This is a genomic window from Ruminococcus sp. MCC718, assembly GCF_018783905.1.
GTDB lineage: Bacteria > Bacillota > Clostridia > Lachnospirales > Lachnospiraceae > Hominisplanchenecus > Hominisplanchenecus faecis.
Window position 1 is genome coordinate 1 of record NZ_WQNP01000003.1, and the last position, 57,671, is coordinate 57,671.

Annotated in this window: 47 protein-coding genes, 1 tRNA gene and 1 other RNA gene (1 of these 49 running past the window's edge); 37 read left to right on the top strand and 12 right to left on the bottom strand. The window is 45.1% G+C overall.

Annotated features, from left to right (window positions below; genetic code table 11):
• The first annotated feature begins 111 nt into the window (after positions 1 to 111).
• From GPK60_RS00445 to GPK60_RS00490, 10 genes are all read left to right on the top strand, one after another.
• Complete coding sequence (locus GPK60_RS00445) at positions 112 to 1,347, top strand: CapA family protein (RefSeq protein ID WP_215658636.1); 1,236 nt, start codon at positions 112 to 114, stop codon at positions 1,345 to 1,347.
• A gap of 159 nt (positions 1,348 to 1,506) precedes the next feature.
• A complete protein-coding gene (gene spoVAD, locus GPK60_RS00450) occupies positions 1,507 to 2,517 on the top strand; it encodes a stage V sporulation protein AD (RefSeq protein ID WP_215658637.1) in 1,011 nt (336 codons plus the stop codon).
• A 24-nt stretch (positions 2,518 to 2,541) separates the two neighbouring features.
• Entirely contained in the window at positions 2,542 to 2,898 is a 357-nt protein-coding gene (gene spoVAE, locus GPK60_RS00455; RefSeq protein WP_022119648.1) for a stage V sporulation protein AE, read from the top strand.
• Positions 2,899 to 2,919: 21 nt separating this feature from the next.
• The gene (locus GPK60_RS00460; protein ID WP_215658638.1) at positions 2,920 to 3,852 is read left to right on the top strand and encodes an RluA family pseudouridine synthase; all 933 of its coding nucleotides are present in this window, start codon (positions 2,920 to 2,922) and stop codon (positions 3,850 to 3,852) included.
• A gap of 141 nt (positions 3,853 to 3,993) precedes the next feature.
• Positions 3,994 to 5,508 (top strand): glycerol kinase GlpK, encoded by a 1,515-nt coding sequence (glpK, locus tag GPK60_RS00465; RefSeq protein WP_173897128.1) that lies wholly within the window; start codon positions 3,994 to 3,996, stop codon positions 5,506 to 5,508.
• A gap of 425 nt (positions 5,509 to 5,933) precedes the next feature.
• Positions 5,934 to 6,992 carry an ABC transporter substrate-binding protein gene (locus GPK60_RS00470; protein ID WP_022119632.1) on the top strand — a complete coding sequence of 353 codons (1,059 nt, stop codon included), beginning with the start codon at positions 5,934 to 5,936 and terminating at the stop codon, positions 6,990 to 6,992.
• A gap of 12 nt (positions 6,993 to 7,004) precedes the next feature.
• Complete coding sequence (locus tag GPK60_RS00475) at positions 7,005 to 7,895, top strand: ABC transporter integral membrane protein (RefSeq protein WP_022119631.1); 891 nt, start codon at positions 7,005 to 7,007, stop codon at positions 7,893 to 7,895.
• Positions 7,888 to 8,661 carry an ATP-binding cassette domain-containing protein gene (locus tag GPK60_RS00480; protein WP_022119630.1) on the top strand — a complete coding sequence of 258 codons (774 nt, stop codon included), beginning with the start codon at positions 7,888 to 7,890 and terminating at the stop codon, positions 8,659 to 8,661. Before GPK60_RS00475 ends, GPK60_RS00480 begins: the two co-directional genes overlap by 8 nt.
• A 117-nt stretch (positions 8,662 to 8,778) precedes the next feature.
• Positions 8,779 to 9,270 carry an anaerobic ribonucleoside-triphosphate reductase activating protein gene (gene nrdG / locus GPK60_RS00485; protein ID WP_022119629.1) on the top strand — a complete coding sequence of 164 codons (492 nt, stop codon included), beginning with the start codon at positions 8,779 to 8,781 and terminating at the stop codon, positions 9,268 to 9,270.
• A gap of 91 nt (positions 9,271 to 9,361) precedes the next feature.
• Positions 9,362 to 9,874 (top strand): hypothetical protein, encoded by a 513-nt coding sequence (locus GPK60_RS00490; protein WP_022119628.1) that lies wholly within the window; start codon positions 9,362 to 9,364, stop codon positions 9,872 to 9,874.
• Positions 9,875 to 10,453: 579 nt separating this feature from the next.
• Here GPK60_RS00490 and GPK60_RS00495 read toward each other — a convergent pair.
• The 5 genes from GPK60_RS00495 to GPK60_RS00515 all read right to left on the bottom strand — a co-directional run bounded on the left by GPK60_RS00495 (position 10,454) and on the right by GPK60_RS00515 (position 15,894).
• The gene (locus GPK60_RS00495) at positions 10,454 to 11,578 is read right to left on the bottom strand and encodes a DUF4340 domain-containing protein (RefSeq protein ID WP_215658639.1); all 1,125 of its coding nucleotides are present in this window, start codon (positions 11,576 to 11,578) and stop codon (positions 10,454 to 10,456) included.
• A complete protein-coding gene (locus GPK60_RS00500) occupies positions 11,578 to 13,140 on the bottom strand; it encodes a Gldg family protein (RefSeq protein WP_215658640.1) in 1,563 nt (520 codons plus the stop codon). The genes GPK60_RS00495 and GPK60_RS00500 overlap by 1 nt, the downstream gene beginning before the upstream one ends.
• An 11-nt stretch (positions 13,141 to 13,151) precedes the next feature.
• Entirely contained in the window at positions 13,152 to 13,970 is an 819-nt protein-coding gene (locus tag GPK60_RS00505; protein WP_346727697.1) for an ABC transporter permease, read from the bottom strand.
• 28 nt (positions 13,971 to 13,998) lie between these two features.
• A complete protein-coding gene (locus GPK60_RS00510) occupies positions 13,999 to 15,060 on the bottom strand; it encodes an ATP-binding cassette domain-containing protein (RefSeq protein WP_215658642.1) in 1,062 nt (353 codons plus the stop codon).
• A gap of 156 nt (positions 15,061 to 15,216) precedes the next feature.
• Positions 15,217 to 15,894: a hypothetical protein gene (locus tag GPK60_RS00515; RefSeq protein ID WP_173865840.1), complete on the bottom strand. Its 678-nt coding sequence runs from the start codon at positions 15,892 to 15,894 to the stop codon at positions 15,217 to 15,219.
• Between the two features lie 202 nt (positions 15,895 to 16,096).
• Between GPK60_RS00515 and GPK60_RS00520 the strand changes: the two genes are divergently transcribed.
• Entirely contained in the window at positions 16,097 to 16,666 is a 570-nt protein-coding gene (locus GPK60_RS00520) for a TetR/AcrR family transcriptional regulator C-terminal domain-containing protein (RefSeq protein ID WP_147631543.1), read from the top strand.
• Here the strand turns inward: GPK60_RS00520 and GPK60_RS00525 are convergent.
• Positions 16,629 to 17,573 carry a hypothetical protein gene (locus GPK60_RS00525; protein ID WP_215658643.1) on the bottom strand — a complete coding sequence of 315 codons (945 nt, stop codon included), beginning with the start codon at positions 17,571 to 17,573 and terminating at the stop codon, positions 16,629 to 16,631. The genes GPK60_RS00520 and GPK60_RS00525 overlap by 38 nt on opposite strands.
• A 279-nt stretch (positions 17,574 to 17,852) precedes the next feature.
• Here GPK60_RS00525 and GPK60_RS00530 point away from each other — a divergent pair, with 279 nt between their 5' ends.
• The 17 genes from GPK60_RS00530 (at position 17,853) to GPK60_RS00610 (ending at position 42,123) form a co-directional block, all read left to right on the top strand.
• A complete protein-coding gene (locus tag GPK60_RS00530) occupies positions 17,853 to 20,597 on the top strand; it encodes a hypothetical protein (protein ID WP_173897120.1) in 2,745 nt (914 codons plus the stop codon).
• 430 nt (positions 20,598 to 21,027) lie between these two features.
• Entirely contained in the window at positions 21,028 to 25,860 is a 4,833-nt protein-coding gene (locus GPK60_RS00535) for a discoidin domain-containing protein (protein ID WP_215658644.1), read from the top strand.
• A 280-nt stretch (positions 25,861 to 26,140) separates the two neighbouring features.
• A tRNA-Glu gene (locus GPK60_RS00540) sits at positions 26,141 to 26,212 on the top strand.
• A gap of 112 nt (positions 26,213 to 26,324) precedes the next feature.
• Positions 26,325 to 28,247, top strand: coding sequence for a DNA gyrase subunit B (locus GPK60_RS00545; protein WP_173895317.1), 1,923 nt, complete (start codon positions 26,325 to 26,327; stop codon positions 28,245 to 28,247).
• 91 nt (positions 28,248 to 28,338) lie between these two features.
• On the top strand, positions 28,339 to 30,588 hold the full coding sequence (locus GPK60_RS00550) for a DNA topoisomerase (ATP-hydrolyzing) (RefSeq protein WP_215658645.1): 2,250 nt from the start codon (positions 28,339 to 28,341) through the stop codon (positions 30,586 to 30,588).
• Positions 30,589 to 30,754: 166 nt separating this feature from the next.
• Positions 30,755 to 31,219: a ribosome maturation factor RimP gene (rimP, locus tag GPK60_RS00555; protein ID WP_147631537.1), complete on the top strand. Its 465-nt coding sequence runs from the start codon at positions 30,755 to 30,757 to the stop codon at positions 31,217 to 31,219.
• 23 nt (positions 31,220 to 31,242) lie between these two features.
• Complete coding sequence (nusA, locus tag GPK60_RS00560) at positions 31,243 to 32,436, top strand: transcription termination factor NusA (protein ID WP_173895319.1); 1,194 nt, start codon at positions 31,243 to 31,245, stop codon at positions 32,434 to 32,436.
• Between the two features lie 3 nt (positions 32,437 to 32,439).
• Complete coding sequence (locus GPK60_RS00565) at positions 32,440 to 32,718, top strand: YlxR family protein (RefSeq protein ID WP_022119277.1); 279 nt, start codon at positions 32,440 to 32,442, stop codon at positions 32,716 to 32,718.
• Positions 32,705 to 33,052 (top strand): ribosomal L7Ae/L30e/S12e/Gadd45 family protein, encoded by a 348-nt coding sequence (locus GPK60_RS00570; RefSeq protein WP_215658646.1) that lies wholly within the window; start codon positions 32,705 to 32,707, stop codon positions 33,050 to 33,052. The genes GPK60_RS00565 and GPK60_RS00570 overlap by 14 nt, the downstream gene beginning before the upstream one ends.
• Positions 33,030 to 35,777 (top strand): translation initiation factor IF-2, encoded by a 2,748-nt coding sequence (gene infB, locus GPK60_RS00575; RefSeq protein ID WP_215658647.1) that lies wholly within the window; start codon positions 33,030 to 33,032, stop codon positions 35,775 to 35,777. Before GPK60_RS00570 ends, infB begins: the two co-directional genes overlap by 23 nt.
• Positions 35,778 to 35,796: 19 nt before the next feature.
• Positions 35,797 to 36,180 carry a 30S ribosome-binding factor RbfA gene (rbfA, locus tag GPK60_RS00580; protein WP_022119358.1) on the top strand — a complete coding sequence of 128 codons (384 nt, stop codon included), beginning with the start codon at positions 35,797 to 35,799 and terminating at the stop codon, positions 36,178 to 36,180.
• Entirely contained in the window at positions 36,170 to 37,135 is a 966-nt protein-coding gene (locus GPK60_RS00585; protein ID WP_215658648.1) for a bifunctional oligoribonuclease/PAP phosphatase NrnA, read from the top strand. Before rbfA ends, GPK60_RS00585 begins: the two co-directional genes overlap by 11 nt.
• Complete coding sequence (truB, locus tag GPK60_RS00590) at positions 37,132 to 38,064, top strand: tRNA pseudouridine(55) synthase TruB (RefSeq protein WP_215658649.1); 933 nt, start codon at positions 37,132 to 37,134, stop codon at positions 38,062 to 38,064. Before GPK60_RS00585 ends, truB begins: the two co-directional genes overlap by 4 nt.
• 15 nt (positions 38,065 to 38,079) lie before the next feature.
• Positions 38,080 to 38,970 carry a bifunctional riboflavin kinase/FAD synthetase gene (locus GPK60_RS00595; RefSeq protein WP_215658650.1) on the top strand — a complete coding sequence of 297 codons (891 nt, stop codon included), beginning with the start codon at positions 38,080 to 38,082 and terminating at the stop codon, positions 38,968 to 38,970.
• On the top strand, positions 38,960 to 39,409 hold the full coding sequence (locus GPK60_RS00600) for a DUF3592 domain-containing protein (RefSeq protein WP_173895324.1): 450 nt from the start codon (positions 38,960 to 38,962) through the stop codon (positions 39,407 to 39,409). Before GPK60_RS00595 ends, GPK60_RS00600 begins: the two co-directional genes overlap by 11 nt.
• Before the next feature lie 113 nt (positions 39,410 to 39,522).
• Positions 39,523 to 39,789 (top strand): 30S ribosomal protein S15, encoded by a 267-nt coding sequence (gene rpsO, locus GPK60_RS00605; RefSeq protein ID WP_022119364.1) that lies wholly within the window; start codon positions 39,523 to 39,525, stop codon positions 39,787 to 39,789.
• 237 nt (positions 39,790 to 40,026) lie between these two features.
• A complete protein-coding gene (locus GPK60_RS00610) occupies positions 40,027 to 42,123 on the top strand; it encodes a polyribonucleotide nucleotidyltransferase (RefSeq protein ID WP_215658651.1) in 2,097 nt (698 codons plus the stop codon).
• A 215-nt stretch (positions 42,124 to 42,338) separates the two neighbouring features.
• Here GPK60_RS00610 and GPK60_RS00615 read toward each other — a convergent pair whose 3' ends face one another.
• Complete coding sequence (locus GPK60_RS00615) at positions 42,339 to 42,932, bottom strand: cytidylate kinase-like family protein (RefSeq protein WP_022119366.1); 594 nt, start codon at positions 42,930 to 42,932, stop codon at positions 42,339 to 42,341.
• A gap of 226 nt (positions 42,933 to 43,158) precedes the next feature.
• Here GPK60_RS00615 and GPK60_RS00620 point away from each other — a divergent pair, with 226 nt between their 5' ends.
• The 4 genes from GPK60_RS00620 to GPK60_RS00635 all read left to right on the top strand — a co-directional run bounded on the left by GPK60_RS00620 (position 43,159) and on the right by GPK60_RS00635 (position 45,585).
• A complete protein-coding gene (locus GPK60_RS00620) occupies positions 43,159 to 43,938 on the top strand; it encodes a nitroreductase family protein (RefSeq protein ID WP_215658652.1) in 780 nt (259 codons plus the stop codon).
• 67 nt (positions 43,939 to 44,005) lie between these two features.
• A non-coding RNA gene (gene ssrS / locus GPK60_RS00625) (6S RNA) lies at positions 44,006 to 44,187 on the top strand.
• 151 nt (positions 44,188 to 44,338) lie between these two features.
• Complete coding sequence (locus GPK60_RS00630; RefSeq protein WP_215658653.1) at positions 44,339 to 45,127, top strand: HAD family hydrolase; 789 nt, start codon at positions 44,339 to 44,341, stop codon at positions 45,125 to 45,127.
• A gap of 17 nt (positions 45,128 to 45,144) precedes the next feature.
• Complete coding sequence (locus tag GPK60_RS00635) at positions 45,145 to 45,585, top strand: acyl-CoA thioesterase (RefSeq protein ID WP_147631526.1); 441 nt, start codon at positions 45,145 to 45,147, stop codon at positions 45,583 to 45,585.
• Here GPK60_RS00635 and aroA read toward each other — a convergent pair.
• Positions 45,539 to 46,822, bottom strand: coding sequence for a 3-phosphoshikimate 1-carboxyvinyltransferase (aroA, locus tag GPK60_RS00640; RefSeq protein WP_215658654.1), 1,284 nt, complete (start codon positions 46,820 to 46,822; stop codon positions 45,539 to 45,541). The two genes, GPK60_RS00635 and aroA, sit on opposite strands and share 47 nt — an antisense overlap.
• A gap of 14 nt (positions 46,823 to 46,836) precedes the next feature.
• Positions 46,837 to 47,937 (bottom strand): prephenate dehydrogenase, encoded by a 1,101-nt coding sequence (locus GPK60_RS00645; RefSeq protein ID WP_215658655.1) that lies wholly within the window; start codon positions 47,935 to 47,937, stop codon positions 46,837 to 46,839.
• Positions 47,938 to 48,292: 355 nt separating this feature from the next.
• Here GPK60_RS00645 and GPK60_RS00650 point away from each other — a divergent pair, with 355 nt between their 5' ends.
• On the top strand, positions 48,293 to 50,368 hold the full coding sequence (locus tag GPK60_RS00650; RefSeq protein ID WP_215658656.1) for an elongation factor G: 2,076 nt from the start codon (positions 48,293 to 48,295) through the stop codon (positions 50,366 to 50,368).
• Positions 50,369 to 50,373: 5 nt separating this feature from the next.
• Here GPK60_RS00650 and GPK60_RS00655 read toward each other — a convergent pair whose 3' ends face one another.
• Together GPK60_RS00655 and tig are read right to left on the bottom strand one after the other, a co-directional pair.
• Positions 50,374 to 50,748 (bottom strand): NusG domain II-containing protein, encoded by a 375-nt coding sequence (locus GPK60_RS00655; protein ID WP_215658657.1) that lies wholly within the window; start codon positions 50,746 to 50,748, stop codon positions 50,374 to 50,376.
• Between the two features lie 20 nt (positions 50,749 to 50,768).
• On the bottom strand, positions 50,769 to 51,875 hold the full coding sequence (gene tig / locus GPK60_RS00660; RefSeq protein ID WP_215658658.1) for a trigger factor: 1,107 nt from the start codon (positions 51,873 to 51,875) through the stop codon (positions 50,769 to 50,771).
• 190 nt (positions 51,876 to 52,065) lie between these two features.
• Between tig and scfA the strand changes: the two genes are divergently transcribed.
• From scfA to recJ, 4 genes are all read left to right on the top strand, one after another.
• Positions 52,066 to 52,209 (top strand): six-cysteine ranthipeptide SCIFF, encoded by a 144-nt coding sequence (gene scfA / locus GPK60_RS00665; protein ID WP_022119374.1) that lies wholly within the window; start codon positions 52,066 to 52,068, stop codon positions 52,207 to 52,209.
• Positions 52,210 to 52,287: 78 nt separating this feature from the next.
• Complete coding sequence (scfB, locus tag GPK60_RS00670; RefSeq protein ID WP_147631521.1) at positions 52,288 to 53,658, top strand: thioether cross-link-forming SCIFF peptide maturase; 1,371 nt, start codon at positions 52,288 to 52,290, stop codon at positions 53,656 to 53,658.
• 5 nt (positions 53,659 to 53,663) lie between these two features.
• A complete protein-coding gene (gene secD, locus GPK60_RS00675; RefSeq protein WP_173865824.1) occupies positions 53,664 to 55,817 on the top strand; it encodes a protein translocase subunit SecD in 2,154 nt (717 codons plus the stop codon).
• An 84-nt stretch (positions 55,818 to 55,901) separates the two neighbouring features.
• On the top strand, positions 55,902 to 57,635 hold the full coding sequence (gene recJ, locus GPK60_RS00680) for a single-stranded-DNA-specific exonuclease RecJ (protein WP_173865823.1): 1,734 nt from the start codon (positions 55,902 to 55,904) through the stop codon (positions 57,633 to 57,635).
• On the opposite strand, the gene GPK60_RS00685 is transcribed toward recJ, so the two are convergent.
• On the bottom strand, positions 57,616 to 57,671 hold the 3' portion of the coding sequence (locus tag GPK60_RS00685) for a TIGR01906 family membrane protein (protein ID WP_173865822.1). It continues 613 nt past the right edge of the window; the window shows 56 of its 669 coding nt (coding positions 614-669); its start codon lies beyond the right edge, outside the window — the gene reads right to left on this strand; its stop codon occupies positions 57,616 to 57,618. The two genes, recJ and GPK60_RS00685, sit on opposite strands and share 20 nt — an antisense overlap.

A 57,671-nucleotide genomic window follows, 5' to 3' on the forward strand; every position in this document is an offset into this window, starting at 1 on the left:
TGTCATGGACGCACCCTGAAAAAAGACGGTATCCCGCCAGATTTCAGATGCTCTGGTAACTCAGTTACCGAGTAGTTCACAAAAATACAAAAGAAACAAAGGGAGAGGGAAATGAAGAGATTTTGGAACAAACTTACAGGAGAAGAACGCCTGTGTCGGGCAGAACAGAAGCTGACGATCCTCATCCTGGACTGTCAGGATGAGGAAAGAAGAGTAAAACTGATCCGCAGAAAAAAAGAAGTACATTTAAAGCGGCTGAAGATCCGGAGACGAAATTATATTTTTGCACTGATTCTGGCCTGTATGATGCTCATACTTGCAGTGTATGGGGGAGTTCGTGTGATCGGGAAAATGATCAAAAACGTACCATCTGGTCAAAAACAGACCGAGCAGCCTGCAGAAAGTGAAACACAGACCGAGACGGAAGATACAACAAGGATCAATCTGACGCTTAACTTTACCGGAGACTGTATTCTGGGAACAGATGAGCAGTTTGCCTGGGATACCGGTTTCAATGCTTACTATGAGGCAAACGGTCCGGAATATTTCTTGAAGAATGTGCGGGATATTTTTGAAAAAGATGACCTGACGATCATAAATATGGAAGGTACGCTTACGGAAGAAACCACACGTGCAGACAAACAGTTTGCCTTCAAAGGCGATCCGGAATTTGTGAAGATCCTTACTTCCTCATCGGTGGAAGCAGCAAATATGGCAAATAACCACAGCCATGACTATGGAGAGCAGAGCTTTCAGGATACGGTAAATACCCTGGAAGAAAATGGAATCAAAACCTTTGGCTACGATGATACGTCGGTGATCGAGGTCAAAGGCGTCAAAATCGGATTTTTCGGTATCTATGAGCTGGATGATCATCTGGAACGCATACCACAGGTAAAAAGTGATATTGCAAAACTCAAAGAAGACGGAGTGGAAATTATTGTGGCAGTTTTTCACTGGAGCAATGAGCTTGTTACTGTCCCGGATGAAAATCAGGTAACGCTTGCACATCTGGCAATCGATGAGGGGGCTGATGTGGTCGTCGGACATCATCCGCATATTATCCAGGGGATTGGCGGTTATAAAGGAAAGACGATCGCTTACAGTCTTGGTAACTTCTGCTTTGGCGGAAATACCAATCCGACAGAGATGGATACGATCATCTTTCAGCAGAAATTTACCGTAAACGGAAAACATGAGATCGTAGATGCGTCTTACGAAGTCATTCCTTGCAGTGTTTCTTCGGCAGAGGGTTACAACAATTATCAGCCGACACCGCTTACCGGGGAGGCAGCAGATCAAGTTTTGCAGAAATTAGAAGAGCGAAGCCAGAGCATTTCAGAATAAGCACTTTGCGAAAAATAGATGTCAGGTTTCAAGATGTGTCAGATCAAAGGAAAAACCAGAAAACCATGGTATACTTTTTCATATAAAAGCCATACTAAAACCAGATTCCAATCAAAAACAAAGGGCATGAAATAACGTCAAAAAGGCAGGAATAAGATTATGAATAGTATGACCGGAGAGCAGAGTATCTGTTTTGAGAAGCCGCCTTATCTTTTTGTGAGTGCCTCTGTGGCAGGCAAAAAAGAAGGAGAAGGGCCGCTTGGAGAAAAAATCGACCTGATCTGTGAGGATCCCATGCTTGGGGAAGAAAACTGGGAAAAGGCGGAGAGCATGCTTCAGATAAAAGCAATCCAGTTGGCACTGGAAAAAGCAGGGAAGATGCCGCAACAGATTCGCTATATTTTTGCAGGAGATTTGTTAGGGCAGCTCATTGCCACATCTTTTGGTGTAGAAGAGCTGGAAATTCCGCTGTTTGGACTGTATGGAGCCTGTTCTACCTGTGGAGAGACCCTGTCACTGGCGGCAATGACGGTAAGTGCAGGGTATGCCGATCAGGTACTTGCCGTGACTTCCAGCCACTTTGGAAGTGCGGAAAAGCAGTTTCGATTTCCGCTCGGATACGGGAATCAAAGACCTCTTTCTGCGACCTGGACCGTCACCGGAAGCGGAGCTTTTCTGCTCTCAGCACAGAAAAGCCATGCAAAAATCACCGGAATCACGACCGGGAAAGTAGTGGACTACGGTGTGAGGGATTCTCTGAATATGGGAGCCTGCATGGCACCGGCAGCGGCAGATACGATCTGTCAGAATCTGATGGATTTTAACCGGCAGCCACAGGATTATGACCGCATCATTACAGGAGATCTGGGCTATGTCGGCCAGACGATCCTGCTGGAGCTGCTAAAAGAGAAAGGGTTTGATATCAAAAAGCAGCATATGGACTGCGGAATCGAAATTTATGACCGTAAGTTACAGGATACACATTCTGGCGGAAGCGGCTGTGGATGTTCCGCAGTGACGCTTTCCGCCATGATCCTTCCGAAAATAGAAAAAGGAGACTGGAAGCGGATTCTTTTTGTTCCGACCGGAGCACTGCTCTCTACGGTCAGCTTTAACGAAGGGCAGACCGTGCCCGGGATCGCTCATGCGGTCGTGATCGAACATTGTTAGCGGACAGAAAGGAGCGTATCAAACATGAGTTATGTGACAGCATTCTGGGTGGGCGGACTGATCTGTGCCCTGTGTCAGATCCTTCTTGAAAAAACAAAACTGATGCCGGGACGTGTGATGGTGATCCTAGTCTGCAGCGGAGCACTGCTTGGAGCCTTTAACATCTATCAGCCGTTTGTGGAATTTGCCGGTGCCGGTGCTTCGGTGCCGCTTCTCGGTTTCGGAAACGTACTCTGGAAAGGTGTTAAAGAAGCAGTCGATGAAAATGGATTTTTAGGGATTTTTATGGGAGGATTTAAGGCAAGTGCCGTCGGGATCAGTGCAGCTCTGATCTTTTCCTATCTTGCCAGCCTGATCTTCCAGCCAAAGATGAAAGAGTAGCAGAAAGCGGACAGACGAAAGATGAATAAAAAAACCTACCTTATTGAAAAAGCAGAAAAAGGATTGACGATACAGCAATATTTAAAACAGATTGCCGGATTTTCAAATGCACAGATCAGAAGCATGAAATTTACAGAAAATGGCATCTGTTTGGGCGGGCAGCGGGCAAGAGTGGCGACCAGACTGTCAGAAGGCGATGTGCTGGAAGTTTTGCTGGAAACAAAAAACAGCAGCTCCGCACATCTGCTGTCCTTTGAACAAATGCCGGACATTCTCTATGAAGATGCGGATGTGATCGCAGTGAATAAACCAGCCGGTATGGCAGTACATCCGTCGCATGGTCATTATCAGGATACGCTGGCCAATCAGCTTGCCTATTATTTTCGGAAGAACACTCAGCAGGTGGAAATTCACAGCATAGGCAGGCTGGATCTGGAGACAAGCGGCATCGTGCTGTTTGCAAAACACCGTGCGGCAGCGGCAAGACTCTCCAGACAAAGAGAAGACGGCAGGTTGCAGAAAACATATCTGGCGATCTGCAGCGGCATATTTGCAGAAAAGAACGGAACATTAAACGGTGCGATCGCACCTTTGCCCGGAAGCCTGATGAAAATGTGTGTTTCAAAAGACGGCAAACCGGCAGTCACACATTATCAGGTGCAGAAACAGTATATGGAAGCGGCACTGGTGCAGCTTACCCTGGAAACCGGACGAACACACCAGATTCGCGTACATATGGCAGATGCAGGGCATCCGCTGATTGGAGATCGGCTGTATTTTGCGGACACAGATCAAAAAGCAGATGTGGATGCAGAGAATTGCTTTACCGGCATCAAACGGGCGGCACTTCATGCATTCAGGATCTGTTTTTATCAGCCATTTGAGGGAAAGCGGATCACCGTTGAAGCACCGTTTCCGGAAGATATGAAAAAATGTCTGTTCCGGGATGAATGAATCCCTGTTTTTTACTGGATTTTTGGTAGATCCAAATGTATAATAAAAGGCAAATAAAAAATCGGTCTTAGCGAGAGACGGATTTCCGGACTTAATATAGAAGTGGGAGTCTTCTCCGACTAAGATAAAATGGGGGTAAAAATGCAGAACTATATTATGGCACTGGATCAGGGAACCACGAGTTCCCGGTGCATTTTATTTGACAGGCAGGGAAACATCTGCAGTATGGCACAGATGGAATTTACGCAGATTTTCCCAAAACCTGGATGGGTCGAACATGATCCGATGGAAATTTGGTCTTCGCAGATCGCGGTAGCAGCCAAGGCGATGGGCAAGATCGGTGTAACGGAAAAGAACATTGCGGCGATCGGCATTACCAATCAAAGAGAGACAACGATAGTCTGGGAGAAGGCAACCGGAAAGCCGGTATACAATGCGATCGTCTGGCAGTGCCGCAGGACTGCAGAAAAAGTGGAGGAACTGGTAAAAGACGGATTTGGTGAAAAAATCCACAAAAAAACAGGACTGATCCCAGATGCTTACTTTTCGGCGACCAAACTTGCCTGGATCCTTGATCATATCGAACAAGGCAGAGAACGTGCAAAAAATGGCGAACTGCTGTTTGGAACTGTAGATACGTGGCTGATCTGGAAACTGACAGGCGGGCAGGCACATGTCACCGATTACACCAATGCATCCAGAACGATGCTCTTTGATATACATAAACGAAAATGGGACGAAGAAATCCTGCAAAAACTGGATATTCCATGCGAAATGCTGCCGGAAGTAAAACCATCGAGTGGTGTCTACGGTTATACAAAAGACTGTCTGATCGGTGACGGTATTGCGATAGCCGGAGCAGCCGGGGATCAGCAGGCTGCATTGTTCGGGCAGTGCTGTTTTCGCTCCGGTGACGTAAAAAACACCTATGGCACCGGTTGTTTCCTGCTGATGAATACCGGAGACTGGCCGGTCATCTCAAAAAATGGACTGCTGACTACGATTGCAGCAGGAGTTGACGATCAGATACAGTACGCACTGGAAGGCAGCGTTTTTGTGGCAGGAGCAGCCATTCAGTGGCTTCGCGATGATCTGCGTATGATCGATCATGCGGCAGAATCCGAAGAATACTGCAAAAAAGTGAAGGACTCGAACGGTATCTATGTCGTCCCGGCATTTACCGGACTTGCTGCACCGTACTGGGATCCATATGCCAGAGGAACGATCGTCGGCATCACACGCGGCACGAAAAAAGAACATCTGATCCGGGCAACGGTAGAGTCACTCGCCTATCAGGTCACGGATGTGATCGAAGCGATGGAAAAAGAAGCAGGTCTGTCACTTGCATCCCTGAAAGTGGACGGCGGAGCCTGTGCCAATGATTTCCTGATGCAGTTTCAGGCCGATCTTCTGAATGCAAAAGTAGAACGCCCGAAATGCATCGAGACGACAGCCCTTGGAGCTGCCTATCTTGCCGGCATCGGAGTCGGCTACTGGAAAAACAGCGAAGAAATCCGAAAAAACTGGGCGCTGGAGCATACCTTTTTGCCAAAGCAGGAAGAAAACTGGCGAAAAGAAGTCCGAAAAGGATGGAAAAAAGCCGTTTCCTGTGCCGGAGGCTGGGCTAGAGATCAGCACCCGTCAAATGATCTCTGATCTGATCGTGATTCTTCTGTGCAGTTCTTTGCACAGAAAGATCACAGTGGATTAAAAACAGAAATTTTCATTGACAAGAACGCAAAAAAGTATTACTATTGGTTGTATAGGAAAAACCGATGAGAAAGAAGAGTAGATTTTCCATAAAGACACAGAGAGCTGCAGACGGTGGGATTGCAGTACGGCGTGGATGATTGAATGGACTTTTGAGGGCAGCCCAAAATCCAGACAGGAGAGTAGGCGTTGTCGGGAACCGAACCCGTTATCAATCTGGAATGTATAACTATGTACATGCAAAGTGGACAGAAGTCAATTTGAGTGGTACCGCGTTGATGAATATCAGCGTCTCAGGCAGAAAAGCTTGAGACGTTTTTTTATTTATCAGAAAATTGTAACTGTTTCACGGCAGAAGAAGGAGGACTTTTATGAAGAAAAAAGTATTAGCAGGTATTATGACAACAGCGATGATTATGGCAATGATGACAGGATGCGGCAGTTCAGACACTGCAAAAGATACACAGGCATCAACCGGAAGTGAAACATCCGCAGACAGCAGTGCGGCAGAAAGTGATTATACCATCGGTATTTCTCAGTTTGCAGAGCACGGTTCTCTTGATAACTGCCGCGAAGGATTCCTGGAAGGTTTAAAAAGTGCTGGGATCGAAGAAGGTGTCAATCTGACAGTAGAATACCAGAATTCACAGGCAGATACCGGAACCGCAAGTACAATCGCTGATAACTTTGTATCCAAAAATGTGGATCTGATCTGTGCAATCGCAACTCCGAGTGCCATGAGTGCCTATAACAGCTGTCTGGACAGTGAGATCCCGGTAGTATATACCGCAGTTTCTGACCCGGTCGGTGCAGGACTTGCAGATGAAGAGGGCAATTCCGTAGGAAATATCACTGGAACCTCTGATAAACTTCCGGTTGAGGAACAGCTGAAAATGATCCGTGATCTGATGCCAGATGCAAAGAAGATCGGTATTCTTTACACAACAAGCGAAGCAAACTCCGTAAGCACGATCAAAGAATACAAAGAGCTGGCAGAGAATTATGATTTTGAGATTGTTGACAGCGGTATCAATACCGTAGCAGATGTTGAGATGGCTGCAAAGGATCTGGCATCCAAGGTAGACTGCATCAGCAACCTGACAGACAACACCGTTGTATCTGCACTGCAGACCGTGATCGCAGCCGCAGATGAGAAGAATATCCCGGTATTTGGTTCTGAAATCGAACAGGTTAAGAGCGGATGTCTGGCATCTATGGGTATTGATTATATCGCCCTTGGCAAACAGACCGGCGAGATGGCAGCCAAGATTTTAAAAGGTGAGTCAAAGGCAGAAGAAATGCCGTATGAAGTATGCAGCGGTGCAAGCCTTTATGTAAATACCGCAGTTGCTGACAAACTGAACTTTGAGCTGGATCAGGCTACCGTAGATGGTGCGGCAGAAGTTTTCGATGAGATCACAGTGGAATAATCGGAGGTTGATATGGCATTGCTGATAAGCGTCCTGGAACAGGGACTGATATATGCGATCATGGCATTTGGAATTTATATTACATACAAAATCCTGGATTTTCCGGATCTGACGGTAGATGGCAGTTTCCCGATGGGAGCAGCGATCGCAGCAGCACTGATCAGCAGAGATGTAAACCCGCTGCTGACACTGCCAATCTGTTTTCTGCTCGGGGCTGTAGTCGGAACATTGACAGGCCTTATCCATGTAAAATTAAAAGTGCGTGATCTGCTGTCCGGTATCATTATGATGACGGCCCTTTATACGGTAAATCTCCGAATCGCAGGCAGGGCAAACCTGCCGATCTACAATAAAAGTACCATTTTCCAGAATGATCTGGTAGATAAAATCATTCCAAAAAGCCTTTCTTCTTTTAAGGTAGTGATCATTGTTCTGATCATCACCCTGATCAGCAAATACATTCTGGACTGGTATCTGAGAACGAAATCCGGTATGCTGCTGCGTGCAGTCGGGGATAATGATCATATCATTACATCCCTTGGTGTAAACAAAGGAAAGGTAAAGGTGGTGGGTCTTGCGATCTCAAACGGCCTGGTGGCATTAAGTGGCTGTGTGTTTGCACAGCAACAGCGATATTTCGATGTATCCATGGGAACTGGAACGATGGTCATCGGTCTTGCCAGTGTGATCATCGGAACCAGCCTTTTCCGTAAAGTAACGATTCTGCGTGTGACATCAAGCGTGGTAATCGGTTCGGTGATCTATAAAGCATGTGTGGCAATCGCCATTCGTTTTGGTTTTGAGTCCACGGACCTGAAATTTATCACAGCGGCATTGTTCCTGCTGATCCTGGTGCTTGGAATGGAACGAAACAGGAAGGTCAAGGTGAAAGTCGATGCTTGAACTCAGAGAAATTTATAAATACTATAATCCTGGCACAGTCAATGAAATGTGCCTGTTCAACAATTTTAATTTTAAAGTCGATGACGGTGAGTTTGTTGCGGTTGTCGGCAGCAACGGTTCCGGAAAAACTTCCATGCTGAATATTATCTGCGGGAGCATTCCGATTGATGAAGGAGCTGTCCTGATCAACGGCACCAATATCACAAATATGCCGGAATATAAACGCATGGGAAGAATCGGACGCGTTTTTCAGAATCCTTCCATGGGAACCTGCCCGTCCATGACGATCCTTGAAAATATGGCAATGGCAGAGAATAAAGGAAAAGCCTATAACCTTGGAAAGGGTGTCAACAAAAAAAGAGAAGAAGCTTACCGCGAGTTGCTCCGTCCGCTGAATCTCGGACTGGAAGATAAGCTTCATGTAAAAGTCGGAGCCCTGTCCGGAGGACAGAGACAGGCAATGTCACTTCTGATGTCCACGATGACACCGTTGGATTTCCTGATCCTGGATGAACACACGGCTGCACTGGATCCAAAGACTGCCGAGATCAATATGCGTCTGACGGATCAGATTGTGCGTGAAAAGAAGCTCACATCCATCATGGTTACCCACAATCTTCGCTATGCGATCGAATACGGCACGCGTATCGTCATGATGCATCAGGGAAAAGTAATCCTTGACAAAAAGGGCGAAGAGAAGAAAAATATGAATGTAGATGATGTGCTTGATCTATTCAATGAGATCAGTATCGAGTGCGGCAACTAAGTGACAGGTAGAAACAGCACTTACAAGTTTTTTGAATCCCGCCCCGACAGGAGAGCAGCAAACCGACGTGTTACTACTCTGGATAAATTTATGTATGATAAGAAACAAGGAGACGATATGAGATACCATAATATAACAAAGGACGATATGTTAAACGGAGACGGATTGCGTGTTGTACTCTGGGTTTCTGGCTGCAATCACTGCTGTGAGGAATGTCAGAATCCGATCACCTGGGATCCAAATGGCGGCATTCCGTTTAACCAGGAAGCAAAAAACGAGCTGTTTGAGGAACTGGGCAAAAGCTATGTCTCCGGTATTACCTTAAGCGGCGGAGATCCGCTGCATCCGGCAAACCGTCTGGATATCCGTGCACTGGTGCATGAGATCAGAGAAAAATTTCCAACGAAAACAATCTGGCTGTACACCGGATATCTGTGGGAACAGATCAGCCATTTTGAAGTGATGCAGTATGTGGATGTCTGTGTAGACGGCGAATATGAGAAAGACAAACGCAATGTGCAGCTTCACTGGAAAGGCAGCAGCAATCAGCGGGTAATCGATGTGCCAAAATCACTGGAAACAGGAAAAGTCTGTCTGTACTGCGAATAGTATGGACAGTATCCATGTTCAAAAAAAGAACCTGAGACAATAAGGGATACCTGTACAACCGTGTCCTATGACACAGAAAACGGAGAAAAGCATGAAAAGAATAGCAAAATTTCATAAAGTAAGTTTTGAACAGTTTAAAGAAGGATGGATGGGAGAGTTCCCTCAGACTACAGAAGCAAAACTTCAGAAAATTTACGAAGATATCAAACTGCCAAAACGTGCAACCGCAGGATCTGCAGGCTACGATTTTTATACACCGGAAACCTTTAGCCTGAAATCCGGCGAAACTATCAAAATCCCGACCGGGATCCGCGTTGAGATGGAAGAAGGATGGGTGCTGAAGTTATACCCTCGCAGCGGCCTGGGATTCAAATACCGCCTGCAGCTGGACAACAGTGTCGGAATCATAGACAGCGATTATTTCTATTCCGATAACGAAGGTCATATGTTTGCAAAGATTACAAACGATGCCAAACAAGAGAAGACACTGACCGTAGAAAAAGGTCAGGGATTTATGCAGGGGATTTTTGTAGAGTATGGGATTACCGTGGATGACGATGCAACGGCAGTCAGAAACGGAGGATTCGGGTCTACCACCAAATAAAAATTGACCGAGCTCTTTAGAGCGAGGGATGCTTCTTGTCCGAAGGGCAAGAAGATGGGCGTTAGAAAAACTTAGATATAAAATAAGACGCCATGATGATTCGAAAACAATCTCCTGACACGCATCGTTTCCTGTTCGGTTCGCTCGTGTGTTAGCCGCCCTTCGCCTAAACTCGCCTCTTCGAGGCTCAGACAGCGGCTCTCTGGGGCGGCAACATCGCAAACCTCACGACGGAAGCCTCGCTACCGTCAGAGCGATTTGTTTTCGAATTCATCATGGTTGTATTATTTTACGCACTATGTTTTACAATGCGGTTTCGTTTGCACATTGCTAAAAGCTCCTGGCCTGCCAGGGGTCGCTTAAGCAAAAAGCTTTCTCAAGCCAAAATTATTTTGCTGAATTCACTTTCGCTTCCATAGCGTAAACTGCCGGGCAGACGGTATGGAGGCTATTTCTTTCTTCTGTGCAAAACAAAAAAAGATTATAGAAGTGTAAATTGTGCCCTGTCTTTTTGCGTCCGGCACTCTATAACACTTTCATTTCATCTTTTTGTACTGAAAAAGAAAAAACAGTAAATTTCTACTCGGCGGAGGTTTCACTTTCTGTACTTTCTTCTTCACTCTCCGGATAATCATCGTAATTTAATCCCTGGAATGCGGACAGTTTATCCGCTGACATCAGATAAATATTATTGCTTCCATCGAGCTGAACATAGTAAGATCCGTCTTCTGCCTGTTCTCCCACATAGAGAGTTCCGCTGAGAATTTCGGCAGGTTCGGTTTCGTTTGCTGTTTCGCTTTCTGTTTCGGAAGAAGGGTCTGTTTCTAACTCGGCTTCCGTTGTAGCATCATCCGAATCTGTCGCTTCGGTATATTGGAAGTTTATCGTCATGGACGGATTCTTCAGTCCGTATTTTTCTTTGTTTTCTTCTTTATGATCCACAAAACTGTCAAAAGAAAGATTTCCGAGGTGGTCCACAAGGGTTGTCACGGTGTTTACGGTCGCTTTTTCAGGAGTACTTTCTGTTTTGCCTCCGTCCTGAGACTGGGAAATCTGCCAGGTTTTTACCGAACCGGTGGTACTGCTCTCAAAAAGCAGTGTCGTACCTTCTTCGGTTATCGAAAGCTCCTGGATATTATCGGAAGAAATCGTCGGAAAACTTTCGATTTCAGCCAGATCCGTTAACGTTTTATGAAAGGAATCTGCAAGGGAAGAGCTTACGGTATAAATTTCTCCGCTGTCTTCACGTTTCAGATAATAATCACCGGTCATGCTGTTGGCTTCGCCAAGAACAAAGCTGCAGTTTGTACTGTCGGAAGAAGTGAGCGTGACCGTAGGAGCGTTTTCCGAAAATCCATAATTTTCCCCATCCTGTGCAGTGCCAAGATCACGCACAGCCTGGAGGGAAGAGAAGGTATTTACCAGTTCGGAAGCAGCATCGTTGGATAACGGAAACGTCTCGTCCTGAACACAGATCCAGCTGTTGTCTGTTTTTGTCAGCGTAAAAGAAGTATCACCGTCTGCCAGCTGAAAAGAAGAGACTTTATCAGAGGCGATCGTTGCTACTGCTACACCAGTTTCCGATTCCGCAGCAGCTGATTCCGACTCCTGTATCCGGTTATGGTTGGCAAGCAATGCATAACTGCCACCAAGTACGATCAGAACAGCAACGGCCGCAGCCAGTCCAAATGATTTTTTCTTCATTATTTTTTCCTCCTTTTCAGCCAGATCACACCGCCGGTTACTAGGAACAGAACCGGAAGAACGGCAATGGTAATAATGCTCCAGAGGTTGACATTTGCAGATGTCAGGGTCAGATAAGACAGCTGCATACTCTTGGAAGGAATGGAGATACTGGAACTCTGTCCGCACATCCAGCTTAAAGCGTTTGTGAGAAGTTTTGTATTGCCGCCGGAAACAGCAGAGTCTGTATTGCTGGTCAGAAACTGACTGCTTGCAAGAACGACCAGCCTGGTTTCTTTTGCATCTTCGGCAGCTTCTGTTTCGCTTTCAGCCTCAACCTGAGAAGCACTGCTTTCCCCTTCTACAATAGTTTCTGTTTCGGCCTCTTCTTCGGAATCAGATCCGTTTCCGATGTCTTCGGTAATGGCTGCTGCCAGAGTAAACGGACCGCTTTCATCGTTCTCTTCTTTGGAAAGGCTCTCCATATTTTCCGGATCTGCTTTTAAATATGCAGAACTGGTAGAAGTCAGCATATCGGTTACTGTGATGTCATCGGATTTGCTGTCCAGTGTTTTGATACTCTGACCGATCGGCATCAGCACATAGCTGTTTGAGCCGGAAAGGCTTCCGGTAGCATCGCAGGACTGGATCTCCGGCACCAGATAAAGAGGATTTCCGGAAACATAATGATTGTTGTCACCTTCCAGAACAACGCCTTTTTCAATAGAAACGCCATACTGTTCCAGAATAGAATGATAATTCGGCATTTCCGTTGTGGTATATCCGGATACCAGAAAAGCATGACCGCCATTTTGCAGATAGGTCAGAATGGCACTGGTCTCATCGTCGGAGAAATCTTTCTGCGGAGCATTGATCATCAGGCAGGATGCGTCTTCCGGAACCGTTCCGGCTGTGAGAAGATTCAGTTCCTGAACTTCGATATTTTCTTTTTCGATAGCAGACTGCATGGAGGAATCAAGATCATTTTCTTCATGTCCTGTTAATGTATATAGGATCGGAAGATCCTCTGTTGTGACATAGGCGATCGCACTGGTGACCTGACCTTCACCGTCAAATGCAGTTGTTTCCATAGAGTAAGTCTGGTAATTGACACTGCTTTCATACAGATCACTGTAAGGGATCACCTTGCTTCGTTTGTCACTGACAACGATCACACTGTTGGAAGCAAGATCTTCGTCGGTATAGGAAGAAGCAAAGCTTGGATTCAGAACCGGGTCCTTTTTCTCATATTTAATGTGAGAAGAGAGATCTGCATAACGTGTCAGAAGTTCGTTTAATGTAGCATCCTCACTTCCGTCTTCTGCAAGAAGATAAAGGGTAACATCTTCTGTCAGAGAAGAAGCAACGTTCTTTGTCACGTCACCGATACTGTAAAGTTTATTTTCACTGACATCTATTTTCGTTGCAGAGGAAGGAAGCTCACCGATCAGAAGATTCAGAAAGACGGCGATCGCAAGGACGACAACCGTAAAAGCAAGGCTGTAAGATCCCTTCTTTAAAAGTTTTTTGTTTTTTGGCTGCAGCATATTAGCCGGCTTTTTTGATTTTAAATTGATGTTCATGGCGAAACCTCCTAATTCCAACGTCTTTTCTGAATGCTCTGAACCGTCAGAAACAGCATAATTCCAATAAAGGAAAGATAGTAGACAACACCGGTAAGATCAAGAATACTATTCGTAAAATTGCTGAAGTGACTGGACATATTGAAAAGATTCAGTATTTTCTGGATGATGCCTTCGAACATGCTTTGTTTCACAAAATAAAGAACGGCAAGGACACCTTCACCGATGACACCGATCACAAGCGGAAGCAGGATGTTCTGTGTGGTATGATAAATCAGCAAACCTATAAGCAGAACAATGACAACAAGTGCAAAAAGGGAAGCACCGGCAGTTTCCGGGAAAAATCCGCTGATTCCATCCATCAGATAACATACCAGCAGAAAAGCGAAGGTTCCGACTGCGGCAAGAATCTGGCTTTCCGTAAGAGACGAGAAGAACAGTCCCACAGCCAGGCAGGTACATCCAAGCAGAAAAAAACCAAGCAGTGCCACGTAAGTAGATGCAAAAGCAATGCTTCCGTACTGTGCCATGATCAGCGGATAGAAACACAGGATCACGACCGGAAGAAGAAAAGTGACGATCAGTGCCAGGTATTTTCCAAACACAATCTGCCATACCGTCACCGGTGCAGTGAGAAGCAGCTGGTCCGTCTTCTGTTTGCGTTCCTCTGCAAGCGTTCGCATGGCAAGGATCGGTGACACGATCAGAAACAGAAAGGTGATGGAAGAGAGCGTATAACTGAACAGTGGATAGCCATAATTCAGGTTATAGGCAGTAAAATAAATACCCGCCATCAGAAGCAGGAATGCACCGAACACCCATCCTATCATAGAATGAAAAAAACTTCGGATTTCTCTTTTACATATGCACAGCATTTTCGTTGTCTCCTTTCTCTGTATCCGATTCTGTCGTGTCGGTATCGGTATCGTCCGCATTTTCTGTAGGGGAAGATGGTGTACCGGTAATCACTTTTTTTGCTGCCTGATCATCGGCAGTCAGTTCGAGGAAGATATCTTCCAGTGACAGTCTCACAAGCTGCATGGCAAGGATCGGAAGATTCTTTTCTGCCAGCTGATAGAAAAGCAGTTCCCGGATATCGGAAGAAGGATCGGTTTTGATCTCTGCTTTTACACAATGTTCTTCTTCGCAGTCGCCCATAAAGTGAAATTCTTTCACGGCTGTGATGCCTCGCAGAATTTCTTTCAGCTGTTCTTTGGAAGATTTCACCGTTACAATCAGACTATTTTGTCCCTGCATCAGTGAAGTAAGATTTTCCAGAGTGTCGCTGGCTACCAGTTTTCCGTGTGAAAGGATCAGGACGTAGTCGCAGACAGCACTGATTTCCGAAAGAATGTGGGAACTTAAGATAACCGTATGTTCTTTTCCGAGTTCTTTGATCAGATCACGGATCTCCAGGATCTGTTTTGGATCCAGACCAACCGTAGGCTCATCCAGGATCAGGATTTCCGGTGATCCGAGCAATGCCTGTGCAAGTCCTACTCTCTGACGGTAACCTTTGGAAAGATTTTTGATCAGACGGTTCTGTACGGCATCCAGTTTTGTGGTTGCAGATACTCTGCTTATCTGATTTTTCCGTTCCGCTTTTGGGATTTTTTTCAGCTCGGCGGCAAATGCAAGATATTCTTTTACCGTCATATCAAAATAAAGCGGCGGCAGTTCCGGCAGATAACCGATGTTCTTTTTTGCGGCTTCTGCGTCTTCCAGAATGTCATGTCCGTTAATCGTAACACTTCCGTCGGTGGAAGCGAGATAACCGGTTATGATATTCATTGTGGTGGATTTGCCGGCACCGTTTGGACCTAAGAATCCATAAATACGGCCTTTTTCAATCGTGAAATTCAAATCGTCTACAGCGAGCGTGTCACCGTAGCGTTTGGTTAAGTGTCTGACTTCAATCAAAACAATATCCTCCTTAAATAAATAACATATGATCTTATAAATCAGGGCAAAAACGCCCTGATTTTCAATCTTTTCAATATTTTATAAGGATTGTGTGTTTGATATGAGATGAAATTGTGTTTTTTGTTTGAAAATTGTGTGAAATGCAGACAGATCCTAAAAAGAAGGGAAGTGCTGGTAAGGTTCTCCGGAAGGAACAGTGATGCCAAGATCTTCCAGTTCGATGGGGATTTTTTCTCCGTTTTTATCGACGGTACAATAATAGATGGACAGATCCTGATCCTGTGAAAAATTCACCTGTAAGGTATAGCAGATACTGTCAAGAATCTGACGATAAAGCTGATCCTTGCTGTAGATGGGAAATGCTTCCTTTTCAGCGGATGCAGTGCCAGTAAAAAGAGAGCAGGATCTGGCAAAACAGACTGTGAGACTGTTCTCATTTTCTCCGGTGACAGATTCGGCAAGATCCAGATTCCATCCGGTCAGATCAGCCATTGCAGCGATCAGAGATTCCGGCGTGACAATATCTCCGCCGGCATAGGGATAAGCACGGAAACTTCCATTGCTTCCTATATAAATAGATGCAGAAACAACTTCGGATTCTGTGCTGGATTCTTTTTGGTGTTCCGGTTCCTGGATCGGCAAGCGGATCGTACCGGATACGGACTGTGATTCCGGCGTGCTGCTTTCAGTTTCTGTTATATAGCCTCCGATTTCTGTTTCCACTGCAGGAGCCTCCGTGATCAGAGGTTTCGGTTCCTTTCGTTTGCTGCATCCGCCGGAAACCAGTAGCAGGATGCCAAGAAGAGGCAAAAATAAATGATATTTTTTCATATATAATCCTTTCCGATTTCAGTTGCATTCTTACAATTTTGGCAGGAAGTCCTTCGACCTGTGCCCGATATTACAGATACTGTTTTGTTTCATTCAGTATAGAAGAAAAGTGAAAAAAATGCAATAAAATGGAAAAAAGTTGCTTGCACCTTTTGGAAGGATGGTATAAGATACAGGAAAAGTGTGTTTATGAGGTGAGAAAATGGCAGATTCCAATATCACAAGGAATGCGATGGCAGCGGCGATGAAAGCTCTGATGAAAGAAAAAAAGCTTTCCAAGATCAGCATTTCTGATATATGCGGAGCATGCGGTATGAATCGCAACAGTTTTTATTATCATTTCAAAGACAAGTACGATCTGATCAACTGGATCTTTTATACAGAATTTGTGAGCAATATCCATCTGGAGGAATATAAAGATGCATTGCAACTTCTGGAAGATATCTGCGATTATCTATATCAGGAAAGAGATTTTTACCGTGTGGCATTAAAGATGGAAGGACAGAATTCTTTCCAGGAATATTTTTCAGAAGTGATGGATCCATATCTGAAGTATCTTGCGGATCAGATCATGGGTGCCGGAAAAGAAGAAGCTTTTTTTCTGCGGTTTTTCGGAGATGCTTTTTTGATGGCGATTATCCGCTGGGTAATGGATGAGAATATTATGCAGCCCAGAGAATTTGTCCGACAGCTGGATGAGACAATTTCCCTGGGGGCGAAAAAGATTCTGGAAGTTAAACAGAAGAAAGCAGCCGATTCATCCGTTCTGTGATATGAATCGGGAGCGGATCACCTGAAATAATCTCATTGATCCGTGTGATATCAGAATAAAAATCAACAGCTAAAAACGGATATGCCTGCTTCATGCGGGTATCCACGGCAAATCTGGAAGCGACACTGCTGGTGTCGCTTTTTCTGTCTTCTGATAAAAAAAACAAAAATGGTGTGGCAAGAGAAGACAGAAGCCCCAGACTTTTCCGTGAAATGCATTCCCGGATATTCTGTTCATTATATAGCTGATAAACGCCATAAAGTTTTTTGTGGGCACTTAATATCTGATGGATTTCAGATTCCATTAAAGCTTCCATTTTGAAGATTGGCATTACATTCTGCACATCTTTATAATCATCCATATTGATACAGAAAGAATCCACATCCGAAAGAAACCATAAGAATGCACAGTCATCCTGCTTTTGAAATACCTCCGGCAGAAACGTGTTCTCTGAAAAGGAGGCAGATGGAAGGAAAGCATAAGTGCAGACACCATATGTTTTCCAAAAATCAATAAAAGCATTGAGGTTTTCAGCTGTCCATTCGCTCTTTGAGAGATCCAGTATCTGGATCCAGGAAGTTAAGATGCCTTCATTATCCCTTTTTGCACGGATTTTTTTTGCACCGTCCGTCCAGCTGTTGTAACCGAGGTTCATACCGAAAGTAGTCAGATTTTCTGCCGATACATTTCTGACGAGATTCTGCATAACAGAAAAATAAGGACTGTCTTTATATCTGAGACACTGCTGAAAAATGCCGAATATTTCTTTTTGCACCGATCCTCTGGCACATACTTTTCCGAGATCTGCCAGTTTGCGGAGCGTTCGTTTCGGATTACTTTCCATACCGCGAAAAGCTCTTACAAGTTCCAGACGGATAACGGAGCGTGTTACGTCCTGTGTATTCAAAATATCACCTTCTTTTTCATTTATGAGAAAAAAACACAAACAAACCCTATAGTATTCTTAACTTCTTTCTACTATACTACTTCTTAGAAAGAAGAAAAATAGGCAAAGGAAGCGGCGATGTAAAAAAATTGTACACTTCCGTAAATGTGTCGAAAAATTATACATCATCTCAATAGTGACTAATGAAATATAAAAGCCGCAAAGCATATAATGTCACGTGAAAAGAGGAGCTGGCTTAGAAAATGTCGCAGAAGAGGCGGCAGCAGGAGGTAATAGATCATGGCAAAAAAAATCAGAAAAAATGTAAATACAAAAAAAGTTGTTTATAGAGGAATTGCAGTGGGAATGGCTGCTGTAATGGGTGGTGTGCCGGTAAGTGCAGCTGCCGCAGATGTATCAAAAGAAGAAACCGTTTATGTCAATGCGGATGCATCCGGAAATACGACAGACGTTACCGTATCAAACTGGTTGAAAAACAGCAATGGTGACAGTACGATAAAAGACAAATCCGATCTGCAGGATATCGAGAATGTAAAGGGCGATGAAACTTACACCGGAAGCGGTGACTCCATGAGCTGGCAGGCAGACGGTTCCGATATTTATTATCAGGGTACTACAAGCAAAGAACTTCCGGTATCTGTAAAGCTTAAATATTTTCTGGATGGTGTAGAAACAGATCCAAATGATCTGGTCGGCAAGAGCGGAAAGCTGAAGATTCAGGTAAATTATGAAAACAAAGCAAAAACAACAACAAAAATCGACGGCAAGACAGAAAATATTTATAATCCATTTGTTATGGTGACCGGAATGATCCTTCCGGATGAACATTTCTCCAACATTGTGATCGACAATGGAAAAGTGGTATCCGATGGAAGCAGAAATATTGTGATCGGTGTGGCAATGCCAGGTTTAAAAGAAAGCCTGAACCTTTCCAAAGATCAGGAAAAAGATATCACACTTCCGGAGAGTCTGGAGATTACAGCGGATGTAACGGATTTCGAGATGGACTCCACCTTCACCGTAGCAATGACAGACATTTTAAAACAGCTGGATGTGGACAGCATCTCGGATACCGATGAGCTGACAGATGCCCTGGATGATCTCGAGGATGCTGCACTGAAACTGGTTGATGGTTCCAAAGAGCTGTCTGACGGTGCAGATACTCTGAATGAGAAATACGGAGAGTTTGATGACGGAATCCAGACCTTAAAGGATGGTATCGATCAGTTGAACGGCGGTGCAAAACAGCTGGACAGCGGAATCAACGCGTATACACAGGGTGCAGAACAGCTGAATCAGGGTATCCAGAAATATCTCGGAAGCAAGGGTGTTATGACCGGAAAAGTAACAGAATACAAAAATGGTGTAAACAGCATCGTATCCGGTGTACAGACCTATACAAAAGGAACCTCCACACTGGCAGACGGTGTGACTTCTTACATCGCAGGTGAAAAGAAACTGGCAGACGGTGCAAAAGCACTGAAACCGTTGACAACAGGTCTTTCACAGGTGAGCACAGCGATCGATCAGATGTATGCCGCAATGGACGGAGAAGGCAGTACACAGGAAGATCTCAAGGCGGCTTCTTCTGCTCTGGCAGCCGGAACGGCACAGCTTGAGAGTTCTCTTGAAAGTCTGTCCGGACTGGCATCACAGGTTAACGGACTTGCTCAGACAGGAAGTGAACTGATTACAGAGGGCAAAGAACTTTCAGGTGCAGTAGACAGCTCCATCAAAGCACCGGCAGCACAGCTGATGGCAGACGGACAGTCACTGGCAGCACAGCTTCAGACAATCAGCACTGCCCTTACTACTTTACAGACACAGGCACAGACTGCGATCGCAACAGCAATGGGCACATCCGTTCAGAATGTCAATGCACAGATTGCAGACCGCAACAGCAAACTCGATGCAGCAAAATCCTCTGTGAATTCTGCAGTTGAAAGTGCAAACAGCCAGGTGGCAGCGGCAAATGGTCAGATTGACACGGCGAATGGTCAGATTGAGAGTGCAAGAGCCGCTCTTGATACAGCGATTGCAGCAGCACAGGCAGCCGGCAATACAGATCTGGTAAATTCTCTGACCGCTGCAAAATCAAATCTGCCGAGCGTATCCAAAGTGGATACCACCGTATCTGCAGATACTACTGGCGTGACAGCGGTAGATCAGGTAACGGCACCGGATGTCGAAATCAGCATGCCGGGTATCGACACGGCATCACTGACTGCAACACTTCAGAATATGAAGACCAGCCTTGAGACCCTTCAGAGTGCAGCTGGACAGATGAGCACAAAACTGGATGGCATGCAGACAAAACTGGCAACACTTTCCGGTGTGAGCATTCCGGAAGCACCGATGACACAGCTGACAACCAGTGTCAAAGTACTGAATACAGGCATGCAGGGACTGGATGCTGCAATCGATACACTTGCCGGAAATGTAAAGACTCTGAAAACACAGACTGCATCTCTTCCGAGTGCGGGAGCCGGAATCGCAAGTCTGCTGAGCGGATTCGATTCACTTGGCTCATACAACGATCAGCTTACATCCGGAGCAAAAGAACTGAAACAGAACGCACCGGTACTGAATGCAGGGGTCAAGACACTGCAGAAAGGAACCAAACAGCTGGCAAGCGGTGTATCTCAGCTTTCCACGCAGCTTTCGGCAGGAGCATCTACCCTGGTATCTAATAATGCAACTCTGACAGATGGCTCTGCAACCTTGCTTTCCGGCGTAGATGAGCTCTTCACAGGAGCCGGTACCCTTCAGACCGCAAGCGGACAGGTAGCAGATGGTATCAGCCAGCTGGCAGACGGAGCAAAAGAACTGGCAGACGGAACTTCTGAATTCGAAGAAGAAGGCACCAAGAAACTCAAAGAAACCGTAGAAGATGATCTGCTCACGGTGATCGACCGCATCAAAGCACTCAGCTCTGATGAGTGCACATATGATACTTTCAGTGGAAAAGCATCCGGTGTGGACAGCAATGTGAAATTTATCATTGAAACAGATCCGATTGAGTAATTTACGTCAAACTGGTGTGATATCCGGCATATAGTATATGATTTAAAAAACAGGCAGGTGTATCAGCGGTATAAAGCAGATACACCTGCTTTTGATATACCTGTGCAGCAAAAGAATTCTCAAAAAAATGGTTTTGATATGCACGAAAAATGCAGGAAATAACAGAAAATAATTAAAAAAGCAGCACAAATAATAAAACAGAAACGCAATATTGGTGATAAAACTGGTGATAAATTACAAAAAGACTTGAAATAGAATGAAAAGTATAGTATACTATACCTAATTTTGAGGCGAAGAAGTCTTGGAATAAAATAAGAGTGGAACAGCATGAGATGTTTCACAGTGCAGTAACAGCAGTTACCACAGGGAGAAGCAGACAGCGATACAGATGTCTGCCATAAATATTTATGAAAGGAAAAGGTAAAAACGTATGAAATTCAAACAGGTTTTAGCAGGATTACTGGTAGGTACTATGGTTGTGACAAGTGCACCGGTATCCGGACTTGGAGCATTGAGTGCTCTTGCAGCTTCGGAAGAAGCAGAAACAAAGAATTATAATTATACAAAACTTACAGAGGGTCTGACAGCTTCAGCAGATTGTGCTGATGGAACAAATACAATGAATGCTGTATTAAATGGAAACCCAGACGACTACTGGCATTCAGCATGGGAAGGTGATAATCAGCCGGTTAAACAGGGCGGCGAAGTTATCATGAATTCGAACAACAATATCACCTTGACTTTGACTGAAGCATCAACTGTCAAAAAATTGGAATATGTTTCAAATGGTGCAGGCAATAATGGTACGATTAAAAAATGCAATATTTATTATAAGACATCAGCCGAAAATGCAGAATTCAAGAAAGTACAGGAAGATCCATATACGTTGAGTTTTACAGAAAGTAAAGCAACGATAGAATTTACAGATGCAATAAGTGATGTGAAAGAAATTAAGATAGAAGTACTGAACACTGCAGGTAATCCGAACAATACTTTTATTTCCGGCAAAGAACTTTATGTATACAGGGATGACAATACAAAAATAGACAGTGGCAATATTTTGGCAAAAGCAGAGTGTTCCTCCCAGGGCGATGCAGCATTGAAGAATCTTGTGGATAACAATGAAGCTACAGGATACCATTCAAGCTGGGGCGGAAACGGCGGAACAGTTGCCGCAGATGAAGGATTTACTGAAATAGTACGTCCTGGAACGATGACTACTCCGACTGAACTGATTTCCAGAAACAATCTGTATATCAACCTTGCAGGCTCTGAAACGATCGGAAAGATTGCTTATCTGCCTCGTCAGGGATCGGGATCAGGAAATGGTGTTGCAAACGGAAGAATTACCGCTGCCAATATTTATATCTCCAATGCAGATGTTAATGACGTTTCTGCGATCACAGACTGGAAGCAGGTGGCAACAGCAGATTGGGAGAATAATTCTGATGAAAAAAATGTGACATTCTCGCCGGAAACAGCAAAACATATCCGTATCGAAGTAAAACATTCAGCAGGCGATCAGACAGATGCCTATATTAATGCCGCAGCGATTGATATTTATAAAGCAGAAGAAGTTGTTGCAGAAGATAAAGTCATCAGTAAACCTGTACTTACAGCAGTCGCACCTGTAACAGGGGAGAAACCTGCTGACGTAACTGCGACTGATCCGAAAGGATACACCGTTGCAACTGCATGGACAGATTCTGATGGCAACACAGTAACAAAATTTGAAGCCGGACAGAATTATACTTTAACAATCGCTCTGAAAGCAGAAGAAGGAAATATATTTGATGAAACTAGTATTCCGGAGAAAATCCAGGTTGGAGAGAAAGAAGTTGCTGTAAATGCATCAGATGTAGTTATATCAGAGAAAGGAAAAACCATGACTCTGACTCTGGTTTTCAGCGTACCGGCAGAGACAACAAAACCATCAGATAAAGAGTACGGAAAACTGGAAGGGCTGACTGGTAAGGCCGACAGTGAAGAGCGGATACACGATAATCAAGGTGAAGATGGTGCAACAAGTAATGCACTCGATGGAAAAACGGATACCTACTGGCATACAAACTGGAGCGATCCATCCAAACCAAAGGCAACTTATGCAGACGGGAAACTGACCGGTAATAATACATATACTATTACGCTGGCAAAAGCTACAACGGTGAAAGCATTTACTTACATACCGAGAAATCTTTATGATAATGCAGGAAATATTGCAAGTGGTGCGATTTCTGAATGCAAAGTTTTTGTATCCACAGACAACGGTACAAACTGGACTCCGGCAGGAAAGGCAGAAGGTGATACTGCATGGACTTATGTAAAGAAAGATGCAGAAGGTGCAGATCAGAACTTTGCCGAAAAAACATTAGAATTTGGCACAGAATACGCAGATGTCACAGATGTAAAAGTTGAAGTCATCAAGACAGCCGGTGCTGAGCCAAGTAAATACATTAACGCAGCAGAATTCGGCGTGATCGGTGAAAAGGATGCAGCTCCGTCAGAATCCGAGGCACGCAAAGCTCTTGCGGCAGCACTTGCAGATGCAGAAAAAGTAGAATCCGCTGATAAATATACAGAAGATTCTTACAAAGTGTTCGAAGAAGCTCTGGCAGCAGCAAATGCTGTTACCGATGAGACAAAAGATGAGGATGTTCAGAAAATCGCAGATACACTGGCAAATGCGATCAAAGCACTGAAAAAAGCTGAAACACCGGCTCCGCCAGTTACCGAAGATTCTGTGATCACAGCACCGAGGCTTTCTTATACAGCACCGGTAGCCGGAGAAACTGCAGTAGTACCAAGCTATGTTGCAATGGAAGACCAGTCTGCGAAACCGGCTACACTGGAAGTGAAAGATGACGTTCCGACAACGGTCGTTGAAGATGGCGGCGTATTGGCATTCCAGGGAAGACTGACTGCACCGAACAACGGAGCAAACAATGATAAATTTGATGTATCCGGCGATACACCGATGGTTCTTCGCACAAAAGTAAAACTGAAGAATAAAACTGATGAAGTTGTAAATATCCTTGGTAAGATGGATTCTCAGTATGGTATCCAGGTAGACGGTGCAAACAACCGCGTGATCCTGTACTGCTGCGATGCACAAGATAAATGGCCAGAGGTACAGTATAAATATGATGCCGATACCTTCTGGGGAGAATGGCATGATATCGCACTGGTATATACCGGAACAAATATGCAGCTTTATGTAGATGGAAAAGCTGGTGAAGCTACACCGGGAAGAGTAAATGCATCAGATGGATACCAGGTTGTATTTAAATCTTATGCATCCAGTATCTTTACAATCGGATACAATACTGAAAAGAGTACAAACCACGAGGCAGATGGAAACGGTGTTAAATACTCCACACTGGATCAGGTAGATGGTAAGATTGCAGATATCAAACTTTACAAAGGCACCGATTATTCAGAAGGTCTGACAAAATCTTATGATGAGATCAAGGCCGCTCTGGAAAAGGTGGCACCAGATGCTGATATTTCTGCAATTCCATACACAGCAGTGACAACATGGTCAGCAAACGGTACTGCTCTTGAAAAAGATGCCAAGTTTGCCGGAGAGACAGCATATACTGCAACAACCGTATACACGGCTCGTTCCGGATTTAAATTTACCGACATCAGCAAACCAAGCGTAGACAGTGCAACCGTTACGATTTCAGCAGACGGAAAGACCATGACCGTGACAAAGACATTCCCGGCAACTGCAAAAATTGTTTGCTCCTGTGTAGTTGGCGAGATCACAGGTGTTGCAGATCAGACGATTGATCTTGGCGTAGCAGACAGCAAGACCGTAACACTGAGTGCAAAAGCACAGGTAACCGGTGACTGCAAGGTAGAAGGACATGACGGAACTGTAAACTATACCTACACAGTAACAGACGCAGGTACAACAGGTGCAACTGTAAAAGACAATGCAGTGACAGTGACAGCAGCAGGTACAGCAAAAGTAAAAGTAACGGCAACTCTGGCATCTGATGCAACCAAGACAAGCACAAAAGAGATCACACTGACTGTTACAACAAACAAAGCATCCGCAGAAGACAAAGCAGAACTGAAAACAGCAATTGATTCTGTCAAAGATATTGTGGAAGCTGATTATACAGAAGAAAGCTACGCACCTCTGAAAAATGCTCTGGCAAAAGCAAATACACTGAAAGACAAGACAGATGCATCAAAGACCGAAATTGAAGACGCAGTCAAAGCAATCAATGATGCGAAGAAAGGTCTGAAGACTAAAGTTGCTGCCAAGAAAGAAGAACTGAACAGTCTGCTGACAGCTGTTTATGATGATCTGATGAAAAATGGCAACACATATACAGTGGCATCTTATAATAATGCAGTGACAGTATATAAAGCAGTGAAAGATCTTCCAGGCAAAGACGGAGTAACCGTAGCAGAACTTGAAAAGGCAATCAAAGATCTGAATGATGCAAAAGATGCTCTGGTACTTCAGGAAACAGCTGATCTGGAAAAAGCAAAAGAAAACGCAGCCAACACACTGAAAGACGCAGCGGCGATTGTAGATGCAGGACAGAAAGATTATGAAGAAGCAAGCTGGAAAGTATTTGATGCAGCTTACAAGGCACTGAAAAATGCTCCGGCAGATGCAGATAAAGCAACCCTGGAAAGCCTGACACTGGCACTTAGAAATGCACAGGCAGCCCTGAAGAAAGCAGAGACTCCTGCAGTTGCTCTGGATGCACCGAAGGTAAAAGCAGCAAAAGCAAAAGTTACCAAAACAGGTGTTGTTGTAAATGTAACGGTAGAAGCAGTAAAAGATGCAGCATCTTACGATGTATACCGTGTAGTAAAGGGCAAGGCAACCAAGGTTGGTACAACCGCAGCAGGCAAAACGACCGTAAAAGATAAGAAAGCAGTCAAAGGTGCTTCTTACTACGCAGTGGCAGTTTCCAAAGACGGCAAGGTTGTAAGCAAAGCCGGTGCAGCTGTAGCAGTGAAACTTGCAAAAGCTCCGAAGATCCAGAAAGCAACAGCAGGATCTAAGAACGCAAAACTGAGCTGGAAGAAAGTAAAAGGTGCAAAAGTTGTTGTATATCGTTCTACGAAGAAGAACAGCGGTTACAAAAAAGTAGCTACTACCAGAAAGAACGCAACTTCTGTCACAAACAAGAAGGGGCTGAAGGCAGGTAAGACTTATTACTACAAGATTGCAACGATCAAAGGAAAACTGATCAGTGCAATGAGCAAAGCAAAAAGAGTTAAAATTAAAAAATAAGATTTTCAAAGCATGGAAAACTTATAATTAAATGAAAGAAGAGGGGCGGTACTTCGGTATCGTTCCTTTTTCTTTACCATTTTGGTATCTTAAAAAGACAGCACAGGAATGCTTCTGTATGTTTGATTTTGGAATCTTTGGAATTATTGTATCATGCAGAAAAAACGTGAAAATTCCAAAAAATAAAAAAGTTTAAAAAAATTAAAAAAAGGTGTTGACATTTCCTGAAACATGGTATATTATTAAGGAGTCTTGAGGCAAGACAAAAAACAAAAGATAAGGTTCCATGGTCAAGCGGTTAAGACGTCGCCCTCTCACGGCGAAAACAGGGGTTCGATTCCCCTTGGAACTGCTAAGAAGGCTGTTTTGTTAGAAAACAAAGCAGCTTTTTTCTTTGCCCCATAAGAGAACATTTGTTTTGGGGTGTGATAAGAACAAGCATGTTTTTGAGCAAGGAGGAAAATATGGCAAAAAAAAGCACCTATGATGCCAGCAGTATTTCGGTACTGGAAGGTCTGGAGGCTGTCAGGAAGCGTCCTGGGATGTATATTGGCAGCGTTTCCAGAAAGGGTTTGAATCATTTAATATATGAAATCGTAGATAACTCGGTGGATGAACATCTGGCTGGTTTCTGTGACCGCATTGAAGTGACACTGGAAAAAGACGGCTCTGCAACCATCAAAGACAATGGACGTGGTATTCCGGTGGGCATGCACGAAAAAGGCATGTCGGCAGAACGTCTCGTTTTCACGACGCTGCATGCAGGCGGTAAGTTTGATAATTCGGCCTATAAGACAAGCGGCGGTCTGCATGGTGTCGGATCTTCCGTTGTAAATGCCTTGTCCGAATGGCTGGAAATAAAAGTAAGCCGTGAAGGTTGCGTGCACTATGACCGTTACGAGAGAGGGATTCCGACGGTCGAACTGGAAAACGGCTTGCTCCCGGTTATTGCAAAGACCAAAGAAACAGGAACCTGGATTCGTTTTCTTCCAGATGCAGAGATTTTTGAAAAGACTCGTTTTTCGGCAGCAGAAGTAAAGAGCAGGCTGCACGAAACTGCTTATCTGAATCCAAATCTTACGATCGTATTCAAGGATCTGCGGGATGAGGAGAAAGAGACGGTCACGTTTCATGAGCCGGACGGTATCGTCGGCTATATCCGGGATTTAAATAAGAAAAAGGAAACGATCCACGAGCCGGTTTATCTGTGTGGAGAGGCGGATGGCATTCATGTAGAATGTGCATTTCAGTATGTCAATGAATTCCATGAAAACGTACTTGGTTTCTGCAATAATATTTACAATGCAGAAGGCGGCACGCACCTGACCGGTTTCAAAACCGTGTTTACCACGGTGATGAACACTTATGCAAGAGAGCTTGGGATTTTAAAAGAAAAGGATGCCAACTTTACCGGAGCAGATATCCGAAACGGTATGACGGCGGTTGTTTCTATAAAACATCCGGCTCCGCGATTTGAAGGTCAGACAAAGACCAAGCTGGATAACCAGGATGCCTCAAAAGCAACGGCGAAGGTGGTAGGAGATGAGGTGGTCCGCTATTTTGACCGAAATCTGGAAGTATTAAAGAGCGTGCTCTCCTGTGCGGAAAAAGCAGCTAAGATCCGCAAAACAGAAGAAAAAGCAAAAACAAACATGCTTACAAAGCAGAAATATTCTTTTGATTCCAACGGAAAGCTGGCAAACTGTGAAAGCCGCGATGCTTCAAAATGCGAAATTTTTATCGTGGAGGGAGATTCTGCGGGGGGATCTGCAAAAACGGCAAGAAACCGTAATTTCCAGGCGATCCTGCCGATTCGCGGTAAGATTTTGAATGTCGAAAAAGCAAGTATTGATAAGGTTCTTGCTAATGCCGAGATCAAAACAATGATCAATGCATTTGGCTGTGGATTCTCAGAAGGATACGGTAATGATTTTGATATCACAAAACTCCGTTACGATAAGATCGTGATCATGGCAGATGCCGACGTGGACGGTGCTCATATCTCAACCCTGCTTCTGACGCTGTTTTATCGTTTTATGCCGGATCTGATCTATGAAGGACATGTATATATTGCAATGCCGCCGCTTTACAAAGCGATGCCTTCCAGAGGAGAAGAAGAGTATCTGTACGACGATAAAGCACTGGAGCGTTACCGCAAAACACATAAAGGCAATTTCACGCTGCAGCGTTACAAAGGTCTTGGCGAGATGGATGCCGAGCAGCTCTGGGAGACCACACTGAATCCGGAAACACGTATTCTGAAAAGGGTGGAGATCGAAGATGCACGTATGGCTTCGGATGTGACGGAAATGCTGATGGGAAGCGATGTTCCACCAAGAAAGGCATTTATTTATGAACATGCTCAGGATGCAGAACTGGATATATAGAACGAAACAAAATATAGAATCGCTTCGAACAGATGAAGCATCTGATGGCAGAATCACAAGAACAGGATTGAAATAAGGAGAAAGTTACGACATGGATAGAGAACAGGAACAGATCATCCGGACAGAGTATTCGGAGCTGATGCAAAAATCATATATTGATTATGCAATGAGTGTCATTGTCTCAAGGGCACTGCCGGATGTGCGTGACGGACTGAAACCGGTACAGAGACGAACACTTTATGATATGTATGAACTGGGCATTCGCTATGACCGCCCTTATCGTAAATGTGCCCGTATTGTCGGAGATACGATGGGTAAATATCATCCGCATGGCGACAGCTCGATCTATGAGTCTCTGGTTGTGATGGCACAGGACTTTAAAAAAGGACTGCCTCTGGTGGACGGTCACGGAAATTTTGGCTCGATCGAGGGTGACGGTGCAGCGGCGATGCGATATACAGAGGCACGCCTGCAGAAAGTGACTCAGGATGCATTTCTCTCGGATCTGGACAAAGATGTGGTGGATTTTGGACCAAACTTTGATGAAACAGAAAAAGAACCTCAGGTTCTTCCGGTGCGGCTTCCGAATCTTCTCGTAAATGGATCAGAAGGAATCGCCGTTGGTATGGTGACCAGCACACCGCCGCACAATTTGGGCGAGGTGATCGATGCCGTCAAGGCAACGATTTTAAATCATAAGATCACGACGGAAGAACTGATGCAGTATATTCAGGGTCCGGATTTTCCGACCGGCGGCATTGTCATCAACAAAGACGATCTGCTTTCCGTTTACGAGACAGGGACAGGCAAGATCCGCCTGCGTGGACGTGTGGAGATTGAAAAGCTCAAAGGCGGAAAAGAACGCATTGTGATCACAGAGATCCCATATACCATGATGGGGGCAAATATCGGCAAATTTTTAAATGATATCGCAGGGCTGGTAGAGAACAAAACCACCACAGATATCGTCGATATCTCCAATCAGTCCTCGAAAGACGGTATAAGGATCGTTCTGGAGCTCAGGAAAAATGCAGATACGCAGAATATCATCAATATGCTTTACAAAAAGACCAGACTGGAGGACACGTTCGGTGTCAATATGCTTGCCGTGGCAAACGGAAAGCCGGAAACGCTGGGATTAAAAGCGATCATCGAACATCACATTGATTTTCAGTTTGAACTGGCAACCAGAAAATATAAAAATCTTCTTGGTAAAGAAAAAGCAAAACAGGAGATCCAGGAAGGACTGATCAAAGCCTGCGATGTGATCGACCTGATCATTGAGATCCTGCGTGGCAGCAAAAACCGCGATCAGGTAAAAAAATGTCTGGTGGAAGGCATAACAGAAGGAATCCGTTTCCGTACCAAAGCATCTGAAAAAGCTGCGGCAAAACTGCATTTTACGGAGAATCAGGCAAATGCCATTCTGGATATGCGTCTTTACAAACTGATCGGGCTGGAAATCGAGGCACTGGAGGCGGAGCATGCCCAGACCCTGAAAAACATTGCGGCTTACGAAGATATTCTGACAAACTACCGTTCTATGGCAAAAGTGATCATGAAAGATCTGGATCGTCTGAAAAAGGAATATGCTTCTGAACGGAAAACTTCCATTGAGAATGCAAAAGCAGCTGTTTTTGAAGAGAAGAAGATGGAGGAAGCGGAAGTGGTGGTTCTGATCGACCGTTTTGGCTATACAAGAAGCGTGGATCTTTCGGTATATGAACGGAACAAAGAATCAGCAGATGCGGAAAACCGCTTTGTGGTGCATTGCCTGAATACCGACAAGCTCTGTATTTTTACGGATACCGGACGTCTGCATCTTCTGAAAGTGGCAGATCTTCCTTATGGACGTTTCCGTGACAAAGGTACACCGCTTGACAATCTCTGCAATTATTCCAGCACGGAAGAAGAAATTCTTCGCATCGAAGGCCTGAATGCGGTCAAGAGCACAAATCTGTTGTTTGCAACGCAGCAGGGCATGATCAAAAAGGTAGAGGGGACGGAATTTGATGTCTCCAAACGGACGATCGCATCCACAAAACTTACGGATGGCGATAAACTGATTGCAGTTTTACTGATCGGTGTGGAAGAACAGATTGTCCTGCAAAGCACAGATGGCTATTTCCTGCGTTTTATGCTGGAAGAAGTTCCGGTCAAAAAGAAGGCGGCAATCGGTGTCCGCGGTATGAAGATGAATGCGAAAGATCAGCTTTTGCAGGTACATCTGCTTACACCGAACGGAGATGATATCGCTATATACAAAGACAAAGAAGTACATTTAAATCGCCTGCGGATCAGCAAACGAGATGCAAAAGCAGTCAAAACGAGGGTTTCCTGATAAAAAAACAGGCAAAAAGTGCAAAAATTAAATAATAAGAAATTTTCAACAAAGTCTTGCATTTTAACAGCAGTAGTGTTATAATTGGAGCGATGATAGAAGATTACCAGAGTGTGAGTGGGCAGTTCGCCCACTCATTCTTGTTGTATAAGAAAGGGTGAAGCGAATGACAAGAAGAGAGACTTATGAAGCAAAGACAGAAGAACTGCTGCAGCCGCTTGTGGATGCACACGGGTTCGAGCTTGTCGATGTAGAATACGTAAAAGAGGCCGGTAACTGGTATCTGCGTGCCTATATTGACAAACCGGGCGGGATTGCAGTAGATGACTGCGAAGTGATCAGCAGAGCGTTGAGTGACAAACTGGATGAAGAAGACTACATCGAAGATTCCTACATTCTGGAAGTGAGTTCCCCGGGACTTGGACGTCCGCTGAAAAAGGACAAAGATTTCCAAAGAAGCATCGGAAAAGAGATCGAAGTCCGCACTTTCCGTGCCATCGACAAACAGAAAGAATTCACAGGTATCTTAAAAGAATTCAACAAAGACAGCTTCACCATAGTGATAGAAGACAACGAAATGACGTTCCAGCGTTCCGAGACAGCACTGGTAAGACTGGCGTTTGATTTTTAAACATAATAGGAGGATAAAAGAAAATGAATAGCGAGTTGTTGGAAGCATTAAATGTACTGGAGAAAGAAAAAAACATCAGCAAGGATACCCTTCTGGAAGCAATCGAACAGTCCCTGCTTCAGGCATGTAAAAACCACTTTGGAAAAGCAGACAATGTAAAGGTATTTATTGATCCGGTAACCTGTGAGTTCAACGTGCACGCAGAAAAGACGGTTGTAGAGAAAGTAGAAGATCCGATCATGGAGATCAGCCTGGAAAACGCAAAACAGCTGAACTCCAAATATGAGCTTGGTGATATCGTAAACGTAGAGATCAAATCCAAAGAATTCGGACGTATCGCTACTATGAATGCCAAGAACGTGATCCTTCAGAAAATCCGTGAAGAGGAAAGAAAAGTACTTTTTGAGGAATATTATCAGAAAGAAAAGGATATCATTACCGGTATTGTTCAGCGTTATGTCGGCAGAAATGTCAGCGTAAACCTTGGTAAAGTAGATACCGTCCTGATGGAAAATGAAATGGTAAAAGGTGAAGTATTCCGCCCGACCGAGCATATCAAGCTTTACGTTCTGGAAGTAAAAGACACACCGAAGGGACCGAAAGTTGTTGTATCACGTACCCATCCGGAGCTGGTAAAACGTCTGTTTGAGTCCGAAGTAACCGAAGTAAAAGATGGTACTGTAGAGATCAAGAGTATTGCAAGAGAAGCCGGAAGCAGAACAAAGATGGCAGTCTGGTCCAACAATCCGGATGTAGATCCGGTCGGAGCATGTGTCGGCATGAACGGTGTGCGTGTCAATACGATCGTAGAAGAACTGCGAGGAGAAAAGATCGATATCATCAACTGGGATGAAAACCCGGCAATCCTGATCGAGAATGCATTAAGTCCGGCAAAAGTAATCTCTGTTATCGCAGATGACGATGAGAAGACCGCAAAAGTGATCGTTCCGGATTATCAGCTGTCTCTGGCAATCGGAAAAGAAGGACAGAATGCAAGACTGGCAGCAAAACTGACCGGATTCAAGATCGATATCAAGAGTGAGACACAGGTAAGAGAATCCGGCGAGCTGGATGAATATCTGATGCAGGGCGATTACGAAGAAGACGCTGATACAGAAGCAGCAGATGAGGATACTTTTGATTATGAAGAAGCATACGAAGAAACTTCTGACAAAGAAACGGAAGATATGCTGAATGAAGAAGGCGATCAGGAGTAAAACATGAGTCAGGTTAAAAAAATCCCCATGCGGAAATGCGTGGGATGTCAGGAAATGAAAAGCAAACGGGAGATGATCCGCATCCTGAAAACAGAAAGCGAAGGGATCATCCTGGATGCGACAGGAAAGAAAAACGGCAGAGGTGCATATATTTGCAGATCCGGGGAATGCCTTGAAAAAGCGATCAGAAATCACGGGATCGAGCGTTCACTGAAAACCGGCATCTTGCCGGAGATATATGACAGCCTGAAGAAGGAGATTGAAAAGATTGAGTCAGAATAGAGTGCTCTCTATGATCGGTCTTGCACAGAAAGCCGGAAAAACGGCCAGCGGAGAATTTTCTACGGAAAAATCGGTCAAAACGGGTTGTGCAGCACTGGTTATCGTATCCACGGAATCTTCGGACAATACAAAGAAGAAGTTCCGGAATATGTGCGAATATTATAAGGTGCCGTTCTATCTTTATGGTACAAAAGCTGAATTAGGTGCAGCTATGGGTAAAGAATTTCGGGCATCACTTGCGATCACAGATACAGGACTTGCAAATGCCGTCCGGAAATATTTACCGGTGGAAAATGATGGAGGTAGATGTGATGGCGAGAATCAGGATACATGAACTGGCCAAAAAACTTGGCAAAGAAAATAAAGAAATTTTGAACTATTTGACAGAAAAGGGCATTCAGGTAAAAAGCCCTATGAATTCATTAGAAGAGGAACAGGTGGCTATGGTAGAAGATAAATTCGGAAAGAAAGAGACGAAGCCGGAAGGAAAGGCAGAAGCAGCAGAAGAAAAGAAAGCACCTGCTAAAAAGAAAAATATTACACAGGTATTTCATCCGCAGAACAGCCGTACAGGTATCGGACGCGGCACAAGAGGATCACAAAATCGAACAGAAGGACAGCAGGGACGCAGAAACGACGGCCAGAAGAATAATCGACAGGATGGTCAGACACAGAATCGTGACGGTCAGAACCGCACAGGTCAGCAGGGAGGCCCAAGAAGAGACGGCCAGAATGGAGGCGGACGTTTCCGTGACGGCAATAATGACTCCAGAAATCAGGGCCAGGGACGCAGAAACGACGGTCAGAACCGGGGCAGCCAGCAGGGAGGACCAAGAAGAGACGGTCAGAACGGAGGCGGACGTTTCCGTGACGGTAATAATGACTCCAGAAATCAGGGTCAGGGACGCAGAAACGACGGTCAGAACCGCACAGGTCAGCAGGGAGGACCAAGAAGAGACGGCCAGAATGGAGGCGGACGTTTCCGTGACGGCAATAATGACTCCAGAAATCAGGGTCAGGGACGCAGAAATGACGGTCAGAGACCATCCGGCGGAAGAAATCAGGGAAGCCGTATGGACGGCGGTTCCGCAGTGATAGAAAAACCGATCACCAAAGAATCCAGAAACCGCAATGACCGCGGAAGAAACGACCGTCAGGATAAAGTTGATAAATTCGAGAGCAAGAGCAACCGTTTGGGTCAGGGAGGAAAAAATAATTCCAAGAATAATAACGGCCGCGGCGGAAAGAATAACAAGCAGCAGGTAAAACAGCCGACACCACCGGTACAGGAGAAGAAGGAAGATGAAATCAAAACCATCACACTTCCGGAAACCATGACGATCAAAGAGCTGGCTGACGCTATGAAGATTCAGGCATCTGCGATCATCAAAAAGCTCTTCCTGGAAGGTGTTATGGTAACGGTAAACCAGGAGATCGATTTTGAAAAAGCAGAAGAGATTGCACTGGAGTTCAACTGCATCGCAGAAAAAGAAGAAAAAGTAGATGTGATCGAAGAGCTTCTTCATGAAGAAGAGGAAGATGAGAGCACCATGGTTTCAAGACCGCCTGTAGTCTGTGTTATGGGTCACGTTGACCACGGTAAGACTTCTCTTCTGGATGCGATCCGTAACACGCATGTGATCGCAAAAGAAGCTGGCGGTATTACTCAGCACATCGGTGCTTATGTCGTAGATATCAACGGACAGAAGATCACATTTCTGGATACACCGGGACATGAAGCATTTACTGCCATGCGTATGCGTGGTGCAAATGCAACCGATATTGCGATCCTGGTTGTTGCAGCAGATGACGGTGTAATGCCGCAGACTGTAGAAGCGATCAACCATGCAAAAGCAGCCGGCACAGAGATCATCGTTGCGATCAACAAAATCGATAAGCCAAGTGCCAACATCGACCGTGTAAAACAGGAACTTTCCGAGTATGAACTGATTCCAGAAGACTGGGGCGGAAGTACGATCTTTGTTCCGGTATCTGCCCATACACACGAAGGTATCGACACACTGCTTGAGATGATCCTTCTGACTGCTGAAGTTTCTGAACTGAAAGCAAACCCGAACCGTGCAGCAAGAGGTCTGATCATCGAGGCTGAGCTGGATAAAGGAAAAGGTCCGGTAGCAACGGTTCTGGTTCAGAAGGGTACGCTGCATGTCGGTGATCCGGTAGCATGCGGTTCCAGCTATGGCAAAGTCCGTGCGATGATGGATGACAAGGGAAGAAGAGTAAAAGAGGCAGGTCCTTCTACTCCGGTAGAGATCCTTGGTCTTTCCGATGTACCAAACGCAGGTGAGATCTTTGTTGCATGCGAAAATGACAAGGAAGCAAGAAACTTTGCAGAAACCTTCGTAAGTGAAGGAAGAGAACGACTGCTCGAAGAGACAAAGGCAAGAATGTCTCTGGATGACCTGTTCTCACAGATCCAGGCAGGTGACCTCAAAGAACTGAACATCATTGTAAAGGCAGATGTACAGGGTTCTGTAGAAGCCGTAAAACAGAGTCTTCTGAAACTTTCCAACGATGAAGTCGTTGTCAAGATCATCCACGGCGGTGTCGGTGCGATCAACGAATCCGATGTCAGCCTGGCAAGTGCATCCAATGCGATCATCATCGGATTTAACGTTCGTCCGGATGCAACTGCAAAGGCAACAGCAGAGCGTGAAGGTGTGGACGTAAGACTGTACCGTGTCATCTACGATGCGATTGCAGATGTAGAAGCAGCTATGAAGGGCATGCTGGATCCGATCTTCGAAGAAAAAGTCATCGGACACGCAGAAGTACGTCAGCTGTTCAAAGCTTCCGGTGTCGGAACCATCGCCGGTTCCTATGTGCTGGACGGTACGTTCCAGAGAGGCTGCTCTGTCCGTATTACCCGTGAAGGAACACAGATCTTTGAAGGACCGCTGGCATCCTTGAAACGATTCAAAGATGATGTAAAAGAAGTAAGAGCCGGATACGAATGTGGTCTTGTATTTGAGAAATTCAATGATGTCCACGAACTGGATCAGGTAGAAGCATATATTATGGTAGAAGTACCAAGATAGGAAAGCAGGTTTTGCCAATATGAGAAAGCATAGTATTAAAAACACCCGCATCAATGGTGAAGTACAGCGTGAACTGGCAAATATCATCCGCGGGGAGATCAAAGATCCGAGAATCCATCCGATGACATCAGTCGTTGCGGTGGAAGTTGCACCGGATCTGAAGACCTGCAAAGCATGGATCAGCGTGCTGGGCAATGAACAGGCCCAGCAGGATACCATTGCAGGTCTGAAAAGTGCAGAAGGATTTATCAGACGAAAACTGGCACATACGATCAATCTCCGTAATACGCCGGAAATCCGTTTTGTGCTGGATCAGTCCATTGAATATGGTGTTAGCATGTCAAAACTGATCGATGATGTAAACAGTCATTCTGAAAAGAGAGAGGATGAGCATGAAGATTAAACTTTCTGAAATTTTACAGGATACAAAGACCGTTGCGATCTCCGGCCATATTCGGCCGGACGGCGACTGTGTCGGCTCCTGTATCGGACTTTATCTCTACATACAGCAGGAATTTCCGGATGTTCAGCCAACGGTCTATTTGGAAGAAATCCGTGATTCTTTTAAGTTTCTGGAAGGAAGCGACCGGATCATACATTCCTGTGAGGAAGAGAAAGTATACGATTTGTTCATTGCACTGGATGCCGGGGACAAGCAGCGTCTCGGAGCGTCTGCAAAATATTTTGACACTGCAAAACGCACGGTCTGCATTGACCACCATATCAGCAACCCAGGCTATGCACAGACCAATTATATCGAAGCAGAGGCAAGTTCTACCTGTGAACTGATCTATGATATTCTGGATGAAGATAAGATCGGCAAAAATATTGCAGAGGCTCTTTATATGGGAATCGCCCACGATACCGGTGTCTTCCAGTATACCTGCACCTCTTCCAAAACGATGCAGATTGCCGGAAAACTGATGGACAAAGGCATTGCATTCACCGACATTCTCGATAAAACGTATTTCGAAAAAACATACCTTCAGCACCAGATCACAGGGCGTGCCCTGCTTGAGAGCATGCGGCTGATGGACGGCAGATGTATCATCAGCGGACTGCGTCAGCGTGACATTGATTTCTACGGCGTGACCCCGACGGATCTTGACGGTATTTCTGCACTGCTTCGCAATACGGAGGGCGTAGAGGTTGCTATTTTCCTGTATGAGGCCAACACGCAGGAATACAAAGTCAGCATGCGTTCAAAGTCCTATATCGATGTGCAGAAAGTGGCACAGTTTTTCGGCGGCGGCGGTCATGTGCGTGCAGCCGGATGTACCATGCAGGGTTCCATGCATGATGTGGTAAACAACCTGACCAGAGAGATTGCAAAACAGATGCCGGAGGAAATACAGTGACACCACAGAAGAACACTTTTAACGGAATTCTGAATGTATACAAAGAACAGGGCTATACCTCACACGATGTCGTTGCAAAACTCCGCGGGATTTTAAAACAGAAAAAGATCGGACACACCGGAACCCTGGACCCGGCAGCAGAAGGTGTGCTGCCGGTGTGTCTTGGAAAAGCAACGAAAGTGTGTGAGCTTTTAACAGATAAAGATAAAACCTATCAGGCCGTTCTGCACCTTGGCATCGTCACGGATACACAGGATATGACAGGCGAAATCCTGGAACAGAAGGACGCAGCCGTATCGGAAGCAGAGGTACGTGAGGCGATCCTTGGTTTTGTCGGAGAATATGCACAGGTTCCGCCGATGTACTCCGCACTGAAAGTGAATGGAAAAAAGCTCTGCGATCTGGCAAGAGAGGGAAAAACCGTAGAGAGAAAAGCGAGAAAGATCAAGATTCTGGAAATTACGATCGATCAGATCGCCCTGCCTTTTGTCACCATGACCGTTACTTGTTCTAAGGGAACATATATTCGCACACTTTGCCATGACATCGGAGAAAAGCTTGGCTGCGGCGGATGCATGGAATCACTTCTCCGCACCCGTGTCAGCAGTTTTACATTAAAAGACAGCCTGAAACTTCCTGAAATCGAAAAATTGCAGGAATCAGGAAAAATCGAACAGATTCTGATGCCGGTCGATGCTGTTTTTATGCAGTATCCGTGCGTATCGATCCTGGAAGAGCAGGAAAAGATCCTAAGAAACGGCAATCCGTTTCGTGTTCATGAGATACAGAACCTTTTGCCGGAAGGGCAGAACGTGGATGAGCTGAAAAAGGACAGGATCCGCGTGTACGATGCCGGCGGACAGTTCTGTGCGATCTATGAATACCGGGAAGAAAAAGGCATGTTTTTTCCGGTAAAAATGTTTTTATAAAATAGGAATGTGATTATGGAATACATGAAGGGAATTGACGGACTGTATATCCCGGAGGAGACAGCCGTTACACTTGGAAAATTTGATGGCGTGCACAGAGGGCATCAGAAGCTTCTGTCCCGCATTCTGGAAAAAAAGAACCTGAAGAGCGTAATGTTTACCATCAACGGCAGAAAAAGCGGATTTGTTCTGACGGACGAAGAAAAACGGTCTATGTTGGAAAAAACGGGACTTTCTTATCTGATCGACTGTCCGTTCATTCCGTCAGTATCCGGTATGGAGGCAGAGGATTTCGTGAGAGAAATCCTCGTAAACCGGCTGCATGCAAAATCGATTGTTGTCGGAAAAGATTTCCATTTTGGATATAAACGAGGCGGAGATGCCAGCCTGCTTCTCTGGCTCCAGGAAAAATATGGTTTTCAGGTTGAAGTCATAGAGAAAGAGCAGTATAAAGGCAGAGATATCAGCAGCACCTATGTCAAAGAAGCCCTGGAAGCAGGCGATATGGAACTGGTCAATGATCTTTTGGGCTATCGCTATTTTATTTCCGGTGAAGTGCTTCACGGCAGGCAGATCGGCCGGACACTTGGCATGCCGACCACCAATCTGGTACCGAGCACCAAAAAACTGCTTCCGCCAAACGGTGTCTATCTTTCCAGGACACGCATCGGTGAGCAGGCATATTACGGTGTGACAAACATCGGCTACAAACCGACCATCGGTGAGACGTTCCGCGGAGTAGAAACGTACCTGTTTGATTTTGACGGAGATCTCTACGGAGAAAATATCGATGTAGAACTTTGGAAATTTAAACGGCCAGAGATGAAATTTGACTCTGTCGAACACCTGAAAAATCAGATGCAGGCGGATATTGCTTTTGGAAAGGAGTACTTCTTTGAAAAATAGTATCGGGATGCTTGGCGATCTTATGATGCTGCTTGGCGTGATCTTTATTTTTCTGGGATTTCTGTGCAGACGCTACCGCAACATTCATGCAAAATATAAAGGGCAGGCAGAAGCAACGGTCGTTGAGATCGTGGCCGGCCATCCGGATGAAAAGGGTCTGCAGGAAGGCGTCCATAACTATTTTTATCCTGTCTTTGCTTACTATGCAGACGGCGTGCTGATACGGAAACGGTATCGCTACGGCAGCAATCCCTGCAAATTTGTGCTGAATCAAAAAGTGAATATCAGATACAAGATTTCAAATCCATCGATTTTTATCATAGAAAGAGGAAATTATCTGGAGAGACGGGCAAAAATCCTCTATTATCTCGGGATTTTCCTGGTTCTTGCCGGAACATTTATTTTTATTTTATTTGCTAACCGAAAATGGTTGACGTAGTTTATCATACTGTGCTATACTTAACAAGTATGAATTAAGCCGATATTCAGAGCTGAGGACGACTCCGACCCTGTTCTTAGTATCCGGCGTGTGAAAAACAAGGAGGAAATATCATGATTTCAAAAGAAAAGAAAACAGCTATTATCGCAGAGTATGCAAGAAAAGAAGGAGATACAGGTTCACCGGAAGTACAGATCGCTATCCTGACAGCACGTATTCAGGAGCTGACAGAGCATCTGAAAAATCATCCGAAGGATCATCACTCCAGACGTGGTCTGCTGAAAATGGTTGGACAGAGACGTGGTCTGCTTGCTTACCTTAAGAAAACAGATCTGGAAGGATACCGTGCACTGATTGCAAAACTTGGTATCAGAAAATAATCTGGGAATCACAGGGGGACGGAACGATTTCCGTCCCCTGTTTACGTTGCTTGAAGTATGCGTAAACTTCCAGAATGGTTTCTCCTGACAGAAACCGAGCCGGCAGCTGCTTTACATTCCGAGACCACTGAAAAGTATTTTAACGATATATTTTGATGATAAAATGTTTTTCAGTTGTTTCGGAGAGGCTGCCGTAAAAGCAAAACAAATTCAGAGAAAAAGAAAAGGAGAGTAATTATGTACAAAAGTTTTTCTATGGAACTTGCCGGAAGAACTCTGACCGTTGATGTCGGAAGAGTGGCAGCACAGGCAAATGGTGCGGCATTTATGCATTACGGCGATACTACCGTATTATCAACCGCTACTGCATCCGAAAAGCCTCGTGAAGGGATTGATTTCTTCCCTCTGAGTGTGGAATACGAAGAGAAAATGTATGCCGTTGGAAAGATTCCGGGCGGCTTCAACAAACGTGAAGGAAAGGCTTCTGAAAATGCGATCCTGACATCCCGTGTCATTGACCGTCCGATGCGTCCGCTTTTCCCGAAAGATTACCGCAACGATGTAACTCTGAACAACATGGTTATGTCTGTTGACCCAGACTGCAGTCCGGAGCTGACTGCAATGCTTGGTTCTGCGATTGCAACTGCTATTTCTGATATCCCGTTTGACGGACCGACTGCTACCACACAGGTAGGTCTGATCGACGGTGCGTTCGTATTCAATCCGACCTCCGCACAGCGTCAGGTTTCTGATATGGCTCTGACGGTTGCATCTACCAGAGAAAAAGTCATCATGATCGAAGCCGGTGCAAATGAAGTACCGGAAGATAAGATGATCGAAGCAATTTTTGCGGCACATGAAGTCAATCAGCAGGTGATTGCATTCATTGACAAGATCGTTGCAGAGTGTGGAAAAGCGAAACACAGCTATGAAAGCTGTGCTGTACCGGAAGAACTGTTTGCAGCCATCAAAGAGATCGTAACACCGGAACAGATGGAAGAAGCTGTGTTTACCGATGATAAACAGACAAGAGAAGCAAACATCCGTGAGATCAAAGATAAACTGGAAGAAGCTTTTGCCGAGAATGAAGAATGGCTTGCTGTTCTGGATGAAGCTGTTTATCAGTATCAGAAAAAAACTGTTCGTAAGATGATCTTAAAAGACCACAAACGTCCGGATGGCCGTGCGATCACACAGATCCGTCCGCTGGCAGCAGAAGTAGATTTGATCCCAAGAGTACATGGTTCTGCCATGTTCACCAGAGGTCAGACACAGATCTGCAACGTCTGCACACTGGCTCCTCTTTCCGAAGCTCAGAGACTGGATGGGCTGGATGAAAACGTTATTTCCAAACGTTATATGCATCATTATAACTTCCCAAGCTACTCCGTAGGGGAGACAAAGCCTTCCAGAGGACCTGGAAGACGTGAAATCGGTCACGGAGCACTGGCAGAGAGAGCACTCGTTCCGGTTCTTCCAAGCGAAGAGGAATTCCCGTATGCGATCCGTACCGTATCCGAGACTTTTGAATCCAACGGTTCTACTTCACAGGCAAGTATCTGTGCATCCAGCATGTCCCTGATGGCAGCCGGTGTACCGATCAAATCTGCAGTCGCAGGTATTTCCTGTGGTCTGGTAACCGGTGAGAGCGATGATGATTACATCGTTCTGACAGACATCCAGGGACTGGAAGATTTCTTTGGAGACATGGACTTCAAGGTAGCAGGTACAAAGAAAGGTATCACAGCGATCCAGATGGATATCAAGATCCACGGACTTACCAGACCGATCATCGAAGAAGCTATCGCAAGAACACGCGAAGCAAGAATGTACATCATGGATGAAGTCATGGCAAAAGCCATTGCAGAGCCGCGTAAGAGTGTTGGCGAGTACGCACCGAAGATCATCCAGATCAAGATCGATCCGGAAAAGATCGGTGATGTTGTAGGACAGAGAGGAAAAACGATCAATGCGATCATCGAAGAGACCGGTGTGAAGATTGATATTTCCGATGAAGGTGCTGTCTCCATTTGCGGAACCGACGCTGCCATGATGCAGAAAGCCGTTGATTTGATCAACATCATCGTAACCGATTACGAGCAGGGACAGATCTACACCGGTAAAGTCATCAGCATCAAAGAGTTCGGTGCTTTCCTTGAGTTCGCTCCTGGAAAAGAAGGTATGGTACACATCTCCAAGATCGCAAAAGAGCGTATCAACCATGTAGAAGACGTTCTGACACTGGGCGATGTTGTGAAAGTTGTATGCCTTGGAAAAGACAAGATGGGACGCATCAGCTTCAGCATCAAAGATGTGCCGAAGGATGCAAAATAAAGATGTGGCGGAGATTTTCTTAATGTGCAAAGGAACGCCATAAAAATAGTTTTATAAAAATAGGACGCCATGATGATTCGAAAACAATCTCACGACGGAAGCCTTGCTACCGTCAGAGCGATTTGTTTTCGAGTTCATCATGGCTGTATTATTTTACGCACTATATTTTGCAATGCAGTTTCATTTGCACATTCGACAACCTTTCTTATCCGAACTTAATTTGATGCATTTACAATATACTCCAGCATACCTACCGTTCCTTCAATGCCAAGAAGCGAACTGTTGACGATGATGTCACGGTCTTTCGTATGCTGCCATTTGCGGTCTGTAAAATAAGAATAATAATTGTTCCGCATTTTATCAATCTGCACCATCAGTTTCTCTGCCTGAGTCTGCGTAACATCTTCTGTTTCCATGATACGCTGGATGCGGTCTTCATCCGGTGCCGTGATAAATACGTTCAGCACATCGTCGCGGTCTTTTAAAATCCAGTCTGCGAGCCTTCCGATAAAAACACAGCATTCCTTTTCTGCAAGCTCCTCGATCAGTTTACTTTCCATGCGGAACAGATAGTGGCTGGTATTATAGTCCGTTACTCTGGTCGGAACATAGTGATCCAGAATCTTCTGCGGCAGTTTCTCGTCCGCACTTTCCAGCCCCTGTTCACTGATACCGGTCTTCTCTGAGAGAAGATCCAGCAGATTGCGGTCATAGAAATGATACTCCAGTCTTCTGGCCAGTTCCTCACCGATCATGCGACCACCGCTTCCGAAACTTCTTGAAATGGTAATGATTCGCTTTTTGCTCATACAAAAACCCCCTTGTCTGTAAAAAATCCAAATACATAATGATAATGATGCCAGGATCAAAAGGTCAAAATGTCATTTTTGCTTTCTGGATGAGACGCTTTGTACCAAACACCTTATAACTTCAGTATACAGGAAAATATAAAAAAAGTAGTTGAAAATTTAAATAACTATGTTACAATATTGTTACAAGTTATTAACAAGATGCTGAAAGTGCAGGAGAGACAAAATGACGCTATACGAAGCAGTGTACACACGCAAATCAATCAGAAATTTTCGCAAGGATAAAGTAGAGACAAGCATTCTGGAAGGGATGATCCAGTTTTACCATGAAATGGAACCGCTGTTCCCGGGGATCGAGACCAGCATCGAACTGATCGATACACAGGGCAGTAAAAAAGCAAAGTCCAGGCTGGGCGGTATTATCAATGTAGCAGCTCCCTATTATCTTGTGATCTATACAGAGGACAAAGAAAGAGCGGATATGAATGCCGGCTATATTATGCAGCAGATCTCGCTTTATCTGTTTTCAAAAGGTGTTGGAAGCTGCTTCCAGGGTATGGGACATCTGAAAGGCGAAATGCCAAAAGAGGGCATGCGATGCGTCATCCTGATGGCAATTGGATATCCGAAAGTAGATATGGTGCGGAATCAGGAAGATGCCAAAAGGGAATCCATGGAAGATCTCTGTGCCATCAAAGAACCTCCGAGAAGATTTGTAAAAGAATTTCTGGAAGTGGCCAGACTGGCACCATCTGCATTTAACAGTCAGCCATGGCGTTTTGTCGTTTATGAAAACCGTGTCCATGTCTTTTCCAAACAGACTGTCGCTCATCGCAGACTGCTTGGCAAATACAACGAATTTGATTTCGGCATCATGCTCGCAAACATTATGATTGCAGCAGAACAGCTGTGGGTAGATGTTGATCTGATTCGTCTGGATAATATCACACATATGGATCTTCCGAACAACCGTTATGTGATCAGTATCATCATGCGGGAACAGTGAAACTAAAATTGCTTGAATTTTCAGTTGAAAAATCGGATATACTGGAGTATAATAAAGTCAGTGAGAAATCCACCTGGGATGTGCGACACTCCTGTTATTTTGAACCTGCAATGTTATAACAGGGAATCCTATATTGCTTTATACAATGTCATGCCGTTTTTTGTAAATGGAAGACAACGGATACGGCTGCGGATACCCACCTGGCCTGGCCAGGAATCAAAAGGCAGGAAACGGCATTCTGGGAATGAAAAGTTCGCTGTCTGGCTGACAGCAAAAAGTCAGCCGGCAGCTTTTTTTGATGCAAAAGTATAAGAAAAACTTTGCAGCATCTTTTGATGCATAGTATAATGCTGCCGAAAAGACAGCATACCAATTCTTTATTTCAGGAAGGATACGAAACATGAGAAATGCATTATTTTTTGATATCGACGGCACGCTTTTAAGTGATGTGACCGGAAAGATACCGGACAGTGCACTCGATGCTCTAAAAAAAACGATTGAACTTGGAAATCTGACCTTTATCAATACCGGCAGATGCTACTGCAGCGTTCCGATGGAATTAAAACGTGCACCGTTTTCCGGATATCTGTGTGGATGCGGCACCTACATCATGCTTGGCGATGAAGTGATGTTCTCCCGTATTATACCGCATAAAAGAGGAAGAGAGATTATCCGTGTGCTTCAGGAGAATCATGCAGAACCGATCCTCGAAGCAACGGACGACTGCTATTTTTCAAAGCGGATAACCAGATTTGAAGGGATCGAACACACCAGGCGTTATTTCGCACCGATGGGTCTTGGAATCGAAACCTACATAGAACAGGATCGTTTTGATTATGATAAATTTGTGTTTTATTATGATCAGAAAACCAATCTTGCGGCGATCAAGGCAAATCTTGGAAAAGATATGGATCTGATCGACCGCCAGAACGGATTTTTCGAAGTTGTCCCAAAAGGCTTTTCAAAGGCCAGCGGCATCGCCTATATTCTGGAACACATGAACATTCCAATGGAAAACGCCTATGTGTTCGGGGACAGCAACAACGATCTTCCGATGTTTCAGTATGTAAAACATGCCGTTGCCATGGGCGTACACAGTAATGTTCTGGAACCGTATGCGGAATTTGTAACAAAAACGGTAGAAGAGGACGGCATTGCATTTGCCATGAAACATTATGGGCTAATCTGATAAGGGGTGGATTTTGTATGTATACACACAGAGTACAGTATTATGAAACGGACCAGATGGGCATCGTACATCATTCCAACTATATCCGCTGGTTTGAAGAAGCACGGATCGACTGGATGCGGCACTGCGGGATTTCGTACCGTGAAATGGAAAAACAGGGCATCATCGTTCCGGTGCTTGGAGTTGAAGCAACTTATCGTCAGATGGTCCATTTTGATGATCTTGTGGATATCAAAGTGACAGCTGCAAAGTATAATGGGATCGTTCTGGAATTTTGCTATGAAATTTATCATCAGAAAGATGGGAAATTATGTACAACCGGAAAAAGCAGGCATTGCTTCTTAAATAAAGAAGCAAAACCTGTTTCCTTGAAAAAAGAAAATGCAGTTCTGCATCAGAAGATTCTTACTTTTATCGGCAAAGACGTTCAAGATCCTGATAAAAAGCAGGATAGCTGATGTTGACACAGTCGGCACGCCGGATCGTCAGAGTGCTTTCGCATGCCAGAGAAGCAATCGCAAAGGACATGGCGATGCGGTGATCCAGAAAACTGTCAAGAACGGCTCCTTGAAGCGTTTTGCCTCCATTTATGATCATGCCATCTTCGGTTCCTGTGATATCACATCCCATTTCACTTAAATGATGCACCATGATATCCAGGCGGTTGGATTCTTTTACTTTTAATTCTTCAGCATTTCGGATCGTAGTTGTTCCATCTGCAAATGCAGCTAAAACAGCAATGACCGGTATTTCATCGATCAGCGTCGGAATGATATCTCCTTCGATCACACAGCCTTTCAGATCCGGCGTGTAGCGTACCAGAAGGTCTGCAACTGCCTCACCGCCGGATGTATGTGCATTCAGGACGGTGATATCCGCTCCCATTGCACGACAGACACGTAAGATGCCATCTCTTGTCTCGTTGATGCCGCAGTTTTTGATCAGGATTTCCGATCCCGGAACAATCAGTGCAGCCACAATAAAATACGCAGCAGAAGAGATATCGCCAGGCACTTCTATTTTCTGTCCATGAAGATCCGGATCCGGCAGAATCGATGCGGTAGTCCCCTCAGAAGTGACCGTGGCTCCGAAAGAACGAAGCATGATCTCCGTATGGTTTCTGGATAATGCCGGTTCGGTCACAGAAGTTTTGCCGTCAGCATAAAGTCCTGCCAGCAGAATGCTGGATTTTACCTGGGCAGATGCGACCGGTGACTGGTAATGGATTCCCTTTAAAGCGTGTCCGCTGATGCGAAGCGGTGCACATCCGTTTCCTTTGATACTTTCAATCGTGGCATCCATCATGGATAACGGTCTGATGATGCGTCCCATCGGACGTTTCTGGATCGATGCATCTCCGGTCAGTTCGGATGTGAAATCCTGTCCGGCGAGAATACCTGAGATCAGCCTTGTTGTGGTACCGCTGTTTCCGACATCCAGGATTTCCGTCGGAGCAGTAAGGCCATGCAGTCCGCGTCCGTAAACCAGAATTCGTTCTGAAGTATTTTCGATTTCAATCCCCATTTTTCGGAAACAGGAAATGGTTGACAGACAGTCCTGTCCCTGAAGAAAATTTGTGATTTCTGTTGTTCCCTGACTGATCGCACCGAACATAACGCTGCGGTGTGAGATCGATTTATCACCGGGAATGGTAATTTCACCGCGAAGCGGTTTTTCTGTTTTATGAAATTCCATCAAAGCCTCCTGTTTTATCTTTCATATATAGTATAACGATATTTGCGAAGCAGCTCGGCTGCCTTTATTTTTGCCATTTCTTCATAAAATTCTACGTGGAGCACTGCTTCTTCAAATTCACGGTTATGTACGATACCGATGTTTTTGATACTGATACCGTTTGTGGCAAGGATTGTAGCAAGTGCGGCAATCCCGCCGGCCTCATCCACCATGTCACAGTAGATCGAGTAGGCTTTCGGGATTGGACCGCTTCCGGAATCAGAGATCGAGTTGCGATAATCCCTGGATGTCTCAAACAAATCATGGATACAGTTTGTATTATGTTCCGCAAGTGAAAATTTGATCTCGATCAGGCTGTTGATATATTCATCTAACACGGAAAGAATATTTTCACTGTTGGCAGAACAGATCTGTTCCCACATCTCCGGAGAAGAAGATGCGATTCTTGTGATATCCTTAAAGCCGCCTGCCGCCACTTTCTTCATCGTTCCGTCCTCGTAATCGCAGTCTTTGACCAGATTGACCAGGGACGAAGCAATGATATGCGGAAGATGGCTGATCGCAGCCGTAACATAATCATGCTTTTCATAGGTAAGGATCAAAGGGATCGCTTTTAAAGATGCCACCAGGTCACGGTATCGCTCGACCATTTCACCGGTTACTTTGGCAGCCGGTGTCAGAACATAGTAAGCATTTTCCAGAAGAAGAGCCTTGGCATTTTCGATTCCGGTCTTCTCAGAACCTGCCATCGGATGTCCGCCAATGAAATATTCTTCCAGACCCAGTTCTTCTACCTTTTTATGGATGTTGGTCTTTGTGCTTCCGACATCCGTAAGAATACATCCTTTTTTCAGATACGGCTTCAGCAGTCCCAGATAAGAAGCATTGCATTCCACAGGTGCACATAAAAAAATGTAATCGCACTTGCAGTATCGTTCATCGACTGTATCACAGATCTCATCAATGATGCCATGTTCCAGTGCGTATTCGGTTGTATGGCGGCTTCTCGTGTGTGCCAGTATCTGCACATCCGGATAATATTTTTTCAAAGCCCGGGCAATGGAGCCGCCGATCAGGCCAAGGCCAATAAACCCGGCAGTAAAGGTTGTTTCCATTTCTTCATCCTCATCGCATGCCGAAAAATCGGCAGTCTTTCTTCATTTTTGCTGGCTTTTATTTTACTATTGCCAAAATAGAATGTCAACACTTTTCCACGTTAAAGTGAAAATGCAGAAATTATTGTGTGGTAATGACAAAAAATTTCAGCTTGATATCTTGCATTGTCTATATTGTTTGTATAAAAAGAACAATTCAAAAGAAAAATAGCAGATTCATATACCATATTTCGATAAACTTGTAAAAAACTTGTATATTTTGAATAAAAAGCTTGAAAAACTTCAAATCTTTTAGTAGAATATACCCATAAGCACTTGAGCAGATCAAGAATAAATTGTATTGGAGGATAATAGCATGAAAGTTTACACAACAGACAGAATTCGAAATGTCGTGCTCCTTGGGCATGGAGGCTCGGGCAAAACCAGTCTGGTTGAAGCCATGGCGTATCTTGGCGGTATCACAAGCAGACTGGGAAATGTGACGGACGGTAATACCATCAGTGACTTTGACAAAGAAGAGATCAAGAGAAAATTCTCGATCAGCACTTCTTTAGTACCGATCGCCTGGGGCGATGTAAAGGTGAACATTCTGGATGCACCTGGTTATTTTGATTTTGTAGGAGAAGCAGAAGAAGCAGCAGCGGCAGCAGATGCAGCCGTGATCGTTGTAAACGGAAAGAACGGCGTAGAAGTTGGTACTTTGAAGGCATGGGCTCTGTGTGAGAAATACAGTCTCCCACGCATGATTTTTATCACAAATATGGATTTTGACAATGCAAGTTTCCGAAAGATCACCGAAGATCTGACGGAACAGTTCGGAAAGAAGATCGCACCGATCCACTTCCCGATCCGTGAGAATGAGAAATTTACAGGATATGTCAACGTAGTAAAGAAAGCAGGAAGAAAATGGCTGGAAAAAGGCCAGAAAGAAGAATGTCCGATTCCTGAATATCTGGATGAATATCTTGAAAAATATAGAGAAACTCTGCTGGAAGCAGTTGCAGAGACAAGCGAAGAGTTTATGGATCGCTATTTTGCAGGAGAAGAGTTCTCCGTGCATGAGATCATGATGGCACTGACACAGAACGTTTCCAGCGGCGATATCGTTCCGGTAGCGATGGGCTCACCGGTTCAGCTCCGCGGCGTGGCAAATCTTTTAGATGACATTGTTCAGTATTTCCCAAGTCCGGACAAACGCAGTGTAGCCGGCATCAATACAAAGACAAACGAGATTTTTGAAGCAAATTATGATTTTGCAAAAGCAAAATCCGCACAGGTATTTAAGACGATCGTCGATCCGTTCATCGGAAAATATTCTATGATCAAAGTGAAATCCGGCGTTATCAAGAGTGATGATGTCATTTTCAATATTGACAAAGATGTAGAACAGAAGCTGAATAAGCTGTATGTATTTGAAGGAAGCAAACCGATCGAGATTCCAGAGCTTCATGCCGGAGACATCGGGGCGATCGCCAAACTCGACAAGGCACGTACCGGCGATACCCTTTCTACTAAGGCAACACCGATCCGTTACGGCAAGATCGAAGTTTCCATTCCATATACTTACAAACGCTACCGTGCAAAAAACAAAGGGGACGAGGATAAAGTAGCTCAGGCACTTCAGAAGATTTCCCACGAAGATCTGACAATGAAAGTGGTCAATGATTCTGAGAACCGTCAGACACTGCTCTATGGTATGGGCGACCAGCATCTTGAGATGATTCAGAGCGAATTGCTCACGAAGTACAAGATCGAGATTGAACTGGAAAGACCAAAGGTTGCATTCCGTGAGACGATCCGCAAGAGTGCCGATGTGGAAGCTAAATACAAAAAGCAGTCCGGCGGACATGGACAGTATGGTCACGTCAAGATGCGTTTTGAGCCGCTGGGAGATCTGGAAACACCTTATGCATTCGAACAGGAAGTGGTCGGCGGAGCCGTTCCGAAGAACTACTTCCCGGCTGTAGAAAAAGGTGTCCAGGAAGCTGTATTAAAGGGACCTCTGGCAGGTTACCCGGTTGTCGGTGTAAAAGCCATTCTTTATGATGGCTCCTATCATCCGGTTGACTCCTCTGAAATGGCATTCAAGACCGCATCCATTCAGGCATTTAAAAAAGGATTCCTTGAGGCATCACCAGTACTGCTGGAGCCGATCGCATCTTTGAAAGTCACCGTTCCGGATAAATTTACCGGAGACGTGATGGGTGATCTGAACAAACGCCGTGGCCGTGTGCTTGGCATGAATCCAGATCATAAAGGCAATCAGATCGTAGAAGCGGACATCCCGATGATGGAGCTTTACGGCTACTGCACAACGTTACGTTCCATGACAGGTGGAAGCGGCGATTTCGCATATGAGTTTGCACGCTATGAGCAGGCACCGAAAGATATCATGGATAAGGAGATCGCTGCAAGAGCGGGAGAAGAGTAGGATTCTTACTGCACGACCGCATCGATACCATCGGAGGCGGCAGTAAGGCGTTCAATTTGAATAACCAGCTTGTGGGGCAGGCAGGTGACCGGATATCCGGTATCCGACACCATGCCTCTCTGCTGGCAGATTTTGTCCGGGCAGTCGGCATCTTTGATGCCGATTGCCCCTTTTTCTACCCGGATCAGGTTGTAGCCGCCATCCGAAGCCTCCACCTGAAATTCATAAGGACTGGCAACATCGGTCAGTGACACTTCGCGGATCAGCTTACCGTCCTGATAAATACGGGCGATCTCGCCCTGTTCGTTGTGGCTGTTCAGAAAAAAGACAGCCACAAGCGACAGGACAAGAAGGAGGGCAACTACCAGAAATAACAACATACTTTTCTTTTTTTGGGACATTACTCTGTCATCTCCAAATCTTCGGCATCTGTCTCATTTTCCGTGATTTCTTCGGTATCGTACGCTTCCTCATCCATCTCGGTATCTTCTTCATAGTACTCATCCTCAGAAACTTCTGTAACGGTTGCATTCTGCATCAGAAAATCCATGACTTTATTATAGAGGATGGTATTTACTGTCTCGTCTTTGGTGTAATCTTCTTCATATTCTTCTGCGGAAGTGTAGCCGCTCTCCTCATAGACGGAGTTGACGTAGTCGGTGTATTCATCATCCGAAACGGCGATATTTTCCTTTTCTGCGATCGCGGTCGTCAGCATTTCCGTATAAACCATTTCTTCTACGGCACTCTTGACGTCATCTTCGGAGCCTGCAATGTCAGAGACATCGGTACCAAACATGTCTGCAAGAATCTGGTTGTTGGCATCATATTCTTCTTTGCATTTATCGTAGAGATCCTGCGGATAACCGGAAACTTTGGAGTTTTCAAGGATCTGGGAGAGCAGATCATTCTGGGCCGTCTCGGTGTTTGTCTCATCATAATATTCTTCCAGCTCTTTTCTGACACCGGCACGGTATTCATCAACGGTATCATAGTCGGTGTACTTCTTGCAGTAATCGTCATTCAGTTCCGGAACGTTGATCTCCTGCACCGCATTGACCGTTACTTTGAAATCTGCATCTTTTCCGGCGTAATCACCATCGTAATCATCCGAGAGCGTGATTGTAAATTCCAGTGTATCGCCGGCTTTTGCACCGATCAGATGTTCTTCGAACTCTGGCTGGAAATCCTCCGAACCGATCACCAGATCGTAGTCGGTATCCGAATCCCATGCTTCTCCGTCAATGCTTCCGTCGAAGTCAATGTTTACCTGATCGCCGTCTTTTGCGGCACGGTCTACATCCGTATACTCCGCATTTTCATCCAGGGCACTTTCAATCTCAGCCTCCACATCGTCATCGGTTACTTCCGTTTTTACTTTGGTGACGCTCAGACCTTTGTATTCGCCAAGTGTCAGGTATTTGGCATAAGTGCCCCTGGAAGAACACCCTGCCAGAAATGTCATGGTCATTGCTGCAATGGCAGCTGTTGCAACTTTCTTTTTCATAGTTAAATTATTCCTTTCGACTGTATTAAAATGGATGCGGATCGCAGTTGCCGATCCTATGATTGTGTCTTATTATAACATGGATTTGTGAAAAAGTTGTGTTATTGTAAAAAAAATGCTTTTACTATTGTGAACATTATGTTATAATCTAATTAAATTTCCGCGTAAGCGAAGATAAGGAGGCGATAATATGAAACATATTCAGACATTAAATACCAAAAGTCTGCAGAACACAGTAAAGAAAGGCGGATGCGGCGAATGTCAGACATCTTGCCAGTCCGCATGTAAGACATCCTGCACCGTAGGAAATCAGAGCTGCGAAAGCAATAAATAATAACAGGACATACAAGCAAGCAGCGGGCATCTTGCTCGCTGTTTCTTAGCGTCTGGAGAACTGAAAGGGGATTACGGGTTGATCCATCAATATAAAAGCAACGGCTTTAACATCGTTATGGATGTAAACAGCGGTTCCGTACATATCGTAGATGATGTGGTGTACGATGTACTGCCATACCTCGAAAAAAAAGAATCAAAAGAAGAGATCTTAAAAGCACTTGCGAACAGCTATGCTCCGGCAGAGATCGAAGAAGCACTGGAAGAATGTCATGAACTGGAAGAAGCCGGGGCACTGTTTACCGAAGATATCTATGAAAATGCAATCGACGCATTTAAAAACCGTCCGACTGTTGTGAAGGCACTCTGCCTGCACATTGCTCACGACTGTAACCTCGCCTGTCGTTACTGCTTTGCAGAAGAAGGTGAGTATCATGGCCGTCGTGCCCTGATGAGCTACGAAGTCGGCAAAAAAGCACTGGATTTCCTGATCGCAAATTCCGGAAGCAGAAGAAATCTGGAAGTGGATTTCTTTGGCGGGGAGCCGCTGATGAACTGGCAGGTAGTAAAAGACCTGGTTGCATACGGAAGAGAGCAGGAGAAGATCCATAACAAAAATTTCCGTTTTACACTGACTACAAACGGCGTTCTGTTAAACGATGAGGTTATGGAGTTCTGTAACCGTGAGATGGCAAATGTCGTACTCAGCATCGACGGCAGAAAAGAAGTACACGACTACATGCGTCCGTTCCGCAAAGGAAAAGGAAGCTATGACCTGATTCTCCCGAAATTTGAAAAATTTGCGGAGAGCAGACATCAGGATAAATATTATGTAAGAGGGACCTTTACCAGACACAACTTGGATTTTGCATCCGATGTCCTGCATCTGGCAGATCTGGGCTTCAAACAGATCTCCGTGGAGCCGGTTGTTGCTCAGCCGGAAGAGGAGTACGCACTGCGGGAAGAAGATATTCCGGCAATCTGCGAAGAATATGACAGACTGGCAAAGGAAATGATCAAGCGTCATAAGGAAGGAAGGGGATTCAATTTCTTCCATTTTATGATAGACCTGACGGGAGGTCCATGCGTTTACAAACGTCTCTCCGGATGCGGCTCCGGAACAGAATACCTCGCTGTCACACCGTGGGGTGATTTTTATCCGTGTCATCAGTTCGTCGGGGAAGAACAGTTCCTGATGGGAAATGTGGAGGAAGGTATCAAAACACCACAGATCCAGGCTGAGTTTAAAAACTGCAATGTCTATGCAAAAGAAAAGTGCAAAAACTGTTTTGCAAAATTCTACTGCAGCGGCGGATGTGCGGCGAATTCCTGGAATTTCCACAAATCCATCAACGATGCATATGATATCGGATGTGAATTGCAGCGGAAGCGTATCGAATGCGCGATCATGATAAAGGCAGCACTCGCTGCCGAGGAAAAGGAGAATTAAGAAACATGAAAAAGAACAAAGCGATTGGTGTAGTCGTTGCGATTGCCCTGTTTCTTGGGCTTTTGACCTACACCACAGCTGTCGGCTTCGGACCTACCGGAACGGGAGCTGCCAAAAACATCACACTTGGTCTGGACCTGTCCGGCGGTGTAAGTATCACGTATGAGGTAGTGGGTGATGAAAATCCGTCTGCCGAAGATATGAAAGACACGATTTACAAGCTGCAGCAGCGTGTTGACGGCTACAGCACAGAAGCACAGGTTTACCAGGAAGGTACTAACCGTATCAACATCGAAATCCCTGGTGTATCCGATGCAAATACCATTCTTGAAGAACTTGGCAAACCAGGTTCCCTTCAGTTCCAGCTGGAAGACGGCACTGTTGTCGTAGACGGAAGCCAGGTCGCATCCGCAGAAGCAGGCGTTCAGCAGGATAACCTGAAAAACAATGAGAACGTTGTAAAACTGGAGTTTGACAGTGCAGGTGCCGCAGCCTTTGCAACTGCAACTTCAGAAAATATCGGCAAATCCATCTATATTGTATACGATGGAGATGTCATCAGTGCTCCGACCGTAAAGAGTGCGATCACAGACGGTTCTGCTGTCATCACCGGTATGGCAGATGCACAGGAAGCAGAAAATCTGGCTTCTTCCATCCGTATCGGTTCTCTGTCCCTAGAACTGCAGGAGCTGCGTTCCAACGTTGTAGGTGCTCAGCTTGGGGAAGCCGCAATTTCCACCAGCTTAAAAGCAGGAGCGATCGGTCTGGCACTTGTCTGCATCTTTATGATGGTTGTTTACCTGCTGCCAGGTGTTGTTGCAGCGATCTCTCTGCTGCTGTACACCGTACTGACACTGGTTACTTTAAATGCATTTGATATCACACTGACTCTGCCGGGTATCGCAGGTATCATCCTTGGTATCGGTATGGCGGTCGATGCAAACGTTATCATCTATGCACGTATCCGTGAAGAAATCGCAGCCGGTAAATCCGTGAAAAGTGCGATCGATATCGGTTTCAAAAAAGCTCTGTCTGCAATCCTGGACGGAAATATCACAACCCTGATCGCAGCGATCGTGCTGGGCATCATGGGAACCGGTTCTGTAAAAGGTTTCGCATACACACTGGCAATGAGTATCATCCTGTCCATGTTCTCCGCACTGGTTATCTCCAGATATCTGGCAAAGGCATTTTATGCTCTCGGATTCCAGGATGTGAAATATTATGGATGCCCGAAAAAACATAACACCATTGATTTCCTGAAACATAAGAAGGTATTCTTTGCAATCGCGATCGTATGCATGATCTCCGGTCCGGTTGCCATGCTGATCCACAGCCAGGGCAGTGGAAAAGCACTGAACTACAGCCTTGAGTTTATGGGCGGTACTTCTACAAACGTAACCTTCAACGAAGATTACTCCATCGAAGAGATCGATGAAAAAGTAAAACCGGTTGTACAGGAAGTAACCGGCGATGCAAATATCCAGGCTACCAAGGTAAGCGGTTCCAATCAGGTTATCATCAAGACAAGAGAACTGTCTCTGGATGAGAGAACCGAGCTTAGCCAGAAACTGAATGAAAAATTTGGTGTGGATGAATCCACAATCACCGCAGAAAGCATTTCTTCTACCGTAAGTAATGAAATGCGTCAGGATGCAATCGTTGCGGTTATCATTGCAGCTATCTGCATGCTGATCTACATCTGGCTGCGTTTCAAAGATATCCGTTTCGGTGCAAGTGCCGTTCTGGCTCTGCTCCACGACGTACTGATCGTGCTGGCATTCTATGCGATCGCCAGAATCTCTGTCGGTAATACATTTATTGCCTGCATGCTGACGATCATCGGATACTCTATCAACGCATCTATTGTTATCTTTGACCGTATCCGCGAGAACCTGGGTAACTCAAAGAAACACAGTGACGAAGCACTTAAAGAGATCGTAAACAGAAGTATCACACAGACTCTTACAAGAAGTATCTATACTTCTCTGACAACGTTCATCACGATCGCAGCATTGTTCATTCTCGGTGTTCCGTCGATCCGTGAATTTGCAGCACCTCTGATTGTTGGTATCGTTGCCGGTGCATTCTCTTCTGTATGCATTTCCGGTCCGCTGTGGTATATACTGAAAACCAAATTCAAAAGCAAAAACAAATAAGTTTTCTGCTTCTTCAAAATAAAAAAGATGCTCTTTCCCTCTGTTCGGCGAAAGGGCATCTTTTTTTCAGAAAGGACTTTTACTATGGAAAAATGGGTTGTCTCTGCAAAGCGTGCCGATTTTCAGGCAATAGCAGAAAAATTCGGGATCGACCAGGTGACTGCAAGGCTGATCCGAAACCGTGATATTGTAGGTGAACCGGAAATCCGGCAGTATCTTTACGGAACAAAAGAAGATTTTTATGATCCGCATCTGCTGAAAGATGCAGATAAACTGGTAGAGATTCTGATGTCTAAAATAAAAGAACAGAAAAAAATCCGTATCATCGGCGATTATGATATTGATGGCGTGAATGCCTCCTTTATTCTGCTGAGAGGACTGCGTCGCTGTCATGCCAATGCAGATGTGGAGATCCCGGACCGTATGAAAGACGGCTATGGCATCAACGAACACCTGATCCGCTATGCATATGAAGAAGGAGTCGATACCATTCTGACCTGTGACAATGGAATTGCAGCTGTGGAACAGACAAAACTGGCCAAAAGTCTTGGCATGACCATTCTGATCACCGACCATCACGAAGTACAGGAAGAAATACCGCCTGCGGATGCCGTAGTCAATCCAAGGCAGGCAGACTGCCCTTATCCGTTCAAGCACTTATGCGGTGCAGCCGTTGCCTATAAAGTGATCTGCTGTCTTTATGAAGCTTATGGTATCCCAAAAGAAGAAACGGAAGAATTTCTGGAGTTTGCCGGTTTTGCAACCGTCGGGGATGTCATGGATCTGATCGGGGAAAATCGGATCCTGGTCAAAGAAGGTTTAAAGCGGCTGAACCATACACAGAATGTCGGGATGGCATCCCTGATCCGTGCCTGCGGACTGGAAGAAAAAGAGATCAAATCCTACCATATCGGGTTTGTACTGGGACCGTGCATCAACGCTGGCGGAAGACTGGACACTGCAAAACGCTCTCTGAACCTGCTGCTTCAGAAAGACAGGGCAAAGGCAGATGTGATGGCTGCTGAACTGAAAGCACTTAATGACGAGCGAAAAGATATGACACAGACGGGGGCAGAAGAAGCCATAGAGTGGATTGAAAAAGAGGGCAGAAGCCAGGATAAAGTCCTGGTTGTCTATCTTCCGGACTGCCATGAAAGCCTGGCCGGGATCATCGCCGGGCGTATCCGGGAACGCTACAACAAACCGGTGTTCGTTCTAACGGACAGCATCGACGGTGTCAAAGGCTCTGGACGTTCGATCGAGGCCTATTCCATGTTTGAAGAAATGTCAAAATGCAAAGAGCTTTACACAAAATACGGCGGACATCCGATGGCAGCCGGACTGTCGCTTCCAAAAGAAAATGTGGAAAAATTCCGTACTTTTTTAAATGAGCATACCACACTGACAGAAGAAGATTTTATCCCGAAGATCACGATCGATGTACCGATGCCGATCGGCTATGTCACCGAACATCTGATCGAGGAACTCTCTGTTTTGGAACCATTTGGAAAAGGAAATGAAAAGCCTTTGTTTGCCGAAAAAAATCTAAATATTTTAAGTATGCGGATTTTAGGAAAGAACAGAAACACGCTGAAAATGCAGGTGCGAAGTCAGCATGGCACCGTCATGGATGCCCTGTATTTTGGTGACATCGAACAGATTCTGACTTATATTATGCAGAAATACGGAGAATCCGAAACAGAAAAATGTTTCCAGGGGCAGGAAAATGCAGTGACCCTTTCTTTCATCTATTATCCATCTGTCAATGAATACCGTGGAAGAAAGAGCCTTCAGATGATCATTTCGCACTATTGCTGATCTTTCTGCGAAGCAGACGGAAGAGCAGCAAAGAGA

What these genes read in the sequence shown, in the direction of transcription:
- GPK60_RS00445 (WP_215658636.1), top strand. Translation starts at nt 112, where the DNA reads ATGAAGAGATTTTGGAACAAACTTACAGGAGAAGAACGCCTGTGTCGG.
- spoVAD (WP_215658637.1), top strand. Translation starts at nt 1,507, where the DNA reads ATGAATAGTATGACCGGAGAGCAGAGTATCTGTTTTGAGAAGCCGCCT.
- spoVAE (WP_022119648.1), top strand. Translation starts at nt 2,542, where the DNA reads ATGAGTTATGTGACAGCATTCTGGGTGGGCGGACTGATCTGTGCCCTG.
- GPK60_RS00460 (WP_215658638.1), top strand. Translation starts at nt 2,920, where the DNA reads ATGAATAAAAAAACCTACCTTATTGAAAAAGCAGAAAAAGGATTGACG.
- glpK (WP_173897128.1), top strand. Translation starts at nt 3,994, where the DNA reads ATGCAGAACTATATTATGGCACTGGATCAGGGAACCACGAGTTCCCGG.
- GPK60_RS00470 (WP_022119632.1), top strand. Translation starts at nt 5,934, where the DNA reads ATGAAGAAAAAAGTATTAGCAGGTATTATGACAACAGCGATGATTATG.
- GPK60_RS00475 (WP_022119631.1), top strand. Translation starts at nt 7,005, where the DNA reads ATGGCATTGCTGATAAGCGTCCTGGAACAGGGACTGATATATGCGATC.
- GPK60_RS00480 (WP_022119630.1), top strand. Translation starts at nt 7,888, where the DNA reads ATGCTTGAACTCAGAGAAATTTATAAATACTATAATCCTGGCACAGTC.
- nrdG (WP_022119629.1), top strand. Translation starts at nt 8,779, where the DNA reads ATGAGATACCATAATATAACAAAGGACGATATGTTAAACGGAGACGGA.
- GPK60_RS00490 (WP_022119628.1), top strand. Translation starts at nt 9,362, where the DNA reads ATGAAAAGAATAGCAAAATTTCATAAAGTAAGTTTTGAACAGTTTAAA.
- GPK60_RS00495 (WP_215658639.1), bottom strand. Translation starts at nt 11,578, where the DNA reads ATGAAGAAAAAATCATTTGGACTGGCTGCGGCCGTTGCTGTTCTGATC.
- GPK60_RS00500 (WP_215658640.1), bottom strand. Translation starts at nt 13,140, where the DNA reads ATGAACATCAATTTAAAATCAAAAAAGCCGGCTAATATGCTGCAGCCA.
- GPK60_RS00505 (WP_346727697.1), bottom strand. Translation starts at nt 13,970, where the DNA reads ATGATAGGATGGGTGTTCGGTGCATTCCTGCTTCTGATGGCGGGTATT.
- GPK60_RS00515 (WP_173865840.1), bottom strand. Translation starts at nt 15,894, where the DNA reads ATGAAAAAATATCATTTATTTTTGCCTCTTCTTGGCATCCTGCTACTG.
- GPK60_RS00520 (WP_147631543.1), top strand. Translation starts at nt 16,097, where the DNA reads ATGGCAGATTCCAATATCACAAGGAATGCGATGGCAGCGGCGATGAAA.
- GPK60_RS00530 (WP_173897120.1), top strand. Translation starts at nt 17,853, where the DNA reads ATGGCAAAAAAAATCAGAAAAAATGTAAATACAAAAAAAGTTGTTTAT.
- GPK60_RS00535 (WP_215658644.1), top strand. Translation starts at nt 21,028, where the DNA reads ATGAAATTCAAACAGGTTTTAGCAGGATTACTGGTAGGTACTATGGTT.
- GPK60_RS00545 (WP_173895317.1), top strand. Translation starts at nt 26,325, where the DNA reads ATGGCAAAAAAAAGCACCTATGATGCCAGCAGTATTTCGGTACTGGAA.
- GPK60_RS00550 (WP_215658645.1), top strand. Translation starts at nt 28,339, where the DNA reads ATGGATAGAGAACAGGAACAGATCATCCGGACAGAGTATTCGGAGCTG.
- rimP (WP_147631537.1), top strand. Translation starts at nt 30,755, where the DNA reads ATGACAAGAAGAGAGACTTATGAAGCAAAGACAGAAGAACTGCTGCAG.
- nusA (WP_173895319.1), top strand. Translation starts at nt 31,243, where the DNA reads ATGAATAGCGAGTTGTTGGAAGCATTAAATGTACTGGAGAAAGAAAAA.
- GPK60_RS00565 (WP_022119277.1), top strand. Translation starts at nt 32,440, where the DNA reads ATGAGTCAGGTTAAAAAAATCCCCATGCGGAAATGCGTGGGATGTCAG.
- infB (WP_215658647.1), top strand. Translation starts at nt 33,030, where the DNA reads ATGGCGAGAATCAGGATACATGAACTGGCCAAAAAACTTGGCAAAGAA.
- rbfA (WP_022119358.1), top strand. Translation starts at nt 35,797, where the DNA reads ATGAGAAAGCATAGTATTAAAAACACCCGCATCAATGGTGAAGTACAG.
- GPK60_RS00585 (WP_215658648.1), top strand. Translation starts at nt 36,170, where the DNA reads ATGAAGATTAAACTTTCTGAAATTTTACAGGATACAAAGACCGTTGCG.
- GPK60_RS00595 (WP_215658650.1), top strand. Translation starts at nt 38,080, where the DNA reads ATGGAATACATGAAGGGAATTGACGGACTGTATATCCCGGAGGAGACA.
- rpsO (WP_022119364.1), top strand. Translation starts at nt 39,523, where the DNA reads ATGATTTCAAAAGAAAAGAAAACAGCTATTATCGCAGAGTATGCAAGA.
- GPK60_RS00610 (WP_215658651.1), top strand. Translation starts at nt 40,027, where the DNA reads ATGTACAAAAGTTTTTCTATGGAACTTGCCGGAAGAACTCTGACCGTT.
- GPK60_RS00615 (WP_022119366.1), bottom strand. Translation starts at nt 42,932, where the DNA reads ATGAGCAAAAAGCGAATCATTACCATTTCAAGAAGTTTCGGAAGCGGT.
- GPK60_RS00620 (WP_215658652.1), top strand. Translation starts at nt 43,159, where the DNA reads ATGACGCTATACGAAGCAGTGTACACACGCAAATCAATCAGAAATTTT.
- GPK60_RS00630 (WP_215658653.1), top strand. Translation starts at nt 44,339, where the DNA reads ATGAGAAATGCATTATTTTTTGATATCGACGGCACGCTTTTAAGTGAT.
- GPK60_RS00635 (WP_147631526.1), top strand. Translation starts at nt 45,145, where the DNA reads ATGTATACACACAGAGTACAGTATTATGAAACGGACCAGATGGGCATC.
- aroA (WP_215658654.1), bottom strand. Translation starts at nt 46,822, where the DNA reads ATGGAATTTCATAAAACAGAAAAACCGCTTCGCGGTGAAATTACCATT.
- GPK60_RS00645 (WP_215658655.1), bottom strand. Translation starts at nt 47,937, where the DNA reads ATGGAAACAACCTTTACTGCCGGGTTTATTGGCCTTGGCCTGATCGGC.
- GPK60_RS00650 (WP_215658656.1), top strand. Translation starts at nt 48,293, where the DNA reads ATGAAAGTTTACACAACAGACAGAATTCGAAATGTCGTGCTCCTTGGG.
- GPK60_RS00655 (WP_215658657.1), bottom strand. Translation starts at nt 50,748, where the DNA reads ATGTTGTTATTTCTGGTAGTTGCCCTCCTTCTTGTCCTGTCGCTTGTG.
- tig (WP_215658658.1), bottom strand. Translation starts at nt 51,875, where the DNA reads ATGAAAAAGAAAGTTGCAACAGCTGCCATTGCAGCAATGACCATGACA.
- scfA (WP_022119374.1), top strand. Translation starts at nt 52,066, where the DNA reads ATGAAACATATTCAGACATTAAATACCAAAAGTCTGCAGAACACAGTA.
- secD (WP_173865824.1), top strand. Translation starts at nt 53,664, where the DNA reads ATGAAAAAGAACAAAGCGATTGGTGTAGTCGTTGCGATTGCCCTGTTT.
- recJ (WP_173865823.1), top strand. Translation starts at nt 55,902, where the DNA reads ATGGAAAAATGGGTTGTCTCTGCAAAGCGTGCCGATTTTCAGGCAATA.